The sequence below is a fragment of the Gordonia sp. UBA5067 genome, from assembly GCF_002414845.1.
In the GTDB taxonomy this organism is placed as follows: Bacteria; Actinomycetota; Actinomycetes; order Mycobacteriales; family Mycobacteriaceae; genus Gordonia; species Gordonia defluvii.
The window spans coordinates 1-45489 of record NZ_DIAX01000082.1; the positions used below are offsets into that span (position 1 = coordinate 1).

The window sequence follows — 45489 nt, forward strand, 5'->3', positions numbered from 1 at the left end:
TAACTACCTACCAACCAACCAACCAACCCAATAGATAGGAAGCCCAATGAGCTCAGGACGTTTCGACGGAAAGACCATCATCGTCACCGGTGCCGCCGGTGGTATTGGCGAGGGCTATGCCCGAGGCCTGGCCGAGGAGGGCGCCAATGTCGTCGTCGCCGACCTCAACGACGAGGCCGGCGAAAAGGTCGCCGCCGATATCGGCGGACTGTACGTTCACACCGACGTCTCCGACCCCGAATCGGCCGAGGCATTGGCTGCCGCCACGGTTGCGTGCTACGGCACTATCCACGGCCTGGTGAACAACGCCGCCATCTATGGCGGCATGAAGCTCGACTTCTTGATCACCGTCCCGTGGGACTACTACAAGAAGTTCATGAGCGTGAACCTCGACGGCGCGCTCGCAGTGACCCGTGCCGTGTACCCGCATATGAAGGATGGTGGCTCGATCGTCAACCAGTCCTCCACCGCCGCCTACCTCTACAGCGGCTTCTACGGCCTGGCAAAGGCCGGCATCAACAACCTGACCTTCCAGCTCGCAAATGAACTCGGTGGCAACAACATCCGCGTCAATGCGATCGCCCCCGGACCCACCGACACCGAGGCGACCCGCACGACAACTCCCATGGAAATGGTCGAAGACATGGTGAAGCAGTTGCCGCTCAAGCGCTTCGGCAAGCCCGAAGATCACGTCGGCATGTGCAAATTCCTCCTCTCCGACGAGGCGAACTGGATCACCGGCCAGATCTTCAACGTCGACGGCGGTCAGGTCTACCGGCCATGAGCGAGGCGGCGACGGTACGCCTGGGCTATGTGGGCCTGGGCAACATCGGCGGCCCCATGGCCACCCGCCTGGCCGCATGGCCGGGCGGGCTCACCGTCTTCGACCTTTCCGACGACGCGCTGGCAAAGGTGACCCAAGCTGGTGCAGCGCGATCTGATTCGGTGGCCGCAGTCGCCGAGGCGGCCGACATTATCGGGATCTGTGTCGTCAACGACGAGCAGGTGCGAGCGGTCGTCGCGGATCTACTCACCACCGCCAAGCCCGGCACGATCATCACCCTCCACTCGACAATCGGCCCCGACACTGCAGCCGACCTCGCGGCGGTCTGCGCCGAAGGAGGCGTCCAACTCCTCGATGCCCCTATCTCCGGCGGCGCGCCCGGCGCTGAGCAGGGCCGGCTCGCGATCATGGTCGGCGGTCCACGGGAGGCGTACGAGCGCGTAGCCAAACCACTCAAACTCGCCGGGGACATGGTCGTGCACGCGGGTGAAGACGTTGGCGCGGGAACACGAATGAAGTTGGCGCGCAACCTGCTTCACTTCATCTCGTTCACCGCGACAACCGAAGCGGCCCGGCTCGCCGAGGCTGCCGGCATCGACTTGACCAAACTTGGCCGGGTCGTCCGCCACACCGATGCGATCACCGGCGGAGCCGGAGCGATCATGTTGCGCGATACCACCGCACCAATCGACCCCGATGACTTCTGGCACGGCGTCTTCACCCACGTGGTCAACTTGGGCGAAAAGGATCTCGACCTGGCACTCGCACTGGGCAACCAGCTCGACGTCGAGCTCCCGCTCGGCACGATTGCGCGCGCCAACTTGGCGTCGGGCCTGGGAATCGCTCCACGCGCAGACCGCAAACCCCCACTCAGCAAGGGAGCACAGCAATGAGTTCAGGAACCGCGGCCGGCGGCGAAGGCACCGAGCACCGCAAACGTGGCGTCGACAAAATGTCCGAGGTGTACGGGTGGGACATGGCCGACGGCCCAGGTCTGCATTTTGCCCACACCGCCGATCAGCTATTCGCTGAAGTGTGGTCGCGCGAGGGGCTTTCCAACCGCGATCGTCGCCTGCTGTTGCTCGGTCTACTCGCCGGAAGTGGCCACGTCGACGTCGCCGAGATCCAGTCCGCTGCCGCCCTGGGCAACGGGGAGCTAACTCCCGAACAGCTCGAGGAAATTGCTCTCTTCCTCTGCTACTACGCTGGGTGGCCAGTCGGCACGAAGATGAACACTATCTTCGGGACCGCCATCAACAATTGGCGCAAGGCGCAGAAACAGGACTGACCGTGAAATTCACCGAACTGACCGGTGGCGCTGGCCATTCCCTGATGAGTGCGACGCCGGGCCCCGACCTGGCCGCGCACGACTACACCGAGACCGAGTACGCAGTGACCGGATCGGTCCCTGGACTCACACCCACCGGGCCGGCGCCGCCGGCCGACTTCACCACGAGGGTCTTGGTGCGCCGACCGGCTTCGCCTCATGAGTTCAGCGGGACCCTCGTCGTCGAATGGCTCAACGTGAGCAGCGGTGCCGATGCGGCTCCCGAATACACCTACGTCGCAGCAGAACTGGTTCGCGCCGGCCATGCATGGGTGGGGGTATCGGCGCAGTACATCGGCGTCGAAGGGGGCAGCGGTTCGGTCGAGGTCGATGCCGGGCCAAGCGGACTCGCCGCCAAGGATCCGGACCGCTACGCCAAGATGTCGCACCCGGGTGACGCCTATTGCTACGACATGTTCGCCGCAATCGCATCCGGCCTGCCCGGCGGACCGCTCGCCGACCTGGCCGTTGCGCGCACGCTCGCCGTCGGCGAATCCCAGTCGGCCATGGCCCTGACGACCTATGTGAACTCGTTTGCCGCCGCCCACAACGTGTTTGACGGCTTCTTGATCCACAGCCGCGCGGTGGCGGGCCTCCCGTTCGGTGCGGTCGGGGCACCCGCAGACATCAATCGGGCGTTTTCCGGTGGGCCAATGGCGATTCCAGATGTCGGAGCACCGGTGTTCATCGTGCAGACCGAGACTGACCTGCTCACCAACTTCCGCTTCTTCCTTGCCCGACAACGGGACTCAGAATGCCTACGTGTATGGGAGATCGCCGGATCCGCACATGCCGATCTGGTCCAGGTTGGCCCATTCGAGGAGTACCTCGGCTGCCCCGACCCGGTCAATCGCGGCCAACAAGGGTTTGTGTTACGCGCCGCCCTTCGCCATTTGGTCGCATGGGCACGCGGAAATGATGCGCCCCCGACCGCTGAGCCGTTACGACTCGTCGAGACTGATGCCGACCCGGTGCTCCTACTCGACGATGTCGGCAATGCCGTCGGCGGGGTCCGGACGCCATGCGTCCAAGCGCCCACCACAGTCCTGAGCGGCATCGTTGCTGATCCGGTTTCGCGAATCTGCCTGCTATTTGGCAGTACACATCCGATTCCCGACGAGGTGCTGGCAGCTCGGTACGACTCAGTGGAGCACTACCTGCGGACCTACGCCGAGGCCGTCGACGCTGCGATCTCCGCCGGTTTCGTCTTAGCCGACGACCACGACGAGATCGTCGCCGATGCGCACCCGGAACTTCTTCCTGACTAGGTGCCCACTCGGCGGGGTTGAGGTGCCCACTCGGCGGGGTTGAGGTGCCCACTCGGCGGGGTTGAGGTGCCCACTCGGCGGGGTTGAGGTGGGCGGCTAGTCGGTACCCTCGGTGAGGAACTGGTCGGTCAGTTCGCGGACCCGGCCGGAGAAGACATGACCCACGTGCCCACCGGGATACCACTCGATCCGGCCGCCCCAGTGATGGTGCAACCGCTGCGCCGCGGTCACCCAGGTCACCCGGTCGTTGAGCGCAGCAATCACCAGCCGGCGATCGGGCTCCGCATACGGCAAGACGGCCAAGGGGTCAACAACCGACGACACGGCGCGCACACTGTCCGAACGCAGCAGGGCGGCCGCGTCGCGCCCCACTTTTCCGGCCCGGTCGAGGTGGTGCGCCAGCGTCGCGTGCACCCCGAGCATCGGAACGAGCGCCAACACCGACGAGACCGATGGTTCCAGCCCGGCGACAATGGCGGCCAGCGGTCCGCCCAGCGAGGTGCCGGCAACCGTGATGGCTGCCGGATCCTGCGCGCCGACCCACGACACCATCGTCCGCACCTCAGCGATCGCCTGCACGGTGACGGCGATGTTCTCCAGCGGGTCGAAGCTCGGATGGACGACATTCGCGTGGCTGCGCGCGCCGTGGGCGGGCAGCACCGGCAAGACCACGTTGTAGCCGAGTTTCTCGTGCAGGTGGGCGGCCCGGAAGGAGTAGATGTCGTCGGGCCGGCCCTGTCCGACACCGTGCACCCAGATGATCCACGGACGGTTCGGCTCGTCGTGGACGAGCAGGCGGGCGGACAACACCCCGTCGAGATAGGGGGCGTAGCCGGCCAACGGCTCGGGCAACTCCACCTTCGGCGAGAAGTCGATGTGCTCGTACGTCGTGGTGGTGAAGCGCTTGCGGCTGCGACGCAGGATCGTCGGGACCGGTTGGGGCTGGTTGACACCCGTCACACCCAAGTCGGTGAGGACCGGTGCCGCAGCCTCGCACCGCACGACGGCTTCGGCAAGGTCGTCGATCGACGATACGTCGCGCAGCACCGAGTTGATCGCCACGAACAGCTCATCGACGGCGGACTCCCCCACCGTCCGCGCGCCGACTTTCGACGGGGGGATGCCCAGGGTGGCGTGACCCCGCCCGGCGGCCCGGGCACTGGCCACCGCTCGCGGCACGATGTTCGCGAACAAACCCACTCGGGCCACAGTCGTGTCCCATTTGCTTACTCCCACAATTACTTCGCTTTCTTCGGCGGCTCGGTGGCCGGTTCCCGGGTCGCCTCGGGGTCGAGCAGTCCGCGCGCGATCAGTGCGGACCGCACCTGTTCGAGCGACTCTTCGACGCGGCGCAGGAAACGCTCGGGGTCGGGCATCGACTCGGGGGTGGTGATGAGGCCCATGCTGATCCGGCCCGCGTAGCTGTAGGCGGTGAGGTTCACGTCAGCCGGTGCGATCGCCAGGGCGAAGGAGATCCAATCGACGACCTCGATGTCGCCGACCCACCGGGTCTGCCGTGGTCCGGGCAGGTTGGCGGTCGTAATGTTGTTGACGACGCGCGGCGTCACCGGCGCCGCCAGCTTGCGAAACACCGGCCCGGTGCGCCCGGTGTAGACGGCGATCTGATCGGTCAGCTCGAAGCCGATGGTGCGCCGCTTGCTCACCGCCGCGGCGCAACTCTGCGCCGTCGCGGTCAGCCGCTCGACCGGGTCGTCGATGTCGGTGCGCAGGTACGCCAGTGCCGTCGATATCTCGTTGCCGGCGGTGCGGTTGGACGCCATGTCCGCGGCGACACCGAAGACCGTCACCGCCGGTGACCGCAGATCCTCGCTGCGGGCGATCATCTCGGCGCGCTTCGCCCCGGCGATGACCCCGTGCAGCGCACCGTTGACGGTTGTCCCGGCCGCGACGGCAATCTGCTGAAAGTCCTTCAACGGCAGACTGGCACTGGCACACCGCCGCTCGCCGCCGCTGCGCGTGGAGAAACTGTTTCGCGCCGACTCCATCGGCATCGGCACCAGGTGCCGGTTCTCGAAGCGCCGCGACGTGATCATCCCCCGGACGAGCCGGCCGGTGGCTCGCGGAACGTTCCGGAAGAGTCGCTTTGACTCCGCCCGAGCGGTGCGCAGCAATTCTTCCCGGGTCACCGGGTCGACGTCGGGGATTGGTGCGGCGGTGATCGTCCCCCCCTCCTCGGAGGTCGCCGTCATGAACATGTTGAGGGCGGCGAGCCCGTCGGCGACGGCGTGGTGAACCCGCACGACGACGGCTTGTTGGCCGTCTGCGAGCCCGTTGACCAACGTCAAAGCCCACAACGGTCGGCGGCGATCCAATTGTTCGACGGCCAGGACGGACAACACTCGATCCAGCGCGACCCGATCACCCGGCTCGTCGACGCTGCGCTCGTCGAGGTGCGCGGCGATATCGAAGTCCGGGTCGGGAACCCAGAAGGGACGGGCGCTGTAAGTCTGCGACGCGGTCTCAACGCGCTGGTTCGCACGAGGGAAGTTTCCCAGGTAGCGCGGCAGCACGGCGCGCAACTCGTCGAGCGTAACCGGGCTGCCGCGCCGCGACGAGTCCAGAATCGCGACCTTCAGCGTATGCATCGGCGTGGTCGGGTTCTCCATGTTGAGCATGAGGGCATCGTTGCCGGAGAGTCGCTGCAGCATCGGATCAGTCTCCCTTCTCGGAGAGGTTCCGTTTGAGTACCTTGCCCGTGGCATTGCGGGGCAGGACCTCGATGAAGTGGATGTCCCGGGGCACCTTGTAGCCGGCGAGCTGGCCCTTGATGTGCTCCTTGAGCGTGTCGGCGTCCACGGCCGGGTTGGACCGAACCACGTAGGCCGCCAGTCGCTGGCCGAACCTCTCGTCGTCGACCCCGATCACCGCCGCATCGGCGACGCCGGGGTAGGCGTCGAGAACCTGTTCGACCTCGAGTGGGTAGACATTCTCGCCCCCCGACACGATCATCTCGTCGTCACGGCCGACGACGTAGAGCAGGCCATCGCTATCGAACCGGCCAAGGTCGCCCGACAGCATGTACCCGTCGGCGTAATCCTTGGTGTCGTCGCTGGTGTAGCCGTCGAACGCCGAGTCGTTGGCGACGGCGATCTTGCCGATCTCGCCGGTGGGCACCGGGTCGAGCTGCTCGTCGAGGACGCGCACCGTGGTGCCGGCGATGGGCCGTCCCGCAGTATCGGGCGCGTGGCGCAGATCGGCGGGGACTGCCGTGCTGATCAGTCCCGCCTCGGTTGCGTTGTAGCTGTTGTAGACGACATCACCGAAGTGGTCCATGAACGCGATCAGCGAATCGGCCCGCATCCGCGACCCGCTCGCCGTGGCGAACCGCAGGGTGGGCATCGGCTTGGCAGCCAGGGTTGCGGCGGGCAGATCCATGATCCGTTCGAGCATCACCGGGACGACGGCGAGGCCCGTCGCCCGGTGATCACGAACCAGGTCGAGGGTGTTCTCCGGGTCGAAACGGCGGGTCATCACCATCGTCACGTGCATTGTGGCGGCGATCGCCATCTGCCCGAAGCCCCAGGCGTGGAAGATCGGCGCGGCGATCACCATCGTCTCCCCGCCCTGCCACGGGATGCGGTCGAGCATGGCGACCAGCGAGGTCACGTCCGATCCGCTGGTCGCGCGCTTGGCGCCCTTGGGGGTACCGGTGGTACCCGACGTCAGCAGGATGACGCGCCCGGGTTTGCGCGGGCGGGCCGGGCGCCGGCCCAGCCGCGACGCGATGACGTGTTCGGTGGTGTCGGGGTCGGCCTGCAGGCCTTTGCCCTCCTGCCAGGCCCAGACACAGCGCATGGTCGAGTTCGTCTCGCGCGCCTGGGCGACGAGGCCGGCGAACTCGTCGTCGGCGATGAGGATGTCGGCCTTCTCGCGCTTGAGCACGTCGGCGAGTTGTGGACCGGCGAAGCCGGTGTTGAGCAGGACCGCATCGGCTCCGATCCGGATGGTCGCGGCGAGCGCTTCCACCAGCACCCGGTGGTTGCGGCACATGATGGCGACCGTCTGCGGCGGGCGGGCGGTCAATTCGGTGAGTCCGACGGCAAGGGCGTCGACGCGGGCGTCGAGTTGCGCCCAGGTGAGTGACCCGGCGTCGTCGTGCAACGCGACGGCGCCGGGGTATTGCGCGGCGGCCAGGCCGATGCCGGTGACCGCGTTGGCACCCCCTTGGCGGCGCAGGGAAAGCCCCATGCGCACGTAGCGGTCCGGGCGCAGCAGTGCGAGGAACCCACTGCTGACCAGGACGCGGATGATCCACGCCAGGCGGCCGATTCGTTGGCGGATGCGGTTCATGAGTTCCTCAGCCGATGATCGGGAAGCGCCGGTTGCGGGCAAGTTCGTCAAGCGCGTCCTGCATGCGGGTCCGCACCAGCTCGTCGACGGCGTCGACGTCGGGGTTCTCCCCGAACTCGGCGGTGATGTCGATGGGGTCGAGGACTTGGGTGACCATCTTCGAGGGCAGCGGCAGGTTGGGCGGTACCCCGAAGGTCAGCCCAAAGGGGAAGCCGAGGATCAGGGGTGCACGCGTGGCCCGCATCAGCTTGTCCAACCGCAGGGCCTTGGCCAGTCCGGCTCCGTCGTTGAGGAACAGCTGGGTCTCCTGGCCACCAATGGTGACGATGGGGACGATCGGAACACCCGCCTCGACGGCGGTGCGAACGTAGCCCTTTTGTCCGTTGAAGTCGATGGTGGTGGACTCCGACGTCGGCCGCATGGCGTCCCAGACGCCACCGGGGAAGACTAGGGTCGCCAAGCCATCGCGCAGCGCCGCAACCGCGTTGCGCGGATGAGCCTTCAGAAAGCCGAACTTGCTGAAGATCGTGTCGCCGGCGCCGAGGAAGATCAGGTCGTGGGCCAGGGTGCACAGCGGCCGATCCGCGCCGAATTCGTCAGCGAAAGCGACAGCGATCAGCGGCACGTCGTAGGCGGTGATACCGCCGGAGTGGTTGCTGACCAGCAACACCCCGCCGTCAGGCACCTTGTCCATGCCGCGAACCTCGGAGCGGAAGTAGTTCTTGGCCACCGCGCGCAGCACCGGCATCACCCGTGCCACCCATTCGGGATCCCAACCGGGCGTCGAACCCTTCGCCGAGACTTCCGGCGGCTCACCCTCGCTCATCGCTACTCCCTCCGGCGCCTTCATTGTCTGTGCACCCCACTCATTCTGCAGACTTTTCGACTGAACTAGAACCTGTTCTAATTCAAGAATAGAACAGGTTCTAGTTTTTCACCAAGCGTTAGGGTGAAGCTCTCGAGCAGAGGGGCATCAGTGCGGGTCATGATCACCGGGGCGACCGGGTTTGTCGGCGGCTGGACGGCCAAGGCGATTCACGATAGCGGGCACACCCTGCGCTTTTTCGTCCGCAGCCCGCAACGTCTGGCGAAGGCCGCGGCCTTCTTCGGCATCGACGCGACCGAGGTCGTTGTGGGTGACATCGGCGACGCGGCGGCGGTGGCACGGGCCCTCGACTCGTGCGACGCGGTGGTGCATGCCGCGGCGGAGGTGGCACTGCACCACACGGAGGACGCCGACGCTCTGGTCAAACGCAATCTGACCGGTTCGCGCAACGTCATCGGGCAGGCCGTCGCCGCCGGGATCGACCCGATCGTGCATGTGTCGAGCGCCGCGGTGCTGTGGACCCAGAGCGGCGCGGTGATGCGCACGGATCTACCGCCGACCGGTGGTGCCGGGGCATACGGTCACGCCAAGACCGCCGTCGAGTCCTACGTCCGCGACCTCCAGGCCCAGGGCGCCCCGATCGCGATCACCTACCCCACCGGCGTCGCCGGCCCAGCGGCGGCCGGACACCTGGGCGAAGCCGGCGACGGTGTCTTGACGCTGGCCGACATCGGGGTACTCGGCCGCACGGCCGGCCTGAGCCTCGTCGACGTCCGTGATCTGGCCGACCTACACGTCCGCCTACTCGAACCCGGGCACCGCGCACGCCGCTTCGTTGCCGGCGGACATCAAGCATTCGGCCGAACACTGGCCCAGACCCTGACCCGCGCATCGGGGCATCGGGTCCGCTACCTGCCCATTCCCAACACCGCGCTACTGGGCCTGGGACGGCTCGCCGACCGCCATCGCACCCTGGTCCCGCGCAAACTCGACCAGCTCAGCGAATCAGCAGCCCAGTACCTGCTGTACCCGCCCAACCCCGACAACAGTGCGGCCGAGGCCCTCGGCGTCGTCTTCCGCCCGATCGCCGAGACCATCGACGCGGTGTTCGGAACAAACCGAACCCCGTCGGACTAGGCTGCGTGCGTGAGCCCCCAACGCGGCGCAACGCCAGCACCGTTCACCACCGCCGACGCGACGTCGGTCCGGCGACTCTGGGAACCGCTGGGTCTGCCCGGCATCGTCGACATCCACACCCACTTCATGCCGGACAATGTGCTGGCCAAAGTGTGGTCCTACTTCGATTCGGTCGGCCCACTGCTCGGGCGCGAGTGGCCGATCGCCTACCGCGCCGGCGAACAGGTCCGCGTCCACGGGCTCGACGCGTTCGGAGTCCGCGCCTTCACGTCCATGATCTACGCGCACAAACCCGAAATGGCCGCCTGGCTCAACTCGTGGGCCGGCGCCTTCGCCGCGCGTGAGCCGCGTTGCCTGCACACCTCGACCTTCTACCCCGAACCGGGCGCGGCGCGGTACACCCGATCCGCGATCGACGCCGGCACGCGGATCTTCAAGGTACATGTGCAGGTGGGCGACTTCTCCCCTGACGATCCACTCCTCGACCCGGTCTGGGGCATGATCGCCGAGGCCGGCCTGCCGGTGATCATCCATTGCGGTTCGGGTCCGGCGCCGGGCCGGTTCACCGGCCCCGATCCGGTCGCCGCCGTGCTAGCCAGGTTCCCGCAGTTGCGGCTCATCGTCGCGCACATGGGCACGACGGAGTACCTGGACTTCCTCGGCCTAGCCGAGCGGTATGCGCATGTCGGGCTCGACACGACGATGTCGTTCACGGACTTCGCCGAACTGGATGCGCCGTATCCGCGCGATGCTCTTCCGCGGGTGAAAGCCCTGGGTCACAAGATCTTCTGGGGATCGGACTACCCGAACATCCCCTATCCGTACGCGCACGGCATCGAGTCGCTGATGCGGCTGGATCTCGGCGACGACTGGTTGCGCAAGGTGCTGCACGACAATGCGGCGGACCTCTTCGCGCTCTCTGCATAGCGCGGCCCGACTCCCGCACCAGCGGAAGCAGGGCGATGGCACCAGCTGTCTACCGACCCACCGGCCGAGACACCAATGTGCGGCTGATGACCAGCCGCTGGATCTGGTTGGTGCCCTCGAAGATCTGGGTGATCTTGGCTTCGCGCATCAGGCGTTCGACGCGAAAGTCGCGGGTGTAGCCGTAGCCGCCGAACACCTGAACCGCGTCGGTGGTGACCTTCATCGCAGCGTCGGTGGCGATTAGTTTGGCCGTCGCCGCCTGCCGGGAATACGGCAGCCCCGCGTCGCGGCGGCGGGCCGCGTCAAGGTAGGTCGCCCGCGCCGAATCCACTGCCGCGGCCATGTCGGCCAGCAGGAAGGCCAGGCCCTGGTGTTCGATGATCGTCGTGCCGAAGGCGGTGCGCTCGTTGGCATAGGCGGCCGCCTCGTCGAGGGCGGCCTGCGCGATCCCGACCGCGACGGCGGCGATCCCCAGCCGCCCAGAGTCCAACGCACTGAAAGCGATCGCCAGCCCCTGCCCCTCGGCGCCGATCCGCCGCTCCCCCGGGATGACGGCATCGTCGTAGAACGCCGACGTGGTGGGCACGGCAGCAAGTCCCATCTTGTCCTCGGGCTTCCCGAAGGACAGGCCCTCGGTGTCGCTGGGCACGAGGAAACAGGAGATGCCCTTGGAGCCCTCCGCGGTCCGGGCGAACAGGTTGTAGAAGTCCGCCACCCCACCGTGAGTGATCCAGGCCTTGGTGCCGTTGATCCGGTACCCGCCGTCGACCGCGGTCGCCTGGCAGCGCAGGGCGCCCGCATCGGATCCGGCCTGCGGTTCGGACAGACTATAGGCCCCAATGGTGGTGCCGCTGAGCATGTCCGGCAACCAGCGCTGCTTCTGCGCGTCGGTACCGAAGGCCATCAGCGGGTGGCACGCCAGACTGTGCACGCTCACCGCCACCGCCACCGCGGCCCACCGCGCCGCAATCTCCTCCAAGACCTGCAGATAGACCTCATAGGGCTGCCCGCCGCCACCCCACTCCTCCGGGTAGGGCAGGCTCAGCAGCCCGGCCTCGCCGAGCGTGGCAAAGGCCTGGGCCGGATAGGTCTCCGATCGTTCGTACTCGTCGACGATGGGCGCCAGCGCCTTATCGGCGATATCGCGCGTCAGGGCGATGAGTTCGTGGGCCTCGTCGGTTGGCAGCAGCCGATCAACAGTCATCTCAGTCCTCATTCCACCTCATCCAGAAGTCTAGTTCCAGATCGCGGAGGGCCACGGCGGGGTCGACCTGGTAACCGCCGAAGTCGGTGACGCCGTCGGCTGCGAGTACCTCGTCGTCGATGAAGAACCGGCCGGTGGCGACCGACGCCGGTTTCGAAACGATGGAGATCGCCGCCTCGGCCATGATGTCGACGGTCCGGCTGCGCGATACCAGTTGCTCACTCAGCACATTGCTGACCGCAGCGGTGGCAATGGTGGTGCGCGGCCACAGTGAGTTCACCGCAATGCCGTCGGCGCTTAGTTCCGCCGATAGACCAGCGGTGACCAGCGACATCCCGAACTTCGACATCGCGTAGGCCGTCGGGACCGAAGAAAACCAGCTCGGCTCCAACGTGATCGGCGGCGACAGGGTCAGGATGTGCGCGTTCGGCGACTCGCGGAGCTGATGAATACAGGTGGTGGACAACAAGAACGAGCCGCGCGAATTGATGTCGGCCATGAGGTCGTAGCGCTTCATGCCGATCTGATCACTGGGAGTCAGATCCAGCGCGCTGGCGTTGTTCACCACGATGTCGATGCCACCGAACTGCCCGACGGCCTTCGCCACCGCGGCATGCACTTGGTCGTCGTCGCGGATGTCTCCGACGATGGGCAGGGCATTCCCACCCGCCTGCTCGATGGCCCGCGCCGCGGTAAAGATCGTGCCCGGGAGTTTCGGGTGCGGATCAGCCGTTTTGGCGATCAGCACAATGTTCGCGCCCAGCGCTGCCGCCCGCAACGCGATTGCTTCACCGATCCCCCGGCTGCCGCCAGACATGATGAGGGTCCGCCCGCGCAGGGATCCTTCGTTTGATTGTTGAGGGTCGTTGGTAGTCAACGAAATTCGAGTCCTTCCCGGTTGAGGTGGTCTGCCTCGTTGATCGACACAATCTCTCGATGCCCGTTGGCCAGGGCGTGGATCCGGGTCACCGAGGTGTAGGTCGGCTGGGTGAAGAAGCTGCGCGGCGCGCCCAGAATGTGCGCCAGATAGACGTTGATGACGCCGCCGTGACAGACCACCGCTGCCCGTGCGTTCTCATCGGTGGCGGCAATCACGTCCTCGACGCCCGCGATGGCCCGCTCGGTGAACGCCACCGGGTCAAAGGTATTGACCCCCAGCCGCCCCGAGTTCATGTCCGCCCACAGCAGGCGGCGGTCGGTGTAGCCGTCGAGGTCTACCCCGTAGCTGGTCCAGCCCCGGTCCAGTTCGGCCAGCCGTTCGTCGACGGTCAGCGGTAGCGGCAGCTGGTCGGCCACGATCTGCGCGGTCTGGTGGGCACGGCGCATCGGGCTGCTCACCAGCCGGTGGACCTCACCGTGCCGCCCGGCGACGAGGGCCCCGGCCAGGCGTCGTGCCTGAATCAGGCCGTCCTCGTTGAGGTCCGGGTCGGCCCCGTCACCGTCGCCGTCGCCGTCGACGACGTGGAACGGGCGGGCATGCCGGATCAGCAGCAGTTCCACCTCAGCGCACACTCACCGCGTTGACGACGTTGCGCAGCGCCGCGACCGAATGCCAATCCAGGGCGGCCGCACAGTTGCGCTGCAGGAGCGCAAGAATCAGCGCGTTGACCACCTCGGTGTCAGGCAAGACATCAATCGCGGCGAGGGAGATGAACAGTCCGCTGAGCAACTGGATCTGATAGTCCGACACCGCAGTCGCCAGGTCATAGCCGCCGGCCCGCTCGTTGTACACCTCGACGTAGCGACGGATGAGGTCCATCTCGTGCTCGCTACGCAGGTCGGCGTCGATGCTGCCCGACATGAAGTAGCCGACGTCATACATCGGATTGCGCACGCCGGTGACCTGCCAATCGATCAGCACCGCCGACGGCCCGTCGGGACCTTCCTCAAACAGCACGTTGTCCACCCGCGGATCGCCATGAGTGAAGCTCCATCGCTGTTGTGGCAGCAAATGCCAATTGCGAACGAGGTCAGCGGCTTCATCAATAACTTCGAGCGCTTCGGCGGGCAACATGTCGGCGAAGCGAACGAGGGCGGCATCGGCGCCAGCGCGGGCCGCAGTCGACCAGTAGTCGCAGACATCGGCGAGCCTAATCATCCACTCGGGCGCTGAGTCCGGCGAGATCGGATCGAAGGCCGAGTGCACCCGCGCCAACTCGACGAGTACGGCTTGAGCTTGATCGACCGTGCTGCCAGCCGCCTGATTACCCGGTATCGTCGACCCGGTGAGGTCTTCGGTGACGAGGTTGATGTTGGTCTCGTCGCCAGCCACCCAGTACGCCAACGGGATTCGTCCGGCTCTGCGCTCACCGATCGCCCGGAACGCCCCTATCTCGCGGTGATAGGCCCCGCTGTGCAACCCGTGCGCATGCGCACCGGGGTCGCTGGGTTTGAGCTTGACGACGACCGAGGATGGCGCGCCACCGGGGGCGGCGTCATAGGTGATCGCCACCCGCACACAGTCACTGACGTTGCCCGCACCGATCGGCTCAGCCGACACGGCCCGCACCATCGCATCGGGCAGGCCGGAGTGCCGCAGCACCGACTGCACCCAGGCCGGGGTGATCTGCGCGGTCCCGTCGATCACGGCAGGCTCGGGGGACAATGATGGTGCGTTCATGACCAGGATCCTTCGAAGTAGTTGGAGTTCCACACATCGGTGATGAGACCCTCGCTCACCTGGAAGATCTCGATGCCGCAGAGTTCTTCGCCGGTGGCGAGCCGCTTCGCATTCCAGGTGAGACTCGCGTGGGAGTCGTCGCCGAACAGGGTGACGACAGTGAACTTGGGGTCGTGCGCGGCCAGGTCCTTCTCGATCCGGGCGATCTGCTCGGCGCGGGTCAAGGTGACGATCCCGTCGGCGCTATGCCTCGCTAGCGGCTCGCCGCAGATCTCGTTGACCACATCAACATTGCCGTCGTTATACAGCTCGAACAGATAGCGACGCACGACGGCAACCGCGCTGAGTGTCATGTCAGTACCTCGTCGAGATCGTTGTGAACCGCGAAGGCGGTGACCGTCGAAGCCAATTCGCCGGGGGTGGACCCGTGCAGAATCACCCCGTCGACCCCGAGGTCGAATTGGCCGCGCACCAGCTCGGCGCATCGTTCAGCCGAGCCGGTGGCCGCGCACTCCAACCACTCGGGCGGGATCACTTCTCGCAACGCCTCAAACGTCGCCGTGTCACCCACTGCATCGGCCCATCCGGGCAGACTCTGGACGACCTCAGATTGGCGGAACCGCTCGAGTTGCGCAGGATCCCACCTGTTCGTGCGAACCAGCAGATCGCCATAGACCTGCAGGTAGGTGGAAATCCGACCCACGGTCTTCTTCAAGAAGGTCTGCTCGTCGACGTCGTCGCAGACCGACGCGAAGCAGGACCACACTTTCACCGCGTCAGGGTCGCGCCCGGCCTTCTCGGCGGCCTGTTTGACCTCGCCGACCACCCGCGCGGTGGTCTCTTCGGAGAAGAAGGTGTGCAGTACCACCATGTCGTAGGCCCGGCCGGCCATCGCCAATGTGTCAGGCCCAAAGGCCGTGGTGCACAACGGAATGTCCTCGTCGAAGGTCGGGTCAAGTCTCACCGCGGGGAAGTCCCCCAGCGGGCCGTGGTAGTCGGTCACCGTCTCGCCGCGCCACAGCAGACGCATCAGTCCGGCAAACTCTTCGAGTTGGGCGGTCGTGGTCTGCGCCAGGCCCATCGCCGCGATCTGCGGGCGAAGACCGCGCCCGACGCCAAGAGCGAACCGACCACCGGTAAGTCGATGCATAGTGGTGGCGAATGCTGCGGTAATAGCTGGATGACGGGTATTGATGTTGGTTGCCGCAGTGGTGATGCCGATCCGGTCGGTGACCGCGCCAGCCGCCCCGGACAAGGCGCAGGCCTCCTTGACGTTCAACCGCTCGGAGATGAAGGCCTGCCCCAACCCGAGTTCCTGCGCCAACGCCAACTCGGCGAACATCTCACGCGGATCGGTGACATGTCCACCCAAGGTGTAGAACCCGAGTTGGTCGAGTCCGACGACGGTCCCGGAGGCAACTGTCGTCCCGGTCGTCAACGACTTAGGCATGGGCGAACCCCTGCCGCGCGACGGTGTCCACAATCGCGGCCAGACCATCATGGTCACGCGCATGCGCGAGCGCATTCGCGACCATCGATACGAACAAGTCGTCGCCTCGATCGCTACGCGCCACCAGCATTGCTGCGGCCACCCCGATCACCAAGTTCTGAAAGGTACCGATCGGGTAGTCACGCAGGAGGTCAGTCATCGAATAGTCGGTGATCCCCTGGGCGACCAGCTCGCCGTGATAGCGCTCCAGCAGGGCACCTTCGTGCTCGCGTCGCATCGCCGGCGATAGAGCCCCCCCGATGAAGTAGGCGATATCCACGGTCCCCGGCGCGAAGATCACCGTCTGCCAATCGAGAACTGCCAGCGGCACTTTCCCGTCGAGCGCGTCGAACAGAACGTTGTCGGGGCGGAAGTCGCCGTGCTGCACGGTGAACGGGATGGTTCGCAGTGCGGCGTAGTAGTCAGCGATGTGATCGGTGAACGCCTGCCCCAACTCGATGTCGTCGGGCGCTAGGCGATCGCGGTACCGCTCGACGAAGCCGGACCACCATCCGGGCATCATCTCAATGAACCGGGCCCAATAGGTGTCGGAGATGTCGAGCCAGGCATTGCCTTTCAGTTCCACCGAACCCCAGAAGGGTGCGTGGATGTGCGCGGCCTGTTCGACCGCTGCCCCCACTTCCTCGACCGTGCACCCGCGGAGTTGATCGCCGGGTCGGGCCGGGCTCAGATCCTCGAGGAGAAGCACGAATTCGGTGTTGTTCGAGTCGATCTCGGCATGGTGGCAACGGGGTACCCGGACGGACAGCCGCGGTGCGATCTCCTGATAGAAGCGAACCTCACGCAGGTAGTTCAGCTCCGAGCGGCCAGCCGCGCGGCTTTGCTCCTTCGCCGAGCTCGTCTTCGCGACGAAGGACGCCGGTGCGGCGGTGTCCCCGGAGTAGCAAACGCGTGTCTGAATGCTGTCGGCCACCTGACCGGTCCCGATGGGCTCGGTCCCGATCGAGATAACGCTGACCGTCGGGTCGATGATCCCGCTCTCGTGCAGAATGCGGTCGAGCCACTCTGGGCACAGGTCGGAGGCGTGCATCTGGTTCTCCTCCCCGCTCAGGCCACCGTGACTGCGCCGGTCGTGCCGTTGACCTCGATGAAGGATCCATCGACGATGCGCTTGGTGGCGTCGGTGGCCGAGACCACGCAGGGAATACCAAGTTCACGGCTAACGATCGCGGCATGGGAGAACGGCGCGCCCACGTCGACGACGACAGCGGCCGCCGTCACGAACAGCGGCGTCCACGACGGGTCGGTGATCGGTGCGACGAGAACGTCGCCCGGCTCCAGTGCCGATGGGTCATCGGGGCTGGTGATGACGCGTGCTCGCCCGCGTGCGGTGCCGGCACAGGCCGGGACACCGGTGATGGTCTCGCCACTGGTCACCGCGGTGGTGCTGACATCCGATCGCTTCACCCACTCCGAGATCGGAGGCGCGGAGCCGTCGACGACGAACGGTGGCACCAGGTCGAATAGTTCGAGGTAGACCTGTTCCCGCTCAATGAGTGTGGCCCGGTAGGACGCAGGATTGGCGATGAAGTCGTCGAGTTCCTCGGCGAAGAGCATGAACACTTGACGGGCGTCGGCAATCACGCCCTCGGCGGCGAATCGTCGGCCTAGTTCCAGCGCTGGCAGCCGCAACTCATGCATCAGCATGGCGGCGGTGGTGCGGCCGCGCTCGCGGCCCCGCATCCACAGCGCTGAGGCGTTGAGGACGGCTTCGAATTGCGCGGATGCCTCCGCATCAGCAGCGAGCATCGCGCGGATTTCCGTCGCCGCGGCATCGCGTTCGGCAGATTTCGCCGCCGCTTTGCCGGTGGGCGCCTGCGAGTCGTCGACGGCGCGCATCCGGTCGATGGCCGCCAGCGCGACATCGGGGTCAACGCCCCAGGTGATCGCACGAATCTCCCACTCGGATGGGCCACGGAAGTCCCACTCGGCCAGGAAGGCGTCCAGCGCGGCGGTGAACGTCTTCACCGACTCGGCATCACTGGCCTGCAGTCGCGCATAGAGTCCCTTGACGCCGCCGTCGAAGATGGCCGCCACAGCCGGTTTCTGGGCAGCGCGGCTCAGCTCCCACATGCCCAGCGACGGTCCGGCCGAGTCCACGTTGCCCAAGCCGGCCACGAGCACCAGGGCCTGTTCGGGTTTGCCGACCGCGTCGGCGAGTTGCGCGATGGCACCCAGTCCGACGCCTGACTTCAGGCTTGCCTCGATGTGGTGTTTGAACAGCCGACGCAGCAGGGTTTCAAAGGATTTCATCCGAGTGACCAGTTCGGCGTTGCTCAGTGCCGAGAGGTCGGGCCGGTCGCGACGGATTTGATCGACCTCGACGCGGTCGGTGTCGTAGGCCGCAAGGTCGGTGGCGCCGAGGACCTGTTCGGCGAGCCACTGTCCCGCCTTGGCCTCGAACTCCGGGTTCTCGTCGAAGTCGCGACGCTCGCTCTCATAGCTGGGGATGCCGGGCATGTCGCCGAAGTATTGGAGATCGACTGCCTCGGCGCTCATGCCCGGGACGCGGACACCAAACAGTCGCATGAGCGACATGTTGATGTAGAGGTAGCTACCAAATCCCGGCAACACATTGAAGGCGACCTGATCGTCATAGAGGTCGTCGTCCCAGACGCCGCAGGCGACGAACGCGTCCCGCCAGCCTGGCTCGAGGGTGTGCTGGAAGCCTAGCGAGGCGTTCAGCGGAGTAATCGGGTCGGGAAAGATCTCGCCGACATTGGCCCGCGAGTAGAGCGGGAATACCTTCGAGGGCTCGTCCATCAACGGCCAGGTGCTCATTGCTGTCTTCTTCCGTTCCATGCCCTCAAGGTGGGGCTGCGGTAGCTGGAGGATCGTCGCGCGAGGGTCAAGCAGCGAATCTCGTTAGCGAACGCTCTGTCACATTTATATGTGAGCTACGACACCCTGTCAAGGGTATTGGTGGTCAATTTTCTGGGTTTACCAGCACTATGGACATCTGGACCATTTCCAATACTGGACAACTACGTGATCGATCAGTCACTATCGAAAGCAGTGAACAGGTGACGACGGGAGACCACCATGCGGATTCTGGTGACCAACGACGACGGCTACGACGCTGCGGGGCTCGTCGCCATCGCCGCCGCGCTCGTCGCCGCCGGCCATGAGGTGACCGTCGCGGCACCGACCTCCGACCGCAGCGGCAGTGGCAGCGCCCTGGGATCAATCGAGGACGGGACGCTCATCGGCTTCGATGCCCTCACACTGCCGGCCCTGGGGCCGTCGGTGCCGGTGTACGCCCTGGACTGCCCACCGGCACTTGCCGTCCTCGCCTCCTGCTCCGGCTCCTTCGGCCCCGCGCCCGAACTCGTCGTCAGCGGGGTGAATCCCGGACACAACACCGGGCGCTCGATCCTGTTCTCATCGACGGTGGGGGCCGTGCTCGCCGCCCAGGTCGCCGGGATCGGCGGTCTGGCGATCAGCTGCGGGTTCGCCCCCCACCACCGGTTCAACACCGCGGCGCGCGTAGGCGGCGAACTGGTCGACTGGATGATCACCGCGGGCGCCACCGGGCTGACCCTCAACGTCAATGTTCCCGACACCGACTACGCGCAGCTACGTGGCGTACAGGTCACCACATTGGGCCGGGGCAGCATGTTCTCCCTGCACACCAGCCGACATGAGGCCGCGGTCGAACTACACCGCCGCGAACGTCACAGCGGATTCCGCAGCGGCACCGACGGCGCTGCCGTCGTCAACGGATACGTGTCAGTGACTGCCCTAAGCGGCATCGCCGGCGTCGCGGAACCCCTGCTAGCGCCCGACGCCGACGAGCCGATCTCCCAGTTCCTCAGTCCGCCGAACCCTCGTATTCGTCGGCCTCGTCCCGTTCCCGTGGAGTGGTGAGGGGCGCGCACTGCGGTCGGTTGCGGTCCAGTTCACCGAGCGCCGCCAGCCACGCGTCGCTGATCTCCCAGACGTCGGGCACGTTGTCCGGGCAGCCGACGACTCCCAGCCCGAAGTGACCGTCGTACGAGACCGCCGTCAGGTTGACGTTCATGTCTTGGAACAGCGGGCCGAACGGGTAGATCCCCTCGAGGCGGGCGCCGCCGAGCCACAGCGGGCCCCGCGGACCTGGAATGTTGGAGAAGCACGCGTGGAAGAACGGCGGCCGCAGCGGCGCCACCAGGTCGAGTACATAGGTGCTGGCTGCCATCCGCAGCAGCGTCGGCGGCACCAGCTGCACCAGGTCGACGACGTCCACCGTCGGCCCGTTGGCGCCGCGACCAGACTTCACCCGGTTGGTGGCCTGATGGATCACCGTCAGCCGCTCCACCGGATCAGGGAGGAACACCGGCAACCGGACCAACGCCAGACTCCAGCTGTTGAATGCGTCATCGTCGGCGCTGCGCGTGGAAATCGGCACAAAGACCTGCAGCGGCCCATCGGGGACGGTGTCGTGGGCCAGCAGCCACTGCCGCAGGGCGGTGGTGCAAGCGGCAATGAAAACGTCGTTCACGGTGACGCCGTAGGCCGCGCCGAGATCGCGCATCCGGTCGAGTTCCACCTCGGCGTAGGCGCTGTTGCGGCGTTCGCTGATCGGCCGGTTCAGCGGGGTGTCGGCCGGGGCCGCGCGCAGGCGCGGGTCGGTGTCGATCTCGCCGCCGCGCAGACGGCGCAGGGGTGCGGCGGCCATCGACAGCAGACGCTCGGCGACGGCCCGCCCCAGCTGCGGGGTGCCGCGGCCGACGACCCGCGCCGCCCCGGCCACGTTGCCCGCCGATTCGGCGAGCCAGTCGGCCAACAGGTCGCCGGTGCCCGGCAGCGGTGCGGCAGGTCCCGGCTCCGGGTAGTCCGGGTCGTGGTCGGGGTCGGTGGAGAGCAGGGTGGGCAGCAGCCGGTTCACTGCCCCGACGCCGTCGGACAAGGCGTGCGAAAACTTGACGGCCAGGGCAAGCCGGCCGTCGGCTAGTCCTTCGATCACCCAGGCTTCCCACAGTGGTTTGTCGTGCCCGAGCCGGTGCCGGTGGATTTCGTCGATCAAGGCGGCCACCTGCCGCGGGCCGCCGGGGGCTGGGACCGCGAGGCGTTGCAAATGCTTGTGGACGTCGAAGTCCGGGTCGTCGACGAAGACCGGCTGTCCCAGGCGCAGCGGCTTGTGTACCAGGCGGAGCCGGACCAGCGGATTGCGCGGGAGCCGCTCGGCGAGCAGCGCATAGAGGTGGTCGGCGTCGAACCCGGGCCCGGCCGGCCGCGGATCCACCAGCAGCAGCGCGGTGATATGGATGTTCATCGGCCCCGCTTCGGCGTTCACCGGAATCGCATCCATGCCCGTGAGTCGTTCCATCTCGTTCCCTCTGATAGTCGTGAACCTGCGGAGAAGTCGATCATGATCCGGCCGCGCCGTGGACCGAATCGGGCGATCACACCCACCCGCTGAGGTGGTGTGAAGCGCCTACTGTTCTAGTCAAGAAGCTGCAGTGACGTCCAGGAGGAACCTTCACCATGCGCACCGACATCGAGTTCCAATCCCACGACACCACCTGCCGGGGGTGGCTCTACCAACCCACTCGCGAAGCCGGATCGTCGCCGCCGCCCATCATCGTGATGGCGCACGGCCTCGGCGCGATCAAGGAGATGCGGCTGGACGCTTTTGCCGAGCGCTTCTGCGACGCCGGATACGCCTGCCTGGTATTCGACTACCGACATTTCGGGGCCAGCGACGGCGAGCCACGCCAGTTATTGTCGATCAGCCGGCAACTGCAGGATTGGGCATCGGCCATCGCGTACGCGCGACAGTTGCCCGACGCCGACGGCTCGCGGGTGGTGTTGTGGGGCAGTTCGTTCGGTGGTGGGCATGTGATCGTCGCCGGCGCCCGGGACGGCAAGGTGGCCGCGGTGATCGCCCAGTGTCCGTTCACCAGCGGTATCGCCTCGGTGCTCGCCATGGAGCCGCTGGTCGCGGCTAAGGTGACCGCGCGCGGGATTGCGGACATCGCCTCGTCGGTACTGCGCCGCGATCCGGTGCTGGTGCCGCTGGCCGGCGAACCGGGCACGACGGCGCTGATGACCGCGCCGGATGTGGTGCCCGGCTATCTGTCTCTCGTTCCGCCCGGCGCACCGTTCGTCAATCAGGTGTCCGCCCGGATCGGGCTGGCGATCCCCGCGCACTCCCCGACCCGCTGGCTCAAGAAGACCACGGTGCCGACGCTGGTATGCGTGTGCGACCACGATTCAGTGGCACCGGCCGGCCCCACCCGTCGTGCGGCTAAGCGCAATCCGCAGGTCACCGTCGACAGCTACGATGAGGGGCACTTCAGCATCTATGTCGGTGACGCCTTCGAGCAGGTCGTCGCCGATCAGCTCGCCTATCTGCACCGCACCGTCCCGAACTGACGACGATCCGCCGGGCCCCGCGAAACTGCGCGAGCCGGCCGACCTGATCGCCTGCGACCGGCGACCTAACCTTCGTCGGCCTCGTCCCGTTCCCGTTGAGCGGTGAGCAAGAGGTCTTGGTGCAGTTCCATCCAGACGTCGTGATAACTGTCGGACATCGGCCGTGCGAATGCCGCGCGGTCGCCGTCCTGGATCCGACTCAGCGCCGCAGCCAGTCGGGCAGGATACCGGCCGAGGCGAGCCACGGCCTCGCCTGCGGGTGACAACACAGCGATCACCCGCTCGTGAATGGCACCGAGGTCCGCGATGACCGCCGCGTCGTAGTCGGGATCAGAGTGATCGTTCGGGTTGCCGGCCGCATCCAGTTGCCATGCCGCGCACACCCCCTTGAACGCCGAATTCACCGGCAGGAAGGCCGCGTACACCTCCTCGACCCGGCCACGTGCCGACGGCGCCAGCGGTGAATCCCGCCCGAGCTCCTCGTAGGCGGACTTGCCTTCCGCGGTGATCATGGTCCCGCTCATCCGGGGGGTCTCCCGGCGCACGACCAGCCCCTCGCCGGTGAGCACACCAACCAACGAGGAGACGTCGCGCGCGGTCAAGCCCGTCATCGCGATCAAGAAGTCGTCGGTCGCCAAGCCTTTGACCTTCAGCGCGTGGAGCAGTTCAAACCGATCGGTTGTTGTTGACATCATGACGTTTCCTTCACTGGTGGGGGATGTGCGTACGAGCTGAGGGGTGTGCGAAGCGCGCGTGCAACGCGGCCTTGTCGAGTTTTCCGGTGGGCAGTCGCGGGAGATCGGTGGTGAACTCGACGATGCGCGGCACTTTGAAGCCGGCAATTCGTCCCCGGCAATGCTCAATCAGTTCGGCCGGTTCAGCGTGGTGACCGGCCCGGAGTTCGACGACGGCCTTCACGTTCTCACCGAACTCCGGGTCGGGCACACCGACGACCCCGGCATCCGCGACGGCCGGATGCTCGCTCAGCGCGGCTTCAATCTCCTCGGGGTAGATGTTCACCCCGCCGGAGATGATCATGTACCCGGCACGGCCGAGCAGATAGAGGAAGCCATCCTCGTCGACACGGCCGAGGTCGCCCATTTCCTTCAGCTGCGGACCAGTCGCGGCCGAGTCGCCACCTTTGACCGCCTCGAAGCAAACGGTTCCCGTTTCGCCGACAGGCACCTCGACACCCTCGTCGTCGACGATGTGAATCCGGGTGTTACCCAACGGCTTTCCCACCGACCCGGAATGAGCGCGAACATCCTCTGGTGCGATGTAGGTGTGGCCGTAGCCCTCCGAAGCGCCGTAGTACTCGTGCAGGATCGGCCCCCACCAGTCCGCGATCGCGGTCTTGACGTGGGGCGGACAGGGCGCACCGGAGGTGAATGCGGCGCGGTGGGTGGGCGAAAGTGCGATGGACTCGCGCTGCGGCAGTCGGAGCAACCGAATCAGCATGGTCGGCACCCACTGCGAATGGGTCACGCCATAGTCGACGATGGCCGACATGGCCGCGGCTGCGTCGAAGCGCTCCATACACACGACTGTGCCGCCGGCCGCCAAGGTGATGAGCGCAAAGGTGAACGGCGCGGCATGGTAGTTCGGCGCCGGCGAGAGCAGAACCGTGTTCTCGTCGATACCCAGTCGGTGCACCAGATCCGAATGCCGCGGTGGCGCCTGGGCCGGATGCACGCCCAGCAGCGGTTGAACGAAGCGCTTCGGCCGCCCGGTGGTCCCGCCGCTGAACAACACGCGGGCCCCGAGTAGCTCGTCGGCGAGTGGTTCGGCGGAGACGTCCGCGACGGCGGTGGCGAGGTCGGTGCATCCTGGCGCCGGGCCGTCGACGCTTATGACGGTGGGCTTCAGCTCGCCGCGGGCCAGTGCTGCGACGGCGACCGCGGCCATTCCGGTGCTGGTGACAACAGCGGTCGGTGCGGCTTGCGCCAGCAGCGCGGCGAGCTCGGGCACCGCCAGGTGCCAGTTGACCGGTGTCACGTAGACACCGCTGCGCATGCCGGCGGCGACGGCCACCGGCCACCAGATGTTGTTCTCCATCACGATGACCACCGCGTCGCCGGGCCGAACCCCGTGGTGCCACCAGAACTGGGCCAGTCGGTTGGACTCGGCATCGAGTTCGCCATAGCTGAGGCGCTGTCCTGATCCGGCCATCACATAGGCCGGCCGCTCGGGATGGCCGCGGGCGATGCTGGGTGGATACACGATTCCCCTTATTGTGAATGTCTGGTCACATACATGACCAGGGGATTTGGCCTTAGGACTCGATTAATTCAGCAATATTAGCGCTTGCATGTGGTTTACACCACACCCTAGACTATGCTTTAGTGACTAGACAGTCACAAATTGAGGCAAGCAGGGAGCTGACATGAGTACCGCCGAAACCATCGATCTGATGGACCTGGAACCGTTCACCGCCGGTACCGATCATGCCCTCTTCGCCCGGCTCCGCGACGAGGATCCGCTGCACTGGAATGCTGAGCCCGACGGCCCGGGATTCTGGTCGGTCACCCGCTACGAGGACGTCAAGGCGGTGGCCGCCAACCACGAGGACTTCACCGTCACCGAGGGTACTCAGATCGCCAGCCGCCGGGCCGAGGGCGAAGCGGCCCGCAGCATCCACCACGTCGACCCGCCCGAGCACTCGAAGCTACGCGGCATCGTCACACCGCATATCCGGCCGACAAAAATCAAAGGCCTGGAAGCCGACATCATCAGGGTGGTCGACGAGTTACTCGACACCGCTATCGCCGCCGGCGAAGTCGATTTCGTCGCCACCGTCGCCGCACAACTGCCACTCGTCATGATCGGCCGCCTGCTCGGCGCCCCCCTGGCCGACTGCCCGAACCTGCTGCGGTGGACCAACCAGATGGCCAGCGAAGACCCCGACTACTCGGAGGGTCCCGAGACCGCCGTGCGTGCGCGCGACGAGGTCTTCGATTACTTCCGCCAGCTGGAGAAGCTGCGGCAGCAATGCCCGGCCGACGATCTGGTGTCGGTCCTGGTCGTCGCCGAACTCGACGGCGCACCCCTGAGCCGCGGCTATCTCGACGCCTATTACCTGATCATGATGGTCGCCGGCAACGAAACCACCCGCAACCTGCTGTCCGGCGGCGTCGCCGTCCTTGCCGAGCAGCCACGGTGGTGGGAGGTGATGCGCGAGGATCCGGCAACCATCCGACTGGTTGTCGAAGAAATGCTGCGCTGGGTGACACCGGTGCTGTGTATGCGACGCACCGCCACCCGCGATATCGAAATGCACGGCAAGACCATCAAGGCCGGCGACAAGGTGGTGATGTGGTTCTCCTCAGCCAACCGCGACGACCGCAAGTTCGACGACGCCGATGTGTTCATCGGCGATCGCCGGCCCAACGAACACCTCGGATTCGGCTGGGGCGCGCACGCCTGCCTGGGCGCACAGCTGGCCCGGATGGAAGCCCGGGTGTTCTTCACCCGCGTGATCGAACGAGGCCTCGAGATCAACGTAATGGACCCACCACGCCGATTGCAGTCGAACTTCTTCCGCGGCATCAAAACGCTCCCGGTGACCATCAGAGAGTCGAAATGACCTTGACGCCAACACTTCCCACCAACGTGAGGGCCCCCGCCGCCTTGATCGGCGAGCGCCGGATTACCGGCAGCGGTGAACTCATGGTGACCAACCCGTACACCGGCACCCAGCTCGGATCGGTTGCGGTGGCCGATGCCGATCTCGTCGACGAGGCGATCCGCGTCGCCGAATCGGCACTGGCGGCCTGGTCGCGCACCGCGCCCGCGCAACGTGCCGCGACACTGCGTCGCACCGCCGACCTGGTCATCGAGCGGGGTGCAGGCATCGCCGGCACCGTCACCGCCGAGATGGGCATGCCGATCACCATGGCCCTGGCGACGCAGCGCGACATGCCCGCCGCGGTGCTGCGGGCCATGGCCGCGGCGATCGAAGCCTTCCGCTGGTCCGAACCGGTCGACGGGGCCGAACTCCACCGGGTGCCGGCCGGAGTGGTCGCCGCGATCACGCCCTGGAACATGCCGGTGCACCAAATCGTCGCCAAGGTCGCCGCCGCACTGGGCGCGGGTTGCCCGGTGGTACTCAAACCGTCGGAGGCCACCCCGTACGACGCCGAACTGATCCGCGGCTGCTTCATCGACGCCGGGGTACCCGCCGACGCCTTCGCCATCGTGAACGGCACCGGCCCCATCACCGGCGCCGCGCTGACCGGCGCCCCGGGGATCGCCCACATCTCGTTCACCGGTTCGGTTCGCGCCGGTCACGCCATTGCCGCCGCGGCAGCCACCACACTGACGCGCACGACGCTCGAGCTCGGCGGAAAGTCCCCGGCCGTGGTGCTTCCCGACGCTGACCTGGCGAGCGTGATCCCCAGGGTCTTCGCCTCCGGGCTGGTCAATTCCGGGCAGGCCTGCAACGCCACCACGCGTCTGGTATTGCCCGCGGCCGCCGCGGGCGACGCCGAGCGCCTCCTCGTGCAAGCGGCCCAGCAAGTCCGATTGGGCGACCCGGCCGACCCGGGCACGACCCACGGTCCGCTGTCCTCCCTGGCGCACACCGAACGCGTCCTGTCCCAGCTCGGCCGGGCCCGCACCGACGGGGCCCGCTTCGTGGTCGGCACCGGAACCCGCGAAAGCGCCACGGTCTCCGACTGCTTCATCGCGCCGACCGTGCTCGCCGATCTGCCCGCAACAGCCGCGGCCGTGCGCGAAGAGATCTTCGGCCCGGTACTGGTCATCCAGTACTACGACGACGAGGCCGACGCCATCCAGATCGCCAACGACACCGAGTACGGGCTGTCCGCCGAAGTCTGGTCCGCCAGCGGCGAACATGCCCGCGAGGTCGCGCGCGAACTGGAGGTCGGGCAAGTCAAGATCAACGGTGTGCGCACCCGCGAACGCCCGGCGGTGCCCTTCGGCGGGATGAAGAACTCCGGCTACGGCCGCGAGCTCGGTGCCGTGGGCCTGGCCGAGTTCACCGAAATCATGGCGGTGATGTCATGACCGCCGCTGCCACGATCATCGTCACCGGCGGAGCCTCGGGAATCGGACTCGCCGTGGTCGGCCGCATCCTTGACGCCGACCCGTCGACGACGGTCCTCGCGCTCGACCTGGCCGACTGCCCCGACCGGCGCGCCCACTCGTTGCACTGCGACCTCGCCGACCTCGATGCGATCGCCGCGCTGGAATTGCCGGCGCACGTCGACGGCCTGGCGAATGTGGCCGCCGTGCCGGGCACCGCCCCGGCGGCGAAGGTTCTCGCCGTCAACGCGGTAGGCCTGCACGCCCTCACCTTCCGGGTGCTCGAACGCATGCGGGCGGGCGCGGCGATCGTGAATGTGGCCTCGGTCGCCGCACACCGCAACACCGCACCGGCCGACCAGGTCGCCCGCCTGGCGATGGCCCGCACCGATGCCGACCGCGCGCAGTGGCTGGCCGACAACCCGATCGGCGGTCCGGCCGCCTACGACACCTCCAAACGTGCGCTCCTCGAGTGGACGGTAGCCCTGTCCGCGGCACTGCAGCCGCGTGACATTCGCGTCGTATCGGTGAGCCCCGGCCCCACCGAGACCCCGATTCTCGTCGACTTCACCGCGTCGATGGGCGCGGAGGCCATGGCCCGGTCGGCGGCCACCGTCGGACGCCACGGCAGGGCCGCCGAATCGGCTGCCGCCGTCGCCTTCTTGCTGTCGAAGGACGCGTCCTGGATCAACGGCGTCGACATCCCCGTCGAAGGCGGACTGTTAGCAGCCCGCGCGGCCGCAGACTCACCCATCACGCTGGAAGGGCTCTCCTCATGACTATCCCCCTGGTCGTCGCGCTTGACGGCACCGCCCCCGCAGACCGAGAACTGCTCGGCGGCAAAGCATTCAGCGTCAACGGCATGCGCGCACTCGGCCTGCCGGTGCCGCCCGCCTTCGCCATCACCACGCCGGTGTGCGGCCAGTTCCACGCCCGCGGCGGCCAACTCCCCGATGAGGTGTGGGCGCAGGTTCAGACGGCGATGGCGCAGTTGGAGCGCGATACCGGCCGCACCTTCGGGGCCGGACCAAACCCGCTGCTGGTGTCGGTCCGCTCGGGGGCCGCCCAATCCATGCCCGGGATGATGGACACCGTGCTCAACCTGGGGTTGACACCGGCCGTCGTCGGCGAACTTGCGGCCGCCACCGGCGACCGGGCCTGGGCGCAGGACACGTGGTCGCGCTTCTGCAGCGGGTACGGCGAGATCGTGCTCGCAGATCCCGATGCGGCGCCGCCGGCCGATCCGTACGACCAGCTGCGCGAAGCCATCGCGGCCGTCTTCGGGTCGTGGACGAACGAGCGGGTCGCCGCCTATCGCCGCCGTCACAAGCTGGGCGACGGCGGCGGTACAGCAGTCACGGTGCAGGCCATGGTCTTCGGCAACCGCGACGACGACTCCGGCACCGGTGTGCTGTTCAGCCGTGACCCGGCCACCGGGGTCCCCGAGTTGTTCGGCGAATGGCTGACCCGCGCGCAGGGCGAGGATGTGGTCTCCGGTGAGCGCACCCCGGAAACCCTCGCACAGTTCCAGGCACACAGCCCGCAGTTGTATGTCGAGCTCGAACGCATCGCCGGGATTCTCGAAGCTGAGTTGCGTGATCTCGTCGACATCGAGTTCACCGTCGAAAGCGGACGGCTCTACATGCTGCAATGCCGCCGGGGCAAACGATCCGGACGCGCTGCGGCCCGCATCGCCGTCGACCTCGTCAACGCCGGGACGATCTCGCAAGCCGAAGCGCTGGAGCACATCAGTGTCGACCACGCCAAGGCCTTGGCCACCGACGGCAGCGTCACCAGTGGTGCCGAGGTGCTCGCCACCGGCACCGGAGCCAGTCCGGGCGTGGCCACCGGCGTCGTCTACACCGACACCGACGAGGCCTGCGCCGCCGCCGCCGAGGGCGTCGGCGTCGTGCTTGTCCGGCCGTCGACCTCACCAGTCGATGTGCCCGCCATGTTCGAGTCCTTGGCGGTGGTCACCGAAGTCGGCGGCGCCACCTCGCACGCCGCGCTCGTGTGCCGCGAAATCGGTGTGCCCTGCGTGGTGGGCTGCGGCGCCGGCCTGACCCGCCGGCTGGCTGGGCAGACAGTCACCGTCGACGGAGCCACCGGCACCATCTTCGCCGGCGAGGTGGCCGCAATGGACAACGCACCGGACCAGTATCTGCAACAGTTACTCTCGTATCTCGACAATGTTGGCGTCCGCGATCATCCCTTGGTGGAGTACGTTCTGCGCCCTACCGTGACCGAGGGCGCCTCATGAGCACTGCAGACAGCACCGACGGTATCGACGCCGTCTATTCCTCGGCCGGCCTCCTCGACGCCAGCACCATGTCCGCCAAACGGCCCAACAAGCGGGGCGAGCAGACCCGCGACAGGCTGATCGCCGCGGCCGTCGAGTGCTTCACCGAGTACGGGTACACCAAGACCCGCGTCTCCGACATCACCCACCACGCCAATACCGCGCAGGGGAACTTCTACCGCCACTTCACCAGCCTCGACGACATCTTCCTGGCCGCCCTACGGCCGTCGTTGGAGGCGCTTGCCGCATCGCGGATGCGGTTGGACCGCACCCACGGCGAGCTCGCCACCCTCATCGAGGTGAACACCACTTACCTGCAAACCTATGCGCGCAACCGCCACATGCTGCGGCTGCTGCGCGAGGCCTCCGCGGCCAGCGAGAACAAGGGCTTCGCCACCCTGTGGCTCAATCTGCGTGCCGATTTCGTCAAGCGGACCGAACGCTGGCTACGGCGACTCGACGAGAGCGGACAGCTCGAGCCGACAAATCTGCACCTGCTCGCCGAGACTCTCGGCTGCGCCACCGAACAGATGGCCTATGTGCATGTCGGGCTGGCCCCGAGCAGTCCCCGGCGCGAGGAGATCGCCGAGCTGGGGACCGCGCTGGGGGAACTCTGGTTTCGTGCAACCCCGTTTCGCGACCGCCCCGCGATAGCGGGCGAGGAGACGTCATGACCGAGACGCAGAGCCAGGTGGTTACCTCAACCGTCGTCATCCACCTCGACGGCCAGACCTCACGAGTGAGCTGCGGTCCGACGACCCGCCTGCTCGACGCAGTACTCGACGCCGGGCTCGGCGCCCCCTACTCGTGCCGCAACGGCGAGTGCGGAACGTGTATGGCCCGCTTGGTGAGCGGCGAGGTGGACTTCGGATCAGGGGTTGCGCTGGAACCCGACGACTATGCGGACGGGTATCTCCTCATGTGTCAGTCGACCCCGCAGAGCCCCGACATCGAGATCGCCTACGAGTAGGCAGCCTTCAACCCGGCGCCATCAGTGCCCGTACCCGGTCGAGTACATCGGGATAGCGCTGCAGGTGGGACCCACCACCGATGTCGAGGGCGGCTCCGGTCATCCACGCGGTCTGGTCCGAGGCCAGAAAGGTGATGGTCGCCGCGACGTCCTCCGGGGTGCCGGCCCGGCCCAGCGGTGTGTTGTCGAGATAGTCCTGGCGCAAGCCGGGAATGAACCCGACCCCCTCGGTCAGCGGGGTATCGACGAAACCTGGTTGCACCGCGTTCACCCGGACCCCGCGCGGTGCCAATTCGAGTGCGGCGACCTCGACGAGCATCGTCACCCCCGCCTTCGCGGCGCAATAGGACGCCATGCCGGTGCCGGGCTGCCGGGCGTTGAGCGAGGAAACGCAGATGATCGAGCCGCCGTCGACGATGGCCGCGGCGGCGTGTTTGAGGACGAGGAACGTACCGGTCAGGCACACGTCGATCGTCGTGCGCCACGCGGACAGTTCCAGTTCGGCGATCGCCCCGGGAATGGACAGTCCGGCGCAGTTCACGACGACGTCGAGCGGGGCGGACGCAGTCATCACGTCGGCGACCGACTGTTCGACGGTGACGTCGAGTCCCATCGCAGTGACCCCGTCGCCGAATTCGTCGGCAACGGCGGTCGCCGCGTCGACGTTGACATCGGCGACCACGACGTCGCAGCCCTCGAGTTGCAACGCCCAGACCGTCGCCAAGCCGATTCCCGACGCCCCGCCCACGACCAGCGCGGCTCGCCTGCGCGCCGGGATCACTCCGGACCCATCACGACGACGGCCTTGCCGCGCACCTTGCCGTCGTACAGGTCTTGCAGTGCCTGTGGCAGCTGGGCCAATGAATAGGTGGCGTCGACCGGCGGGCGCATACCGTCGGCGATCATCTCGGTCAACTCGTCGTGCAGCATCGCCGGCACACCCGGATGGGTCCGGATGTATTCGCCCCAGGCCGCCCCGACGATATCGATGTTGCGGAACAGGACGCGGTTGAGTTTGACGGTCGGGATCCCGCCGCCGGCGAACCCGATGACGACGTATCGGCCGTCTGGCGCGACGGTGCGCAGCGCGTCGTCGAAGACGTCGCCGCCAACCGGGTCGATGAGCACGTCGACGCCGCCACCGGAGAGGTCCTTGACTTTGGCTCCCCAGCCTTCCGCCAACTGTACGACCTCGTCGGCACCGGCTTCGCGCAACATCGTCTCGGCGCCGGTGCGGTGCACGACGGCGATGACCGTGGCGCCCATCTCCTTGGCGACGCGAATCGACGCCGCCCCGACACCGCCGGCCGCACCAAGAACCGCGACGACTTCGCCGGGCGCGGTGTGGGCGCGTAGTTTCAGGGCGAACAGTGCAGTCTGGAAGTTGATACCCATGGCGGCCCCCTGGGCAAAGCTCAACTCTGCGGGCGCAGGCAGCATCTGCTCTGGCACGGCGACCATTCGCTCGGCAAAGCCACCGATCCCGGCGAAGACCAAGACCTTGTCCCCGACCCGGTATTGCCCCCCTTCGGGCGCCGCGCGCACGACGCCGGCGACCTCGGTGCCCGGCGTGAACGGCAGCGGCGGCCGCATCTGGTAGAGCCCCCGGCTCATGAGCACGTCGGGGAAGCAGACCCCGCAGGCCTTGATGTCGATGAGATACTGCCCGGGCCCCGGCACCGGCTCGTCGACGTCGACGAGCTCGAGCCCGCCCGGACCGGTTTCTTCGCGCAGAACCTGTGCCTTCATAGGCTCACATTACCGCCGGGTGGCCACCGTGGAACCGGTTTGCGCGCCGGATACGATCGGGCCTATGGACACGCCCCGACCCCTCCCGTCGACGCTGAGTCAAGAGCGTCTCGACGTCGCTTTGGCCGCCCCCGGATTTCTCCCCCTCGACGAGGCGCTGGCGCTCCACGAGGCCGCGGGATCGTTTCTGGCGCAACCTGACTCGGTCGGGGTCGGGGTCGAAGTGGGAACCTACTGCGGCAAGTCGACGGTCTTCCTGGGCGCCATTGCGGAGGCGCACGGCGCCTTGCTCGCCACCGTCGACCACCATCGGGGGTCGGAGGAGCACCAGCCGGGCTGGGAGTACCACGACACCTCTTTGGTCGATCCGCACACCGGGACACTCGACACGTCGGCACGGTTTCGCCGGACCATGTTCGATGCGGAGCTCGAACAGACCGTTATCGGGATGATTGCGTCGTCGACCATGGGCGCGCGGATGTGGGGCCGCCCGGCCGACTTCGTCTTCATCGACGGCGGGCATTCCATGGCCGCCGCGCAGGCGGACTTCGACGGCTGGTCCCCGTGGGTGCGCCTCGGCGGCGGACTGTTGATCCACGACGTCTTCCCCGACCCCGCCGACGGTGGGCGCCCGCCGTATGAAATCTACCGGCAGGCCCTGGCCGGCGGTCGATTCGAGGAAGTCTCGGCGCACGGTTCACTGCGGGTCCTGCGGCGGGTCGGCGAGTAACTCCAACACTGTCTGAAGTGGGGTGGCCGAGGGCGCGCGGCCGCCGTCCTGGCCCAGGTGCGACGAAGCCGGCGACGGTGGTCGGCGACCTCCGGCGTCAGGCCAAAACCGGCGCCAACCCGAGTTTGCCGGCGAGCTTCGCCAGGTAGCCCGACGCGCGTTCGACGGAGTCGTCGGGCAGGCCGTACAGGACAGTCGTGACGCCGATCTCGCGCCACTTCGCCAGCTTTTCGGGTACCGGCTTGAAGTCGAGGACGACGATCTGCGGATCACCGGTGCGCCCGGCGCCGGACCAGATCTGCTTGAGCAGTCCGACCGAGTTCTCGATGTCGGTCTCACCCGGAGTGGTGATCCAGCCGTCGGCGCTGCGGGCGATCCAGGTGAAGTTCTTCTCGTTGCCGGCGGCGCCGACGAGGACCGGGATCTGCGCCTGAGTCGACTTCGGCCACGCCCAGCTCGGCCCGAATTTCACGAACTCGCCGTCGAACTCCGCTTCCTCCTGCGTCCACAGCGCCCGCATCGCCTCGAGGTACTCGCGCAGCATGGTGCGGCGCCGCTTGGGCGGCACGTTGTGGTCGGCGAGTTCATCGAGGTTCCAGCCGAAGCCGACGCCCAGGGTGACGCGCCCACCAGAGAGGTGGTCAAGCGTGGCGATCGTCTTGGCCAGCGTGATCGGGTCGGACTGCACCGGCAGCGCGACGGCAGTCGCGAGCCGGATCCGCTCGGTGACAGCAGCCGCGGCGGCGAGCGTCGTCCACGGGTCGAGCGTGCGCATGTAACGGTCGTCGGGCAATTCTGCCGTACCGGTGCCGGGGTGGGCGGTATCGCGGCGAGTCGGGATGTGGCCGTGCTCGGGGACGAAGTACGAGGCGAAGCCGGCCGCTTCGATCAACGGGGCCAGGATCTGCGGCGGCAACCCGCGGTCGCTGGTGAACTGCACGATTCCGAACTCCATCGGGCGCCCTCCTGGGCTGGACGAGGCCCGCTCGCGCTCGCGCTCCCGGTACCTGGACAGGTGTCTAGTTGAGAGAACTGTAACACGTTCTAGTGAAATCCGGGATGGCCCCGTCAGCGGCGCGCAGGCCGGTCCGCCGGCTCAGCGAACGGGCAAGGCCTGACGGATATCGCGGAACACGCCGTTGCCGGCGGAGGCGCGACTGATGGCGTCGACGGCCAGCACGACGGCCGCCGAGGTCCAACAGCTCTTCTCGACGGGCCAGCGCTTGCCGTCGGCATAGACCAGCCCCGTCCAGTAGGACCCGTCTGGATCACGTAGATGGCCAATGTCGTCGATGAGCGTCGTCGCCTCGTCGATGCGCCCGAGCGCCTCCATCGCCAAGGCCAACTCACTGGTCTCCGCCCCGGTAACCCATGGCCGGTGGTCGATACAGCGGATTCCCTTGCCCTCGACGACGAACTCGTCCCACCGCCGGTCGATCAGCGCGTGGGCGCGCTCGTCACGCACCGCACCGCCCAGCACCGGGTAGTACCAGTCCATCGAGTGCGACGACGGCTCGGCGAACACCCCGGGCACAACACCGTTGGCCGTCCCGCCGACATCGGAGAACGCTACGGAGAACGCCCGCGCGAGCCGCCCTTGCGCCGCCGACCAACGGGTCGCACAGCCGTCGGCAGCCACTGCCTCGGCGATCTGCACCGCACAGTCCAGCGAGTGGCCGATGCTGGCGTTGCCGGTCAACAGCGCCTCGTCGAACATGGCGGAGGTCTGCGCGTCGGCCGCCCACCGGAACGCGCCGTCGTCCCGCTGGAACCGGCACACCAGGTCTATTGCCGCCCGCACCGTCGGCCACATCGCCGCAAGGAAGCCGGAGTCCCCAGTCACCAGATGGTGGTGCCAGACGCCGACTGCGATGTAGGCACAGAAGTTGCTGTCAATGTTCGCGTCGACGACGCGGCCTTGTTGAAACTCGATGGGCCACGACCCGTCCGGGCGCTGCGTGCAGGCCGACCACCGATACGCGGCCCGCGCCTCGTCGATGAAGCCGGTGACCGAAAGCGCCATCGCCGACTCGATGTGGTCCCACGGATCGGTCTTGCCGCCCGGGAACCACGGCAGCGCTCCGGACGGCTCCTGCATCGCGGCGATGGCGGCACCGGTCGCGCCGACCTGCTGCGCGTCCAGCAGTCCGGGCACCTCCGGGAGTGGGCGATTCACCGCTACCGGGGCTTTTCCAGATAGAGGACCACCGACTTGCCGATCGCCGGGTTGAGCAGCTTCTCCGCCGTTCGGGTCAGGGCGGGGGCGCGCATCATGTCCCACACCAGCAACTGGTGGTAGCCGCGGACCAGCGGGTTGCGCTCGTTGTCAACGCCCACCGCACACTTGATCCACCAGTACGGCGCGTGCAGTGCATGCGCGTGGTCGGTGCCGGCGACCCGCAGTCCCGCCGCCTCCAGCTTCGTTGCGAGTTCGGATGCTCGGTAGATGCGGACGTGCCCGCCCTCCACCTCGTGATACGCATCCGACAACGCCCAGCACACCTTCTCCGGCCAATACCGCGGAACCGTAACCGCGGCCCGACCGCCGGGCTTGAGGATGCGGACCATCTCGGCAATCGCCGCATCGTCGGCCGGCACGTGCTCAAGAATCTCCGACATCAGCACGAGGTCGAACGTGTCGTCCCCGTACGGCAGGTGTAGCGCGTCGCCGACCTCGGCACGGGCTTTCGCCGATGCGGGGACCTGCCCCTCGGCGATCATCGCGTCAAACATCATCCCGACATCGGTCATGTCCGATTCGGACTGGTCGAAGGCGATGACATCGGCACCGCGTCGGAACATCTCAAAGGAATGACGACCCTGTCCGGCGCCGATATCGATCGCGGTGATGCCGGCGCCGACCTCGAGCCGGTCGAAGTCCACGGTCAGCATTGCTCGTCTCCTTTGGCCGCGGAACGGGGCTCCGCCGATTTGCTGTCGTTCGCGGCGCCGGCCGCCTGGTCGATCGCCGCACGGTATTGCTCGGCAGTCTTGGCCGCGACGGCCGCCCAGCTGAAGTTCTCCTCGACCCGCCTGCGGGCCGCCGACCCGAGCTCACTGCGGGCCGCACCGTCGCCGAGTAGCCGCAGGAGCTCCTGGGCGATCGCGCCCGAGTCGCGCGGCGGCACGAGTACCGCCCCCGCACCTGCACCCTCGCCGACGACTTCCGGGATCGCCCCGGCGCGCGTCGCGATCAGCGGTGTGCCACAACTCATCGCCTCAACGGCCGGCAGTGAGAACCCCTCATACAACGACGGGACGCAGGCCACTTCGGCGGTCGCGAGCAGGCCGGCGAGTTCCTCGTCGTCGATGCCGTTGACCACGCGGACATGATCACCGATCGACAACTGCTCGATGAGCCGCGCCGACGGCCCGGTGGGGTCGAGTTTGGAGACCAGTGTCAACTCGACGGAGCGTTCTGCGGCCACCTTGGCGATGGCCTCCAGCAGGTAGGAGACACCTTTCAGCGGCGCATCGGCGCTGGCGATACAGACGACGCGGCCGGGGATGCGCTCAACAGCGGGGCGCGGGGCGAAGGCCTCGGTGTCCACCCCGAGCGGGATCGTGGCGATCCGGCCGACGGGAATGCTGAAGGCTTTCCTGGTATCGACCTCACTGCTGCGAGAAACGGTGAGCAACACCGGGATTCGCCGCGCAACGCGGCCCTGCATGGCCAGGAACGAGTGCCACCGCGCAGCGGTGATCTTGCGCCACCCCCGGGCCGCTTTGATCGCCAGCGAACGATCGCGGGTGATCGGGTGGTGGATCGTTGCGACGAGCGGAAAGCCCATCTTCGGCAGGCGCAGCAGGCCGTAGCCGAGGGACTGGTTGTCATGGATGACGTCGAAGTCGCCGCGCCGCTGGTCGAGCAGCCGGGCGACACGCAGGCTGAACGTGAGCGGCTCACCGAATGCCGCGGTCCACATCTGCCCGACCTCGATCATGTCGATCCAGTCGCGATACTCGCGCAGGCGCGGGGTGCGGAACGGCTCGGGCTCGCCGTAGAGGTCGAGGCTGGGCACCTTGGTCACCCGCACCCCAGCGTCGAGCGTCGATTGATCGAGCTCCGGATAGGGCTGGCCGGAGAAGATCTCCACGTCGTGGCCCAGCTTTGCGAGCTCGCGCGAGAGGTGGCGGACGTAGACGCCCTGGCCGCCGCAGTGCGGCTTGCTCCGGTACGACAGCAGTGCGATACGCAAGGCGCCCGGGGCGCGTTCAGTCGGCATGAATCTATTCTGCCGATTCGGCGGCGGCTTCGAGTGCCGCGACGTCGGTGAACTTGACCCGCGGTCGGCCCGCCTCGCGGCCCGCGGCCTTCTCCGCGGCGTCGATGCTCTTCCACCCCGCCAGATCGATCAGGTGTGCCCCGCGGTCGACGGCGAGTTGCGCGATATCCCCGCGCGACTCCGACGGCTCGGCGAGCTTGTCGTCGATGAAGTCAGCCAGAACGGCCTCGGCGGTCTCTTCGCCGCAGAGCCGATTGCGGCCGATGCCACCGGTCGCCCCGCGTTTGATCCAGCCGGTGACATATACGCCGGTGAGCGGGCCGTCACCCTCGAGGACTCGGCCGGCGTCATTGGGCACGACGCCCAGCGCATCGTCGAACGGCAGATCGGGCACCGCCTCGGCATGGCCCTGGTAACCGATGGAGCGCAAGACCAGATTGGTGTCGATTGCGGAGGTCTCCCCGGTCGGACTGACCGAGACCCCGTCGGTTCTGTCGTCGTAGGAGTTCTTGACGATCGTCATCGAGGTCACCCGGTCGGCGCCGTCGAGGGAGACCGGCGAAGACAGGAACCGGAACACGATGCGGCGGTTGCCGTCGGTGGTGGCCCGCTCCGAGAATTCCCGAGCGAGCCGCAGCTTCGTCCCGATCGTCGAATCGATCTCGTGACCGGCCGCCACAGACGCGGGATCGAGAGCCAGTTCATCGGCGTCGATGATGATGTCGACTCCGTCCACGTCGCCGAGGGCGAGAAATTCGCTGTTCGTGTATGCGGCCTGAGCCACTCCGCGCCGACCGAGGACGACCACTTCGCGGATGGTCGATTCGCGCAGCTTCGCCAGCGCATGGTCGGCGATATCGGTCTTGGCGAGGTCGTCGGGGCTGGTGACCAGGATGCGTGCCACATCGAGCGCCACGTTGCCGTTACCGACGACCACCGCACGCTCACCCGACAAGTCGACGTCGAAGTCCGCATAGTCGGGGTGGCCGTTGTACCAGGCGACGAACTCGGTCGCCGAAATCGAACCGGCCAGCTCCTCACCGGGAATACCCAGGCGCTTGTCGGTCGCGGCACCCACTGCGTAGATCACCGCGTGGTAGCGCTGCGTGAGCTCATCGTGCTTGATGTGCTCGCCGACCTTCACGTTGAGGAAGTAGTTGAAGTTCTTCTTGTTGGCCGTCGACAGGTAGCCGCGCTCGACGAGCTTGGTGGCCGGATGATCGGGTGCGACACCGAAGCGGACCAGCCCGTGCGGGGTGGGGAGCCGGTCGAAGACGTCGACGGTGACGGTTGCCTTGCGAACCAGCGCCTCCGCGGCGTAGAGGGCGGCCGGACCGGCACCGACAATCGCGATATGCAACGGCCGATCGGGCATCGGGGGCGACTTCTTCGGCGGTACCAGCCCGCCGTCGACGTCATGGTCTTTGTAGTAGTCGGCGTTGATCTGCAGATACGGCTCGTCTTTCGCCGCCAACTGGTCGTCGGGGTAGATGGCCTCGACTGGACACTCGTCGATGCAGGCACCACAGTCGATGCAGGTCTCTGGGTCGATGTAGAGCTGTTCGGCGGTCAGAAACCCCGGCTCGTCGGGCGTCGGGTGGATACAGTTGACCGGACAAACGCTGACACAGCTGCCATCGTTACAGCATGGGCGGGTGATAACGTGCGCCATCTGGAGTTACCTCGCGGATCATCAGGTAGAACGTGTTCTAGTTCACTAACTCTATCGTACGGAACCGACCCTATCCACAAAGGAGATCGTGACCACCACCCCCGCCCCGCAACGGCCGCTCGCCGACCCCCCGGACGGCGCTCAATTCTTCGAGGCCCGGTACCGGGTCCGCACCGGCGATGTCGACCAAGACATGCGCGTCCGGCTCGATTCGGTTGCCCGCTACCTGCAAGACATCGCCAACGACAACATCGAAGCGACGGACCTGGTGTCGACCGATCCGTTCTGGATCGTTCGCCGCACCATCGTCGACGTCATCCGCCCGTTCTCGTGGCCGGCGACGGTGACCGCACAGCGGTGGTGCGGCGCACTATCGACGCGGTGGACGAATATGCGGGTGCGCCTCACCGCCGAGCATGAGACCAACCTGTTCAACCCCGAGTCGCGCCCGGACGGCCTGATCGAGACGGAGGCGTTCTGGATCCTCGTCAACGACCAGGGCATTCCGACACGGTTGTCGGACGACACCTTTGCGATGCTGACAGCGATGACCACCGAGCACCGCCTGCGCTGGAAGGCGATGAACCTGGAAAAGGCGCCGGCGGCAGGCAGCGAACCCGACCGCGAGCACGTGCTGCGCGCCACCGACTACGACCCGTTCAAGCATCTCAACAATGCGGCCTACCTGGCCGTGGTCGAGGACGAGGTCCTCGCGCACCCGGAGTTGATCGACGGCCCGCACCGCATGATCGTCGAGTACCTGCGCCCCATCGAGCCGGGCGCCAGGCTGACCATCCGTCGCCTCCGGGAGGACGACCGGTTGACCCTGTGGCTACTGCTCCACGACCCCGACGGCGACCACACCAGAGTCGCCGCCACCATCTCGCTCGGCCCGCTGCCTCCGTCGCCGACCGAGTGAGGTCGAGCGAAGTGAGAAGTTGTCTCGAGCCCGCGCAAGCCGAAAGACCCACGTGACCGCAGCAGCTACTTCCCAGGCCCTTCGGGCCGTCAAGCCCGGACCGGTCTTCGGCTGCCTTGTTCTCGCCGCGGCCGTCGGCGCGACCATGTTGTGGCAGAGCGGCTCGGACTCCGGCACAACGGCGACGGTCGGGGCGCTGTTGTTCGTCCTCGCCGGATGGGTGATCTCCCTATCACTGCACGAGTTCGCGCACGCGTTCACCGCTTACCGCTTCGGTGACACATCGGTGGACACCCGCGGATACCTCACGCTGAACCCGTTGAAGTACACCCATCCGGGCCTGTCGATCGGGTTGCCGCTGCTCATCATCCTGATGGGCGGGATCGGCTTCCCGGGCGGCGCGGTGTACCTGCATCAACAGGGTTTCACCAAACCGCAGCGCACCCAGGTTTCACTGGCGGGTCCGGTTACCAATCTGGTTCTCGGGGTTGCCCTGCTACTCCTCGCGCGTTTCGTCGACGTCGCCGATCGCCAGAACCTGGCCGGAGCCATCGTCATGCTCGGATTTCTGCAGATCACCGCGACCGTGCTAAACATCCTCCCGGTCCCCGGCTTCGACGGCTACGGGGCAATCGAGCCCTACCTATCGGCACCGACCCGGGCGAGCGCGGAGAAGATCGCCCCGTACGGTTTCCTCCTGGTCTTTGCGCTGCTCCTCATTCCGACGCTCAACCGCGCCTTCTTCGACGTCGTCTTCGGCTTCATCGAACTGTTTGGCACCCCCATGGCCCTGATCCGCCACGGTTGGGATCTATTCGTGTTCTGGCGCTGACCACGCTGTTGCGACCACATCCGCCGGACACATCCGCCGACTAGACTCTGCGCTGCCTGAAACACAGGCCACACGAAGGTCCCCGGGCCGGCCGACTAACATCGACCCGTCTAAATCTTCAGGGGGCCACCATGATTCGTTTCGCCATTCTCATCACGATTGTTGCGAGCATCTTCTCATTCCTCGCCTTCCAGCAAGGTGGCGTACTACCGGGCATCATCCTCGCCATCGTGGCGATTGTGCCGATCGCCACCTTCAGCACCGCTGCGGTCCGCGCACGCCACACCGGCCGGCAGGCGCCCTGGAGTTCGGCCGCCAAGTCCGTCATCGCCGTGGCGAGCGTGTTGTTGCTGGCCGGCGTCGCCTACTCGGCGTATTGGATTTTCGCTGCACCGAAGGCGGAGAAGAACCTCACGTACACCAGCGCCTTCAACAAGGCGTGCACGACGCCGCCGAAGTACTTCCCATCCGCCGCCAAGCACGAGGGACCGGGGCCGCACCCGATCGCGGTGTTTTATGACCGGGGCGGGTCGTCGAGCCTGGAACAGCTCCAGTTCGACTACCGGTCCAGTGACGCTTGGACAGCCCGCACTGCCACGCAGGTCCAGCTAGTCGCATGTCTCTCCGACTTCGACCGGGGCGCACAGGTCGGCCAGTGCACGTTCACCAAGGGCACCGCCCCGCTCTACACCGGCACCTACAAAGGGTCGGTCTTCGCGGCGCACACCCACACAAAGGTCGGTGACGTGGAGGTTCCCGGAAGTCCGGCGGCCGACGAGAGCCGCGACTGCCCCTCGCTGATCTACATCAAGGGCGAGGTGAAGGATCAGCAGTTCCACACCCAGCCCGATCCGACCGTGGTGCAGCGCATCCTCGGTCAATACGTGAAGGGCTGAAATCCGCCCTCTACCGACTAACGAAGGGAACATTCCCCTCGGCACCTCACCAGGGGTGAGATTTCAGCAGCTCACGCCTCACGCAGCCCGATAGGCAGCCGACATCATCTGGCCATAGAGCGGGGCCAGATCGTCGGCGGTGAGGTCATTGGCGGAGTCCAGCATGACGCGCACCGCAGCCTCGCAGGAAGACATGAACAACTCGATGAGCGCCGGCTTCTTGCGCTCCAGATCCTCGGTGCCCCACCAATTCTTGAGCGCGGGTGCGATCCAGCGGGTCGACGCCCCGGCGACGACCCTGCGGATCTCGGCGACCGTGGTGGCGAGTTCGGGATCCGGATTGCCCTCGAAGACGATGCGCCACGCGGCGGGACGGTCGGCGACGGCGCCCAGCAGGGCACGGTAGCCATCGACGAAGGCCTGGTCGGGGTCATCGCCGGTCGCGGAATGCAGAGCCCCGAGCGTCGCAGTCAACAGACGCGCGGACTCGCGGTCGAGTAGGGCGTTCACAAGCGAGAAGCGGTCGTCGAAACAGGAATAGACGACGGGCCTGGTCACCCCCATCGCATCCGCGACCGACGCGATGTTCACCGCGCCCAGGCCTGCGCCGACGGCGATCCGGAGCGCGGTGTCGAGCACCTCGGGTCGACGACGGTCGGGCCCAAGGTGTGCGGCGCGCTGTCGGCGCGATGGCGTTGCGGCAGCGGGCATGCAGACAAGCCTAGAACAACTCCTTCGGCCGCGGAGGATTTAGCCGCCGGAGGCCAATAGCCGCGCCCGCCCAGGTCAGGCGCTGGTCTTCAGCACCAGTTCCATCAGCTTCTTGGCGCCGCCGCAGGGGTCGCCCGCCGGCGGACCGGCCGACTCGACGAACCAGGTGTAGACACCACGGCTGGGGGCCTTGGCAGTAACGCCGCAGATGTTGCGGTCGGACTTGGTCTGGGTGAACGCGGAGCTGCCGTTGATCTTGATGTTCTCGGTGGCATAGCCCATCTTCTTGGCGGTGCGCTGCTCGACGGTGACACTGCCCCACTCAAACCAGTTGAACGTCACAGTCATCACCGACGGCCCGAACACAGTCCACCGGCAGATTGCGCCGTTGAACGCGGGTGAGCCGACCGCCCCGCCGACGGCCTTGCCGATCTGCGACGGGCTGAGGATCTGGCACTCCAGCGTGAGCTTGTCGAAGCGGTCGGTGTCGACGTGGCCTTTGGGCTGTGCGACCCCCTCCGGATAGGGCTTTCCGTCGACCGTGCACCCCACCATCCCGAGCACCACTGCCAGGGCCACAATCGTCAGGGCCAAACGCCGCCGTGGACTCATGATGACGACCTCTCAATGGACATGGTCGAAAGCTGGCGGGTGGCGGCACAGATCTGCTCAGTGGTCATGCCCGATGAGGCATCGGCGCGCACCGACCACTCGAAGAAGTCGGCGCCGAACGCGATACCAATCTCGCAAATCGTCTGATCCCAGGCGATGAAGCCCTGGTGCCCTTTGATCTCGACGTCTTTGGTGACGGCACGGGAGAGTTGTTCGGTGGCGCGCTCACGGTCGATCGGCGAGCCGCGGTACCAGTTGAACGACGCGACGGCGCCGGTCCGCAGGTTACTGGCCGACCACTCGCACGACGACGGATTGTTCACCGTGTTCTGCAGACCGGCGAAGGAGGTGATCTGCATGACCTCGTCGGTGCTGACCCCGCCGCATTCGCCGAAGTAGGGACCGCTGCCCGCATCAGCCGGCGCCGTTGGCGGGCCGTTGTCCTTACCGCCGCCGTTCGAGTCCCCGCCGCCGCAGCCGACCACAGTCAGGACCAGCGCTGCCAGCACGGCCACCAGCGCCGTCGACCGAAAGTGGTCCAGGTCGCGGCGCTCCCGTTTCGTCGGACGACCGGCGCCGCGATCGCGGCGGGGCTGACTGGCCAGCACTTCTTTCGACGGCGGGGGTGGACTCTTGTCGATGTAGCAGGCCGAGGCGAGGGGCGCGGATACGCGCTTGGCGACTTCGCGCGCGACCTCCACGACCCGTTCGCGCCCGCCGATACGCACCCGCACCTCGTCGCCGACGGTGATGACCTGCGCCGGCTTAGCGGTGACGCCATTGACGCGGACATGTCCGGCCCGACAGGCGGCCCCCGCGGCCGAGCGAGTCTTGGTCAGTCGGATCGACCAGATCCAGGAGTCAACTCGAGTGGCCATGCGTTCTCCGGTCCAAGGGTGACGGTGTTGCACCAAGAGTAGCGATCGTAGGCGAGGACGACCGGTTTCCAACCGACGCCGACCCTCACTTCACCCGGCAAAGCATCGGTTCCCGCTGGTCCGGTACACCCAGAGCGTCTCAGAACGGCGACTATCCGGCCGCAGCGGTGTGACCTGACAGGGAGTCAACAGGTGTACCGGGTAACCTCGATACCCGCGACTGTCGACGAGAGGACTTGGCGTGCGGGGATTCCGCCTGATTGGACTGATGCTGGCATCAGTGGTGGCCGCTGCCGTCTGTGCGGGAAGCGCACAGGCCGCACCCGCGTCGAGAATCGTCAGCGTCTACGACGACGGGCCGCAGGAGACGACACTGGTCGTCTACTCGGCGGCCATGCGCCAATCATTCCCCATCACCGTGCTGCGCCCGCGGGAGACCGCGAAACCAGCCCCGGTGCTCTACCTCCTCAACGGCGCCGGCGGCGGCGAGGACTCCGCCACCTGGTCGGCGCGAACCACCTACACCAAGTTCTTCAAGAACAAGAACGTCTACGTGGTCACGCCGGTCGGCGGCGCGTTCAGCTACTACACCGACTGGCAGCGCCGCGATCCCGCACTCGGGAAGCCGATGTGGCAGACGTTCCTCACCAGAGAACTTCCACCGTTGATCGACGGCCAGTTCCGCACGACACACCGGAACGCGGTCGCCGGCATCTCCATGGCCGGCACATCAGTGTTCAACCTGGCGATCGCCAAACCAGGGCTGTACCGGTCGATCGCCGCATTCAGCGGGTGCGCCCGCACCAGCGACCCGTTCGGCCAGCAGTACATCAAGATGGTCGTCGACCGGGGTCAGGGCAACATCACCAACATGTGGGGCCCGCTCGGCGGACCCGGCTGGGTCGCGAATGACCCCTACATCCAAGCGCCCCGACTGCGCGGTACCAAGATCTACATGACGACGGGAACCGGGGCACCGGGGACGCATGAGAACATCGGCGACAAGGGCATTCAGGGCGACCCCATCACGCTTGTCAATCAGGCCGTCGTCGGCGGAATGATCGAGACCGCCGTCAACGCGTGCACGCAGGAGATGGCCCAGCGGCTGCGCTCCCTGCGCATTCCCTTCCGACTGACCACCCGCCCCGGCGGTACGCATTCGTGGGGCTATTGGGAGGACGACCTCCACAACACCTGGCCGATGCTGGCCCGCGATCTGCGGACGCGCTGAGGGTCGCTGTGCGACGATAGAAACAAGAACGCGTTCTAGTTTCTAGGGAGTTGCCGTGCCTGCCACCCACCAAGTTCTCGGGAGCACCGTCGAGATGCCGGTGCGCATCCGGAACGCGCGCTGTTTCGTCGCCGGATTCAGCGCGTCGGCCGACGCGGTCCGCAGCGCCATCGCGCCGACCGGACTCACCCCGCTAGTGATCAATCCGATCAGCCTCGATCCCCGCCGATTCGGGCGGCCCCGCACCGTCGCCATGCTGGTGTTCGTGGAATACATCGACGGCGACCTCGGCCCGTACCACGAGTTCGGCGTCTGCTTCCTGGTCAACGATCCGGCCCACCGCGATGCCTCCCCCACGGCATCGATACGCTCACTCATCCGCGGTGACGCCCGCGCACTCATCCACCGCCTCCCCGTCGACGGGGAGTTCACCGGCTCTTCGGACCTAAG

Annotated in this window: 44 protein-coding genes and 1 pseudogene; 20 read left to right on the forward strand and 25 right to left on the reverse strand. The window is 66.8% G+C overall.

Translation table 11 applies throughout. From position 1 onward, the window contains the following. Nucleotides 1-46 precede the first annotated feature (46 nt). From B4M62_RS13350 to B4M62_RS13365, 4 genes are read left to right on the forward strand one after another with little or no spacing between them, the layout of a single operon-like run. Nucleotides 47-784, forward strand: a complete 738-nt coding sequence (locus B4M62_RS13350; protein WP_290713875.1) for an SDR family oxidoreductase — start codon at nt 47-49, stop codon at nt 782-784. Continuing rightward, a complete protein-coding gene (locus tag B4M62_RS13355; RefSeq protein ID WP_290713877.1) occupies nt 781-1677 on the forward strand; it encodes an NAD(P)-dependent oxidoreductase in 897 nt (298 codons plus the stop codon). Before B4M62_RS13350 ends, B4M62_RS13355 begins: the two co-directional genes overlap by 4 nt. Beyond that, nucleotides 1674-2072: a carboxymuconolactone decarboxylase family protein gene (locus B4M62_RS13360; RefSeq protein WP_290713879.1), complete on the forward strand. Its 399-nt coding sequence runs from the start codon at nt 1674-1676 to the stop codon at nt 2070-2072. Before B4M62_RS13355 ends, B4M62_RS13360 begins: the two co-directional genes overlap by 4 nt. A 2-nt stretch (nt 2073-2074) precedes the next feature. Next, nucleotides 2075-3379, forward strand: a complete 1305-nt coding sequence (locus B4M62_RS13365) for an alpha/beta hydrolase domain-containing protein (RefSeq protein ID WP_290713881.1) — start codon at nt 2075-2077, stop codon at nt 3377-3379. Nucleotides 3380-3475: 96 nt separating this feature from the next. Here the strand turns inward: B4M62_RS13365 and B4M62_RS13370 are convergent, their stop codons facing one another. Genes B4M62_RS13370 through B4M62_RS13385 form a run of 4 tightly spaced genes read right to left on the reverse strand, consistent with a single transcriptional unit; the run spans nt 3476 to nt 8516 of the window. Then, nucleotides 3476-4579, reverse strand: a complete 1104-nt coding sequence (locus B4M62_RS13370; RefSeq protein ID WP_290713883.1) for an alpha/beta hydrolase family protein — start codon at nt 4577-4579, stop codon at nt 3476-3478. 38 nt (nt 4580-4617) lie between these two features. Beyond that, nucleotides 4618-6048 carry a wax ester/triacylglycerol synthase domain-containing protein gene (locus tag B4M62_RS13375; RefSeq protein ID WP_290713885.1) on the reverse strand — a complete coding sequence of 477 codons (1431 nt, stop codon included), beginning with the start codon at nt 6046-6048 and terminating at the stop codon, nt 4618-4620. Nucleotides 6049-6052: 4 nt separating this feature from the next. After that, on the reverse strand, nt 6053-7690 hold the full coding sequence (locus B4M62_RS13380; RefSeq protein WP_290713887.1) for an AMP-binding protein: 1638 nt from the start codon (nt 7688-7690) through the stop codon (nt 6053-6055). Between the two features lie 7 nt (nt 7691-7697). Further along, entirely contained in the window at nt 7698-8516 is an 819-nt protein-coding gene (locus tag B4M62_RS13385) for a lysophospholipid acyltransferase family protein (RefSeq protein ID WP_414651847.1), read from the reverse strand. Between the two features lie 159 nt (nt 8517-8675). Between B4M62_RS13385 and B4M62_RS13390 the strand changes: the two genes are divergently transcribed. Next, on the forward strand, nt 8676-9653 hold the full coding sequence (locus tag B4M62_RS13390; protein WP_290713956.1) for an NAD-dependent epimerase/dehydratase family protein: 978 nt from the start codon (nt 8676-8678) through the stop codon (nt 9651-9653). A gap of 9 nt (nt 9654-9662) precedes the next feature. Continuing rightward, nucleotides 9663-10580: an amidohydrolase family protein gene (locus B4M62_RS13395; protein ID WP_290713889.1), complete on the forward strand. Its 918-nt coding sequence runs from the start codon at nt 9663-9665 to the stop codon at nt 10578-10580. A 49-nt stretch (nt 10581-10629) separates the two neighbouring features. Here B4M62_RS13395 and B4M62_RS13400 read toward each other — a convergent pair whose 3' ends face one another. The 8 genes from B4M62_RS13400 to B4M62_RS13435 are packed head-to-tail and all read right to left on the reverse strand — an operon-like array spanning nt 10630 to nt 18695. Further along, nucleotides 10630-11784 (reverse strand): acyl-CoA dehydrogenase family protein, encoded by a 1155-nt coding sequence (locus tag B4M62_RS13400; RefSeq protein ID WP_290713891.1) that lies wholly within the window; start codon nt 11782-11784, stop codon nt 10630-10632. A 1-nt stretch (nt 11785) separates the two neighbouring features. Continuing rightward, nucleotides 11786-12661, reverse strand: coding sequence for an SDR family oxidoreductase (locus B4M62_RS13405; protein ID WP_290713893.1), 876 nt, complete (start codon nt 12659-12661; stop codon nt 11786-11788). Further along, entirely contained in the window at nt 12658-13284 is a 627-nt protein-coding gene (locus B4M62_RS13410) for a histidine phosphatase family protein (protein WP_290713895.1), read from the reverse strand. The genes B4M62_RS13405 and B4M62_RS13410 overlap by 4 nt, the downstream gene beginning before the upstream one ends. 1 nt (nt 13285) lies before the next feature. Beyond that, nucleotides 13286-14404, reverse strand: a complete 1119-nt coding sequence (locus B4M62_RS13415; protein WP_290713897.1) for a phosphotransferase family protein — start codon at nt 14402-14404, stop codon at nt 13286-13288. Further along, nucleotides 14401-14757, reverse strand: coding sequence for a hypothetical protein (locus B4M62_RS13420; RefSeq protein WP_290713899.1), 357 nt, complete (start codon nt 14755-14757; stop codon nt 14401-14403). Before B4M62_RS13420 ends, B4M62_RS13415 begins: the two co-directional genes overlap by 4 nt. Next, a complete protein-coding gene (locus B4M62_RS13425; protein ID WP_290713901.1) occupies nt 14754-15854 on the reverse strand; it encodes a TIGR03857 family LLM class F420-dependent oxidoreductase in 1101 nt (366 codons plus the stop codon). The genes B4M62_RS13420 and B4M62_RS13425 overlap by 4 nt, the downstream gene beginning before the upstream one ends. Continuing rightward, the gene (locus tag B4M62_RS13430; RefSeq protein ID WP_290713904.1) at nt 15847-16944 is read right to left on the reverse strand and encodes a phosphotransferase; all 1098 of its coding nucleotides are present in this window, start codon (nt 16942-16944) and stop codon (nt 15847-15849) included. The genes B4M62_RS13425 and B4M62_RS13430 overlap by 8 nt, the downstream gene beginning before the upstream one ends. 17 nt (nt 16945-16961) lie before the next feature. Beyond that, nucleotides 16962-18695 (reverse strand): PEP-utilizing enzyme, encoded by a 1734-nt coding sequence (locus tag B4M62_RS13435; RefSeq protein ID WP_290713906.1) that lies wholly within the window; start codon nt 18693-18695, stop codon nt 16962-16964. A gap of 261 nt (nt 18696-18956) precedes the next feature. On the opposite strand from B4M62_RS13435, the gene surE reads away from it, so the two are divergent. Next, nucleotides 18957-19781: a 5'/3'-nucleotidase SurE gene (surE, locus tag B4M62_RS13440; protein ID WP_290713908.1), complete on the forward strand. Its 825-nt coding sequence runs from the start codon at nt 18957-18959 to the stop codon at nt 19779-19781. Here surE and B4M62_RS13445 read toward each other — a convergent pair. Beyond that, a complete protein-coding gene (locus tag B4M62_RS13445; RefSeq protein ID WP_290713910.1) occupies nt 19726-21222 on the reverse strand; it encodes a wax ester/triacylglycerol synthase family O-acyltransferase in 1497 nt (498 codons plus the stop codon). The genes surE and B4M62_RS13445 overlap by 56 nt on opposite strands. A 158-nt stretch (nt 21223-21380) precedes the next feature. On the opposite strand from B4M62_RS13445, the gene B4M62_RS13450 reads away from it, so the two are divergent. Continuing rightward, nucleotides 21381-22271 carry an alpha/beta hydrolase gene (locus B4M62_RS13450; RefSeq protein ID WP_290713912.1) on the forward strand — a complete coding sequence of 297 codons (891 nt, stop codon included), beginning with the start codon at nt 21381-21383 and terminating at the stop codon, nt 22269-22271. Nucleotides 22272-22336: 65 nt separating this feature from the next. Here B4M62_RS13450 and B4M62_RS13455 read toward each other — a convergent pair whose 3' ends face one another. Both B4M62_RS13455 and B4M62_RS13460 read right to left on the reverse strand, forming a co-directional pair. Next, a complete protein-coding gene (locus tag B4M62_RS13455; protein ID WP_344716863.1) occupies nt 22337-22966 on the reverse strand; it encodes a MarR family transcriptional regulator in 630 nt (209 codons plus the stop codon). Nucleotides 22967-22976: 10 nt separating this feature from the next. Then, on the reverse strand, nt 22977-24491 hold the full coding sequence (locus tag B4M62_RS13460; protein WP_290713914.1) for an AMP-binding protein: 1515 nt from the start codon (nt 24489-24491) through the stop codon (nt 22977-22979). A 163-nt stretch (nt 24492-24654) separates the two neighbouring features. Here B4M62_RS13460 and B4M62_RS13465 point away from each other — a divergent pair, with 163 nt between their 5' ends. The 6 genes from B4M62_RS13465 to B4M62_RS13490 are packed head-to-tail and all read left to right on the forward strand — an operon-like array spanning nt 24655 to nt 30583. Beyond that, nucleotides 24655-25854: a cytochrome P450 gene (locus tag B4M62_RS13465; protein ID WP_290713916.1), complete on the forward strand. Its 1200-nt coding sequence runs from the start codon at nt 24655-24657 to the stop codon at nt 25852-25854. Further along, the gene (locus tag B4M62_RS13470) at nt 25851-27296 is read left to right on the forward strand and encodes an aldehyde dehydrogenase family protein (RefSeq protein ID WP_290713918.1); all 1446 of its coding nucleotides are present in this window, start codon (nt 25851-25853) and stop codon (nt 27294-27296) included. Before B4M62_RS13465 ends, B4M62_RS13470 begins: the two co-directional genes overlap by 4 nt. Next, nucleotides 27293-28093: an SDR family oxidoreductase gene (locus B4M62_RS13475; protein WP_290713920.1), complete on the forward strand. Its 801-nt coding sequence runs from the start codon at nt 27293-27295 to the stop codon at nt 28091-28093. The genes B4M62_RS13470 and B4M62_RS13475 overlap by 4 nt, the downstream gene beginning before the upstream one ends. Further along, the gene (locus B4M62_RS13480) at nt 28090-29574 is read left to right on the forward strand and encodes a pyruvate, phosphate dikinase (RefSeq protein ID WP_290713922.1); all 1485 of its coding nucleotides are present in this window, start codon (nt 28090-28092) and stop codon (nt 29572-29574) included. Before B4M62_RS13475 ends, B4M62_RS13480 begins: the two co-directional genes overlap by 4 nt. Further along, the gene (locus B4M62_RS13485) at nt 29571-30287 is read left to right on the forward strand and encodes a TetR/AcrR family transcriptional regulator (protein ID WP_290713924.1); all 717 of its coding nucleotides are present in this window, start codon (nt 29571-29573) and stop codon (nt 30285-30287) included. Before B4M62_RS13480 ends, B4M62_RS13485 begins: the two co-directional genes overlap by 4 nt. Continuing rightward, on the forward strand, nt 30284-30583 hold the full coding sequence (locus tag B4M62_RS13490; protein ID WP_290713926.1) for a 2Fe-2S iron-sulfur cluster-binding protein: 300 nt from the start codon (nt 30284-30286) through the stop codon (nt 30581-30583). Before B4M62_RS13485 ends, B4M62_RS13490 begins: the two co-directional genes overlap by 4 nt. 7 nt (nt 30584-30590) lie before the next feature. Here the strand turns inward: B4M62_RS13490 and B4M62_RS13495 are convergent, their stop codons facing one another. Then, the gene (locus B4M62_RS13495; protein ID WP_290713928.1) at nt 30591-31364 is read right to left on the reverse strand and encodes an SDR family NAD(P)-dependent oxidoreductase; all 774 of its coding nucleotides are present in this window, start codon (nt 31362-31364) and stop codon (nt 30591-30593) included. Further along, complete coding sequence (locus B4M62_RS13500; RefSeq protein WP_290713930.1) at nt 31361-32332, reverse strand: NADPH:quinone oxidoreductase family protein; 972 nt, start codon at nt 32330-32332, stop codon at nt 31361-31363. Before B4M62_RS13500 ends, B4M62_RS13495 begins: the two co-directional genes overlap by 4 nt. Nucleotides 32333-32396: 64 nt before the next feature. Between B4M62_RS13500 and B4M62_RS13505 the strand changes: the two genes are divergently transcribed. Beyond that, nucleotides 32397-33062, forward strand: a complete 666-nt coding sequence (locus B4M62_RS13505) for a class I SAM-dependent methyltransferase (protein WP_290713932.1) — start codon at nt 32397-32399, stop codon at nt 33060-33062. A 97-nt stretch (nt 33063-33159) separates the two neighbouring features. On the opposite strand, the gene B4M62_RS13510 is transcribed toward B4M62_RS13505, so the two are convergent. From B4M62_RS13510 to B4M62_RS13530, 5 genes are all read right to left on the reverse strand, one after another. Beyond that, nucleotides 33160-34017 carry an LLM class F420-dependent oxidoreductase gene (locus B4M62_RS13510; protein ID WP_290713934.1) on the reverse strand — a complete coding sequence of 286 codons (858 nt, stop codon included), beginning with the start codon at nt 34015-34017 and terminating at the stop codon, nt 33160-33162. 141 nt (nt 34018-34158) lie between these two features. Further along, a complete protein-coding gene (locus tag B4M62_RS13515) occupies nt 34159-35160 on the reverse strand; it encodes a prenyltransferase (protein ID WP_414651848.1) in 1002 nt (333 codons plus the stop codon). A gap of 80 nt (nt 35161-35240) precedes the next feature. After that, nucleotides 35241-35954, reverse strand: coding sequence for a class I SAM-dependent methyltransferase (locus B4M62_RS13520; protein WP_290713938.1), 714 nt, complete (start codon nt 35952-35954; stop codon nt 35241-35243). After that, the gene (locus tag B4M62_RS13525; RefSeq protein WP_290713959.1) at nt 35948-37261 is read right to left on the reverse strand and encodes a glycosyltransferase family 4 protein; all 1314 of its coding nucleotides are present in this window, start codon (nt 37259-37261) and stop codon (nt 35948-35950) included. The genes B4M62_RS13520 and B4M62_RS13525 overlap by 7 nt, the downstream gene beginning before the upstream one ends. 31 nt (nt 37262-37292) lie before the next feature. Beyond that, complete coding sequence (locus B4M62_RS13530) at nt 37293-38960, reverse strand: FAD-dependent oxidoreductase (RefSeq protein WP_290713940.1); 1668 nt, start codon at nt 38958-38960, stop codon at nt 37293-37295. Between the two features lie 85 nt (nt 38961-39045). On the opposite strand from B4M62_RS13530, the gene B4M62_RS13535 reads away from it, so the two are divergent. The 3 genes from B4M62_RS13535 (at nt 39046) to B4M62_RS13545 (ending at nt 41607) form a co-directional block, all read left to right on the forward strand. Continuing rightward, nucleotides 39046-39879 carry an acyl-[acyl-carrier-protein] thioesterase gene (locus tag B4M62_RS13535; protein ID WP_414651849.1) on the forward strand — a complete coding sequence of 278 codons (834 nt, stop codon included), beginning with the start codon at nt 39046-39048 and terminating at the stop codon, nt 39877-39879. 52 nt (nt 39880-39931) lie between these two features. Beyond that, complete coding sequence (locus B4M62_RS13540) at nt 39932-40711, forward strand: site-2 protease family protein (protein WP_290713944.1); 780 nt, start codon at nt 39932-39934, stop codon at nt 40709-40711. Nucleotides 40712-40842: 131 nt separating this feature from the next. After that, nucleotides 40843-41607, forward strand: coding sequence for a hypothetical protein (locus B4M62_RS13545; RefSeq protein ID WP_290713947.1), 765 nt, complete (start codon nt 40843-40845; stop codon nt 41605-41607). 78 nt (nt 41608-41685) lie between these two features. Here the strand turns inward: B4M62_RS13545 and B4M62_RS13550 are convergent, their stop codons facing one another. From B4M62_RS13550 to B4M62_RS13560, 3 genes are all read right to left on the reverse strand, one after another. Then, nucleotides 41686-42318, reverse strand: coding sequence for a TetR/AcrR family transcriptional regulator (locus tag B4M62_RS13550; RefSeq protein WP_290713949.1), 633 nt, complete (start codon nt 42316-42318; stop codon nt 41686-41688). A gap of 75 nt (nt 42319-42393) precedes the next feature. Beyond that, nucleotides 42394-42930: a DUF3558 domain-containing protein gene (locus tag B4M62_RS13555; RefSeq protein WP_290713951.1), complete on the reverse strand. Its 537-nt coding sequence runs from the start codon at nt 42928-42930 to the stop codon at nt 42394-42396. Further along, nucleotides 42927-43808 (reverse strand): DUF3558 family protein, encoded by an 882-nt coding sequence (locus B4M62_RS13560; protein ID WP_290713952.1) that lies wholly within the window; start codon nt 43806-43808, stop codon nt 42927-42929. Before B4M62_RS13560 ends, B4M62_RS13555 begins: the two co-directional genes overlap by 4 nt. A 268-nt stretch (nt 43809-44076) precedes the next feature. On the opposite strand from B4M62_RS13560, the gene B4M62_RS13565 reads away from it, so the two are divergent. After that, nucleotides 44077-45039 carry an alpha/beta hydrolase gene (locus B4M62_RS13565; protein WP_290713953.1) on the forward strand — a complete coding sequence of 321 codons (963 nt, stop codon included), beginning with the start codon at nt 44077-44079 and terminating at the stop codon, nt 45037-45039. A gap of 94 nt (nt 45040-45133) precedes the next feature. Continuing rightward, nucleotides 45134-45489, forward strand: a pseudogene (locus tag B4M62_RS13570) (acetoacetate decarboxylase); the annotation flags it as partial.

What these genes read in the sequence shown, in the direction of transcription:
- B4M62_RS13350 (WP_290713875.1), top strand. Translation starts at nt 47, where the DNA reads ATGAGCTCAGGACGTTTCGACGGAAAGACCATCATCGTCACCGGTGCC.
- B4M62_RS13520 (WP_290713938.1), bottom strand. Translation starts at nt 35,954, where the DNA reads ATGCTGACCGTGGACTTCGACCGGCTCGAGGTCGGCGCCGGCATCACC.
- B4M62_RS13390 (WP_290713956.1), top strand. Translation starts at nt 8,676, where the DNA reads ATGATCACCGGGGCGACCGGGTTTGTCGGCGGCTGGACGGCCAAGGCG.
- B4M62_RS13450 (WP_290713912.1), top strand. Translation starts at nt 21,381, where the DNA reads ATGCGCACCGACATCGAGTTCCAATCCCACGACACCACCTGCCGGGGG.
- B4M62_RS13455 (WP_344716863.1), bottom strand. Translation starts at nt 22,966, where the DNA reads ATGATGTCAACAACAACCGATCGGTTTGAACTGCTCCACGCGCTGAAG.
- B4M62_RS13465 (WP_290713916.1), top strand. Translation starts at nt 24,655, where the DNA reads ATGAGTACCGCCGAAACCATCGATCTGATGGACCTGGAACCGTTCACC.
- B4M62_RS13475 (WP_290713920.1), top strand. Translation starts at nt 27,293, where the DNA reads ATGACCGCCGCTGCCACGATCATCGTCACCGGCGGAGCCTCGGGAATC.
- B4M62_RS13500 (WP_290713930.1), bottom strand. Translation starts at nt 32,332, where the DNA reads ATGAAGGCACAGGTTCTGCGCGAAGAAACCGGTCCGGGCGGGCTCGAG.
- B4M62_RS13375 (WP_290713885.1), bottom strand. Translation starts at nt 6,048, where the DNA reads ATGCTGCAGCGACTCTCCGGCAACGATGCCCTCATGCTCAACATGGAG.
- B4M62_RS13480 (WP_290713922.1), top strand. Translation starts at nt 28,090, where the DNA reads ATGACTATCCCCCTGGTCGTCGCGCTTGACGGCACCGCCCCCGCAGAC.
- B4M62_RS13485 (WP_290713924.1), top strand. Translation starts at nt 29,571, where the DNA reads ATGAGCACTGCAGACAGCACCGACGGTATCGACGCCGTCTATTCCTCG.
- B4M62_RS13555 (WP_290713951.1), bottom strand. Translation starts at nt 42,930, where the DNA reads ATGAGTCCACGGCGGCGTTTGGCCCTGACGATTGTGGCCCTGGCAGTG.
- B4M62_RS13435 (WP_290713906.1), bottom strand. Translation starts at nt 18,695, where the DNA reads ATGAGCACCTGGCCGTTGATGGACGAGCCCTCGAAGGTATTCCCGCTC.
- B4M62_RS13420 (WP_290713899.1), bottom strand. Translation starts at nt 14,757, where the DNA reads ATGACACTCAGCGCGGTTGCCGTCGTGCGTCGCTATCTGTTCGAGCTG.
- B4M62_RS13360 (WP_290713879.1), top strand. Translation starts at nt 1,674, where the DNA reads ATGAGTTCAGGAACCGCGGCCGGCGGCGAAGGCACCGAGCACCGCAAA.
- B4M62_RS13510 (WP_290713934.1), bottom strand. Translation starts at nt 34,017, where the DNA reads ATGGAGTTCGGAATCGTGCAGTTCACCAGCGACCGCGGGTTGCCGCCG.
- B4M62_RS13505 (WP_290713932.1), top strand. Translation starts at nt 32,397, where the DNA reads ATGGACACGCCCCGACCCCTCCCGTCGACGCTGAGTCAAGAGCGTCTC.
- B4M62_RS13545 (WP_290713947.1), top strand. Translation starts at nt 40,843, where the DNA reads ATGATTCGTTTCGCCATTCTCATCACGATTGTTGCGAGCATCTTCTCA.
- B4M62_RS13490 (WP_290713926.1), top strand. Translation starts at nt 30,284, where the DNA reads ATGACCGAGACGCAGAGCCAGGTGGTTACCTCAACCGTCGTCATCCAC.
- B4M62_RS13430 (WP_290713904.1), bottom strand. Translation starts at nt 16,944, where the DNA reads ATGCACGCCTCCGACCTGTGCCCAGAGTGGCTCGACCGCATTCTGCAC.
- B4M62_RS13355 (WP_290713877.1), top strand. Translation starts at nt 781, where the DNA reads ATGAGCGAGGCGGCGACGGTACGCCTGGGCTATGTGGGCCTGGGCAAC.
- B4M62_RS13445 (WP_290713910.1), bottom strand. Translation starts at nt 21,222, where the DNA reads ATGGAACGACTCACGGGCATGGATGCGATTCCGGTGAACGCCGAAGCG.
- surE (WP_290713908.1), top strand. Translation starts at nt 18,957, where the DNA reads ATGCGGATTCTGGTGACCAACGACGACGGCTACGACGCTGCGGGGCTC.
- B4M62_RS13565 (WP_290713953.1), top strand. Translation starts at nt 44,077, where the DNA reads ATGCTGGCATCAGTGGTGGCCGCTGCCGTCTGTGCGGGAAGCGCACAG.
- B4M62_RS13515 (WP_414651848.1), bottom strand. Translation starts at nt 35,160, where the DNA reads ATGCAGGAGCCGTCCGGAGCGCTGCCGTGGTTCCCGGGCGGCAAGACC.
- B4M62_RS13425 (WP_290713901.1), bottom strand. Translation starts at nt 15,854, where the DNA reads ATGCCTAAGTCGTTGACGACCGGGACGACAGTTGCCTCCGGGACCGTC.
- B4M62_RS13530 (WP_290713940.1), bottom strand. Translation starts at nt 38,960, where the DNA reads ATGGCGCACGTTATCACCCGCCCATGCTGTAACGATGGCAGCTGTGTC.
- B4M62_RS13415 (WP_290713897.1), bottom strand. Translation starts at nt 14,404, where the DNA reads ATGAACGCACCATCATTGTCCCCCGAGCCTGCCGTGATCGACGGGACC.
- B4M62_RS13380 (WP_290713887.1), bottom strand. Translation starts at nt 7,690, where the DNA reads ATGAACCGCATCCGCCAACGAATCGGCCGCCTGGCGTGGATCATCCGC.
- B4M62_RS13400 (WP_290713891.1), bottom strand. Translation starts at nt 11,784, where the DNA reads ATGACTGTTGATCGGCTGCTGCCAACCGACGAGGCCCACGAACTCATC.
- B4M62_RS13470 (WP_290713918.1), top strand. Translation starts at nt 25,851, where the DNA reads ATGACCTTGACGCCAACACTTCCCACCAACGTGAGGGCCCCCGCCGCC.
- B4M62_RS13560 (WP_290713952.1), bottom strand. Translation starts at nt 43,808, where the DNA reads ATGGCCACTCGAGTTGACTCCTGGATCTGGTCGATCCGACTGACCAAG.
- B4M62_RS13385 (WP_414651847.1), bottom strand. Translation starts at nt 8,516, where the DNA reads ATGAGCGAGGGTGAGCCGCCGGAAGTCTCGGCGAAGGGTTCGACGCCC.
- B4M62_RS13550 (WP_290713949.1), bottom strand. Translation starts at nt 42,318, where the DNA reads ATGCCCGCTGCCGCAACGCCATCGCGCCGACAGCGCGCCGCACACCTT.